General features: G+C 61.8%; 51 protein-coding genes (1 of these 51 only partly in view). 29 read left to right on the forward strand and 22 right to left on the reverse strand.

Annotation, left to right across the window (positions count from 1 at the left end; genetic code table 11):
* Together R3F07_00005 and R3F07_00010 are read left to right on the forward strand one after the other, a co-directional pair.
* Positions 1 to 192 (forward strand): SDR family oxidoreductase (locus R3F07_00005; protein MEZ5274740.1); only part of this gene is annotated, 192 nt, incomplete at its 5' end.
* Positions 193 to 210: 18 nt separating this feature from the next.
* The gene (locus tag R3F07_00010; protein ID MEZ5274741.1) at positions 211 to 822 is read left to right on the forward strand and encodes a GNAT family N-acetyltransferase; all 612 of its coding nucleotides are present in this window, start codon (positions 211 to 213) and stop codon (positions 820 to 822) included.
* A 33-nt stretch (positions 823 to 855) separates the two neighbouring features.
* Here R3F07_00010 and R3F07_00015 read toward each other — a convergent pair whose 3' ends face one another.
* The gene (locus R3F07_00015) at positions 856 to 1,110 is read right to left on the reverse strand and encodes a hypothetical protein (protein MEZ5274742.1); all 255 of its coding nucleotides are present in this window, start codon (positions 1,108 to 1,110) and stop codon (positions 856 to 858) included.
* Positions 1,111 to 1,536, reverse strand: a complete 426-nt coding sequence (locus R3F07_00020) for a hypothetical protein (protein MEZ5274743.1) — start codon at positions 1,534 to 1,536, stop codon at positions 1,111 to 1,113.
* 187 nt (positions 1,537 to 1,723) lie between these two features.
* Here R3F07_00020 and R3F07_00025 point away from each other — a divergent pair, with 187 nt between their 5' ends.
* Both R3F07_00025 and R3F07_00030 read left to right on the forward strand, forming a co-directional pair.
* The gene (locus R3F07_00025) at positions 1,724 to 2,953 is read left to right on the forward strand and encodes a hypothetical protein (protein ID MEZ5274744.1); all 1,230 of its coding nucleotides are present in this window, start codon (positions 1,724 to 1,726) and stop codon (positions 2,951 to 2,953) included.
* 15 nt (positions 2,954 to 2,968) lie between these two features.
* Positions 2,969 to 3,250, forward strand: coding sequence for a Smr/MutS family protein (locus R3F07_00030; protein ID MEZ5274745.1), 282 nt, complete (start codon positions 2,969 to 2,971; stop codon positions 3,248 to 3,250).
* Between the two features lie 13 nt (positions 3,251 to 3,263).
* Here the strand turns inward: R3F07_00030 and R3F07_00035 are convergent, their stop codons facing one another.
* Positions 3,264 to 3,839, reverse strand: coding sequence for a response regulator (locus tag R3F07_00035; protein ID MEZ5274746.1), 576 nt, complete (start codon positions 3,837 to 3,839; stop codon positions 3,264 to 3,266).
* A gap of 138 nt (positions 3,840 to 3,977) precedes the next feature.
* Here R3F07_00035 and R3F07_00040 point away from each other — a divergent pair, with 138 nt between their 5' ends.
* Positions 3,978 to 4,490, forward strand: a complete 513-nt coding sequence (locus R3F07_00040; GenBank protein MEZ5274747.1) for a peroxiredoxin — start codon at positions 3,978 to 3,980, stop codon at positions 4,488 to 4,490.
* 99 nt (positions 4,491 to 4,589) lie between these two features.
* Here the strand turns inward: R3F07_00040 and R3F07_00045 are convergent, their stop codons facing one another.
* On the reverse strand, positions 4,590 to 5,696 hold the full coding sequence (locus R3F07_00045) for a Gfo/Idh/MocA family oxidoreductase (GenBank protein ID MEZ5274748.1): 1,107 nt from the start codon (positions 5,694 to 5,696) through the stop codon (positions 4,590 to 4,592).
* Positions 5,697 to 5,837: 141 nt separating this feature from the next.
* On the opposite strand from R3F07_00045, the gene R3F07_00050 reads away from it, so the two are divergent.
* From R3F07_00050 to R3F07_00070, 5 genes are all read left to right on the forward strand, one after another.
* Entirely contained in the window at positions 5,838 to 7,070 is a 1,233-nt protein-coding gene (locus R3F07_00050) for a glycosyltransferase (GenBank protein ID MEZ5274749.1), read from the forward strand.
* A complete protein-coding gene (locus R3F07_00055; GenBank protein MEZ5274750.1) occupies positions 7,039 to 7,692 on the forward strand; it encodes a GNAT family N-acetyltransferase in 654 nt (217 codons plus the stop codon). Before R3F07_00050 ends, R3F07_00055 begins: the two co-directional genes overlap by 32 nt.
* A complete protein-coding gene (locus R3F07_00060; protein MEZ5274751.1) occupies positions 7,685 to 8,452 on the forward strand; it encodes a polysaccharide deacetylase family protein in 768 nt (255 codons plus the stop codon). The genes R3F07_00055 and R3F07_00060 overlap by 8 nt, the downstream gene beginning before the upstream one ends.
* Positions 8,449 to 9,555: a lysylphosphatidylglycerol synthase transmembrane domain-containing protein gene (locus R3F07_00065; GenBank protein ID MEZ5274752.1), complete on the forward strand. Its 1,107-nt coding sequence runs from the start codon at positions 8,449 to 8,451 to the stop codon at positions 9,553 to 9,555. The genes R3F07_00060 and R3F07_00065 overlap by 4 nt, the downstream gene beginning before the upstream one ends.
* Positions 9,556 to 9,697: 142 nt before the next feature.
* Positions 9,698 to 10,711, forward strand: coding sequence for a M23 family metallopeptidase (locus tag R3F07_00070; GenBank protein ID MEZ5274753.1), 1,014 nt, complete (start codon positions 9,698 to 9,700; stop codon positions 10,709 to 10,711).
* 14 nt (positions 10,712 to 10,725) lie between these two features.
* Here the strand turns inward: R3F07_00070 and R3F07_00075 are convergent, their stop codons facing one another.
* From R3F07_00075 to R3F07_00095, 5 genes are all read right to left on the reverse strand, one after another.
* Positions 10,726 to 11,352 (reverse strand): CIA30 family protein, encoded by a 627-nt coding sequence (locus tag R3F07_00075; GenBank protein MEZ5274754.1) that lies wholly within the window; start codon positions 11,350 to 11,352, stop codon positions 10,726 to 10,728.
* Positions 11,353 to 11,402: 50 nt separating this feature from the next.
* Positions 11,403 to 12,581 (reverse strand): tRNA dihydrouridine synthase DusB, encoded by a 1,179-nt coding sequence (dusB, locus tag R3F07_00080; GenBank protein ID MEZ5274755.1) that lies wholly within the window; start codon positions 12,579 to 12,581, stop codon positions 11,403 to 11,405.
* 569 nt (positions 12,582 to 13,150) lie between these two features.
* Positions 13,151 to 14,290: a PilT/PilU family type 4a pilus ATPase gene (locus R3F07_00085; GenBank protein MEZ5274756.1), complete on the reverse strand. Its 1,140-nt coding sequence runs from the start codon at positions 14,288 to 14,290 to the stop codon at positions 13,151 to 13,153.
* Between the two features lie 89 nt (positions 14,291 to 14,379).
* Complete coding sequence (locus tag R3F07_00090; protein ID MEZ5274757.1) at positions 14,380 to 15,030, reverse strand: hypothetical protein; 651 nt, start codon at positions 15,028 to 15,030, stop codon at positions 14,380 to 14,382.
* 104 nt (positions 15,031 to 15,134) lie between these two features.
* Positions 15,135 to 17,402: a thioredoxin domain-containing protein gene (locus R3F07_00095; protein MEZ5274758.1), complete on the reverse strand. Its 2,268-nt coding sequence runs from the start codon at positions 17,400 to 17,402 to the stop codon at positions 15,135 to 15,137.
* Between the two features lie 195 nt (positions 17,403 to 17,597).
* Between R3F07_00095 and R3F07_00100 the strand changes: the two genes are divergently transcribed.
* A complete protein-coding gene (locus R3F07_00100) occupies positions 17,598 to 18,098 on the forward strand; it encodes a GNAT family N-acetyltransferase (protein ID MEZ5274759.1) in 501 nt (166 codons plus the stop codon).
* A 1-nt stretch (position 18,099) separates the two neighbouring features.
* On the opposite strand, the gene R3F07_00105 is transcribed toward R3F07_00100, so the two are convergent.
* Together R3F07_00105 and R3F07_00110 are read right to left on the reverse strand one after the other, a co-directional pair.
* Positions 18,100 to 19,071 (reverse strand): NAD(P)-dependent oxidoreductase, encoded by a 972-nt coding sequence (locus R3F07_00105; GenBank protein ID MEZ5274760.1) that lies wholly within the window; start codon positions 19,069 to 19,071, stop codon positions 18,100 to 18,102.
* A 21-nt stretch (positions 19,072 to 19,092) separates the two neighbouring features.
* Positions 19,093 to 21,447: an SLC13 family permease gene (locus tag R3F07_00110; protein MEZ5274761.1), complete on the reverse strand. Its 2,355-nt coding sequence runs from the start codon at positions 21,445 to 21,447 to the stop codon at positions 19,093 to 19,095.
* A gap of 372 nt (positions 21,448 to 21,819) precedes the next feature.
* Between R3F07_00110 and R3F07_00115 the strand changes: the two genes are divergently transcribed.
* The 10 genes from R3F07_00115 to R3F07_00160 all read left to right on the forward strand — a co-directional run bounded on the left by R3F07_00115 (position 21,820) and on the right by R3F07_00160 (position 34,081).
* Complete coding sequence (locus tag R3F07_00115; protein MEZ5274762.1) at positions 21,820 to 22,092, forward strand: DUF167 domain-containing protein; 273 nt, start codon at positions 21,820 to 21,822, stop codon at positions 22,090 to 22,092.
* A gap of 104 nt (positions 22,093 to 22,196) precedes the next feature.
* Positions 22,197 to 22,739 carry an SET domain-containing protein-lysine N-methyltransferase gene (locus tag R3F07_00120; protein MEZ5274763.1) on the forward strand — a complete coding sequence of 181 codons (543 nt, stop codon included), beginning with the start codon at positions 22,197 to 22,199 and terminating at the stop codon, positions 22,737 to 22,739.
* Positions 22,739 to 24,391 (forward strand): LysM peptidoglycan-binding domain-containing protein, encoded by a 1,653-nt coding sequence (locus R3F07_00125; protein MEZ5274764.1) that lies wholly within the window; start codon positions 22,739 to 22,741, stop codon positions 24,389 to 24,391. The genes R3F07_00120 and R3F07_00125 overlap by 1 nt, the downstream gene beginning before the upstream one ends.
* Complete coding sequence (locus tag R3F07_00130) at positions 24,391 to 24,897, forward strand: N-acetylmuramoyl-L-alanine amidase (protein ID MEZ5274765.1); 507 nt, start codon at positions 24,391 to 24,393, stop codon at positions 24,895 to 24,897. Before R3F07_00125 ends, R3F07_00130 begins: the two co-directional genes overlap by 1 nt.
* Positions 24,898 to 25,004: 107 nt before the next feature.
* Entirely contained in the window at positions 25,005 to 25,697 is a 693-nt protein-coding gene (locus R3F07_00135; GenBank protein MEZ5274766.1) for a TetR family transcriptional regulator, read from the forward strand.
* Between the two features lie 69 nt (positions 25,698 to 25,766).
* Positions 25,767 to 27,203 carry an efflux transporter outer membrane subunit gene (locus R3F07_00140; GenBank protein ID MEZ5274767.1) on the forward strand — a complete coding sequence of 479 codons (1,437 nt, stop codon included), beginning with the start codon at positions 25,767 to 25,769 and terminating at the stop codon, positions 27,201 to 27,203.
* A gap of 37 nt (positions 27,204 to 27,240) precedes the next feature.
* Positions 27,241 to 28,473 (forward strand): efflux RND transporter periplasmic adaptor subunit, encoded by a 1,233-nt coding sequence (locus R3F07_00145; protein MEZ5274768.1) that lies wholly within the window; start codon positions 27,241 to 27,243, stop codon positions 28,471 to 28,473.
* Positions 28,470 to 31,616 (forward strand): efflux RND transporter permease subunit, encoded by a 3,147-nt coding sequence (locus tag R3F07_00150; protein ID MEZ5274769.1) that lies wholly within the window; start codon positions 28,470 to 28,472, stop codon positions 31,614 to 31,616. The genes R3F07_00145 and R3F07_00150 overlap by 4 nt, the downstream gene beginning before the upstream one ends.
* A gap of 61 nt (positions 31,617 to 31,677) precedes the next feature.
* On the forward strand, positions 31,678 to 33,111 hold the full coding sequence (locus R3F07_00155) for a sulfatase (GenBank protein MEZ5274770.1): 1,434 nt from the start codon (positions 31,678 to 31,680) through the stop codon (positions 33,109 to 33,111).
* Between the two features lie 211 nt (positions 33,112 to 33,322).
* Positions 33,323 to 34,081 (forward strand): phytanoyl-CoA dioxygenase family protein, encoded by a 759-nt coding sequence (locus tag R3F07_00160; protein ID MEZ5274771.1) that lies wholly within the window; start codon positions 33,323 to 33,325, stop codon positions 34,079 to 34,081.
* Between the two features lie 328 nt (positions 34,082 to 34,409).
* Here the strand turns inward: R3F07_00160 and R3F07_00165 are convergent, their stop codons facing one another.
* A complete protein-coding gene (locus tag R3F07_00165) occupies positions 34,410 to 34,913 on the reverse strand; it encodes a thioredoxin family protein (GenBank protein MEZ5274772.1) in 504 nt (167 codons plus the stop codon).
* A 255-nt stretch (positions 34,914 to 35,168) separates the two neighbouring features.
* Here R3F07_00165 and R3F07_00170 point away from each other — a divergent pair, with 255 nt between their 5' ends.
* Entirely contained in the window at positions 35,169 to 35,864 is a 696-nt protein-coding gene (locus tag R3F07_00170) for a creatininase family protein (protein ID MEZ5274773.1), read from the forward strand.
* The gene (locus R3F07_00175; GenBank protein ID MEZ5274774.1) at positions 35,861 to 36,820 is read left to right on the forward strand and encodes an aldo/keto reductase; all 960 of its coding nucleotides are present in this window, start codon (positions 35,861 to 35,863) and stop codon (positions 36,818 to 36,820) included. Before R3F07_00170 ends, R3F07_00175 begins: the two co-directional genes overlap by 4 nt.
* A gap of 598 nt (positions 36,821 to 37,418) precedes the next feature.
* On the opposite strand, the gene R3F07_00180 is transcribed toward R3F07_00175, so the two are convergent.
* The 5 genes from R3F07_00180 to R3F07_00200 all read right to left on the reverse strand — a co-directional run bounded on the left by R3F07_00180 (position 37,419) and on the right by R3F07_00200 (position 45,169).
* Positions 37,419 to 40,124 carry a UxaA family hydrolase gene (locus R3F07_00180; GenBank protein ID MEZ5274775.1) on the reverse strand — a complete coding sequence of 902 codons (2,706 nt, stop codon included), beginning with the start codon at positions 40,122 to 40,124 and terminating at the stop codon, positions 37,419 to 37,421.
* A 189-nt stretch (positions 40,125 to 40,313) separates the two neighbouring features.
* A complete protein-coding gene (locus R3F07_00185; protein MEZ5274776.1) occupies positions 40,314 to 41,450 on the reverse strand; it encodes an ABC transporter permease in 1,137 nt (378 codons plus the stop codon).
* Positions 41,447 to 42,712: an ABC transporter permease gene (locus tag R3F07_00190; protein MEZ5274777.1), complete on the reverse strand. Its 1,266-nt coding sequence runs from the start codon at positions 42,710 to 42,712 to the stop codon at positions 41,447 to 41,449. Before R3F07_00190 ends, R3F07_00185 begins: the two co-directional genes overlap by 4 nt.
* 3 nt (positions 42,713 to 42,715) lie before the next feature.
* A complete protein-coding gene (locus R3F07_00195) occupies positions 42,716 to 43,648 on the reverse strand; it encodes an ABC transporter ATP-binding protein (protein ID MEZ5274778.1) in 933 nt (310 codons plus the stop codon).
* A 258-nt stretch (positions 43,649 to 43,906) separates the two neighbouring features.
* Entirely contained in the window at positions 43,907 to 45,169 is a 1,263-nt protein-coding gene (locus tag R3F07_00200; protein ID MEZ5274779.1) for an ArgE/DapE family deacylase, read from the reverse strand.
* Positions 45,170 to 45,274: 105 nt separating this feature from the next.
* On the opposite strand from R3F07_00200, the gene pdxH reads away from it, so the two are divergent.
* Positions 45,275 to 46,003 carry a pyridoxamine 5'-phosphate oxidase gene (gene pdxH / locus R3F07_00205; GenBank protein ID MEZ5274780.1) on the forward strand — a complete coding sequence of 243 codons (729 nt, stop codon included), beginning with the start codon at positions 45,275 to 45,277 and terminating at the stop codon, positions 46,001 to 46,003.
* Between the two features lie 3 nt (positions 46,004 to 46,006).
* On the opposite strand, the gene R3F07_00210 is transcribed toward pdxH, so the two are convergent.
* The 3 genes from R3F07_00210 to R3F07_00220 form a co-directional block, all read right to left on the reverse strand.
* Positions 46,007 to 46,711, reverse strand: a complete 705-nt coding sequence (locus R3F07_00210) for a hypothetical protein (GenBank protein MEZ5274781.1) — start codon at positions 46,709 to 46,711, stop codon at positions 46,007 to 46,009.
* A gap of 30 nt (positions 46,712 to 46,741) precedes the next feature.
* Complete coding sequence (locus R3F07_00215) at positions 46,742 to 48,979, reverse strand: amino acid permease (protein MEZ5274782.1); 2,238 nt, start codon at positions 48,977 to 48,979, stop codon at positions 46,742 to 46,744.
* 91 nt (positions 48,980 to 49,070) lie between these two features.
* On the reverse strand, positions 49,071 to 49,967 hold the full coding sequence (locus tag R3F07_00220; protein MEZ5274783.1) for a DUF6807 family protein: 897 nt from the start codon (positions 49,965 to 49,967) through the stop codon (positions 49,071 to 49,073).
* Positions 49,968 to 50,168: 201 nt separating this feature from the next.
* Between R3F07_00220 and sixA the strand changes: the two genes are divergently transcribed.
* From sixA to R3F07_00235, 3 genes are read left to right on the forward strand one after another with little or no spacing between them, the layout of a single operon-like run.
* Positions 50,169 to 50,672 carry a phosphohistidine phosphatase SixA gene (gene sixA / locus R3F07_00225; GenBank protein MEZ5274784.1) on the forward strand — a complete coding sequence of 168 codons (504 nt, stop codon included), beginning with the start codon at positions 50,169 to 50,171 and terminating at the stop codon, positions 50,670 to 50,672.
* A 9-nt stretch (positions 50,673 to 50,681) separates the two neighbouring features.
* Positions 50,682 to 51,602, forward strand: coding sequence for an SDR family oxidoreductase (locus R3F07_00230; protein ID MEZ5274785.1), 921 nt, complete (start codon positions 50,682 to 50,684; stop codon positions 51,600 to 51,602).
* Between the two features lie 23 nt (positions 51,603 to 51,625).
* A complete protein-coding gene (locus R3F07_00235) occupies positions 51,626 to 52,318 on the forward strand; it encodes a lipoate--protein ligase family protein (GenBank protein ID MEZ5274786.1) in 693 nt (230 codons plus the stop codon).
* A 15-nt stretch (positions 52,319 to 52,333) separates the two neighbouring features.
* Here the strand turns inward: R3F07_00235 and R3F07_00240 are convergent, their stop codons facing one another.
* Positions 52,334 to 53,653 (reverse strand): enolase C-terminal domain-like protein, encoded by a 1,320-nt coding sequence (locus R3F07_00240; protein ID MEZ5274787.1) that lies wholly within the window; start codon positions 53,651 to 53,653, stop codon positions 52,334 to 52,336.
* Positions 53,654 to 53,892: 239 nt separating this feature from the next.
* On the opposite strand from R3F07_00240, the gene R3F07_00245 reads away from it, so the two are divergent.
* Together R3F07_00245 and R3F07_00250 are read left to right on the forward strand one after the other, a co-directional pair.
* A complete protein-coding gene (locus tag R3F07_00245) occupies positions 53,893 to 55,122 on the forward strand; it encodes a sialidase family protein (GenBank protein MEZ5274788.1) in 1,230 nt (409 codons plus the stop codon).
* Positions 55,123 to 55,133: 11 nt separating this feature from the next.
* Positions 55,134 to 56,531, forward strand: coding sequence for a sulfatase (locus R3F07_00250; GenBank protein MEZ5274789.1), 1,398 nt, complete (start codon positions 55,134 to 55,136; stop codon positions 56,529 to 56,531).
* Here R3F07_00250 and pdxA read toward each other — a convergent pair.
* Positions 56,519 to 57,189 carry the 3' portion of a 4-hydroxythreonine-4-phosphate dehydrogenase PdxA gene (gene pdxA / locus R3F07_00255; GenBank protein MEZ5274790.1) on the reverse strand. The gene runs 355 nt beyond the window's last position, so only the last 671 of its 1,026 coding nucleotides appear in the window; its start codon lies off the right edge, out of view; its stop codon occupies positions 56,519 to 56,521. The genes R3F07_00250 and pdxA overlap by 13 nt on opposite strands.

Raw genomic sequence — 57,189 nt, forward strand, 5'->3', positions numbered from 1 at the left:
ACCGGGCGTCTCTATGAAAAAAGTCCCGGATTGCGGGAGAAGGCCCGTGAATCCGTGCCGAATCGGACCCTGATCACGGCCGCGGAAGTTGGAGAGCAGATTGCCTTTCTCTGCGACCCCGCCAACCGCCACCTGGTCGGCGCCGTTCACGTGATGGACGGCGGTCTGTCCCTCCGTCGTCTCCTGGTGTGATCCGCACCCCGTCCCTCCATGCCACAGAACCCGTCAACAAACCTTCCTCCCGTCCTCGGTCCGGCCGGCTATCCGATCGTGATGGTCCGGAACAACCTCGACAACCTCCCCGATTGGACCTTCCCGGAAGGCTACGGCATGCGCCCGATGGAGCCTGGCGACGAACGCCTCTGGGAGGACATCCAACGCGATGCCGAGCCCTACTTCGAGGTTCAACCCGGTCTTTTCCTGCAGGAATTCGGCCACGACCTGGAGAACGCCTGGCGAAGGGTTTTCCTCATCACCAATCCGAAGGGATGCAGTGTCGGCACGATGGGGGCCTGGTACAACCCGTCCTTTCAGGGAAAGGATTTCGGACGTATCCATTGGGTGGCGACCCGACCTTCCAGCCAGGGACAAGGGCTGGCCAAGGCCTCCCTCGCCGCGGCCCTCAGGGTTTTGGCCGGACATCACCAACGCGCCTACCTCGACACTCAGACCCGGCGTATTCCCGCCATCTCCATTTACCTGGATGCCGGCTTCCGTCCGTTCTTCAAGAATGAGGCCGACCGCGCGCTCTGGTCGGCAATTGCCTACGACATGGGCAAGCCCCAGCACACCGACTGGATCAACGAAGCGGTGCTTGCCTGAAGCCGGGACATCCGCCGCTCTTCGGGTCCGGATTCATCCCATCGATCGGCGGGTCAGACTCTCACACTGCTCAAGAAAGGTCTGGGCGGCCGCGATCAATCGGGAATAGCGATGGTAATCGCCGGTCCACGAGTTTGGCACGCAGACCTTCCGAATAGCGGGTTGGCCTGCGGTGGCCTTGTCCGGAACAACCTCCAGGGAAAAACCCGGCTCGTTCCGGCTGACCACAAACTGACGGGGCCGGCCATTCTCGACCCGCTCGATCCGGATGAAGTGATCGGTCTCCATTCAGGAACCGCCCACCCCCGGGACAGCAAGCGGAGGCAGTTCGACCGGCTTCAGTTCTATCTTCGTCTCCGTCGTTTCCTCTTCAAGGACGGGTTCCGGGGGGACCGCCGGGAGCAGACCCTGCTCGGCCAGGGCCGCTCGTTGCTGTTGCTCAAAAGCCGCCATCGCCTCCTCCGGGGAAGGCGGAGGCACCTGCTCCAGCAAGGGCTTGGGCGCCTTGACCACACCGTCGACGCTCCGGATCGTGATCTCCTTTTCCGCCATCACATTGCGGATAAAATAGCTGATATAGCTGAACCCGACAAAAAGCGCCGCCACCACGGCAATGGTCGGAAGGATGGTCCAGATCAGGTTGGTCGAGCGACCCAGAACGAGAGGATGTCGCCTCGACCCAAGAGAGGTCGGTGGGGGTTTCTTGAAACTCATCACAGAATCAAAGTAAAAGCATAGGGAGACACCCGGCAATCTCAAGGGACATTTCGGCACCGGGTCGAAAGTCTCTGCGTCAGGTTGGGCAAAACGCCCTCGTTCCTCGCCACCCCGTCTCAAAAAGGCGTTTCCTTCTTGAGCCCATGAATTCTCTCAGGAAGATGGGAAAGAGCCTGGATCCGTCATGAACAGCCCGACCGCTTCACCCAAGACCATCGCCAAATGGCCGTTCTTTCTGGGCGACGCGGTTTTCCTTGCCGCCATGATCGCGCTTCTCGCCCTCGCCGATCGCCCGATTTCCGGCAGCGTGGCTGCGGCCGCAGTGGTCTGCCTGATCTGCGGAGTCGCCCTCACCCTGATCCCCTTCCTGATTGAGAATGAAAACCGCGTCCGCCTGGCCGAGACCAGCGGAAGCGCCTCCGATGGTCATCATCTTCGCAAACTCTCCGCCCTGGCCGAGCAGCTCAGCAATTCCGTATCGCGAAGCCAATCCTCCACCGAGCAGGTCGAGCGCGCCCTCACCTCGATTGAAGAGACCAATGACCGACTTGCCGACCTCGTCGAGAATCTCGGCCGGAACACCGAAACGGCGGCACCGTCCGGCCACGACCTGACACCGGTCCTCGAGGTGGTCTCCGGTCTGGCTGCGCGGCTCGAGACCGTCGACGGACGTCTGCAGGAGCTCGACCGGAAAACCGAGCACGCGGCACCGCCCGGGCACGACCCGACGCCGGTCCTCGAGATGGTTTCCGGACTGGCTTCGCAGCTCGACGGCATCGATCGACGGCTGCAGGAACTTGGCCGGACCGGATCCGTGACCCCGGACGACCTCAAGGCCGCCCTCGGCAGTCTGAGCCGGGAGATCGAGGCCAGGTGGCTCGCCTGGAAGGAAACCGTCCCCGTACCCCCGCCTGACCCATCCCCGGCAGACAATCCGATTCCCGGGTCCCCTGAGACCGCAGGCCCGGCTGAACCGGAATCGTCCCCCACGGCCACCGCTGCGGCGAAAACCGAACCCAGAACCAGGGAAGCGAAAACACGGGTTCGCCCCACCCCTCGGATCAAGCCGGAACCCAGGAAACCGGTCGGAGACGACCCGAATCACGATCTCGCGATGGAGATCCCCGAATCGACTTCGGCCCGCTACGTCTTCAACGATCGCTCGACCTCCATCATCGCCACAGCCTATATCGGTATTGGCAATAAACTCACCATCCGGGGAACCGGGCCGGGCCTGAGCTGGGAAAAAGGTGTCCCGATGCAATTCCTCTCGACCGGCAGGTGGGGGTGGTCGGCCCTCGATGTGGACGAGCCGGTCATCTGCCGGATTTACCGCAATGATGAGGAGCCCTCACTCGACGGCGACATCGAGCTGCAGCCGACCGAGCTCAAGGAGGTCAATCCGAGATTCTGATCTCCCGGGAGCCCGATGAGTGACGAGCCGATTGAGCTTCCGATCAATGGGGTTCTCGATCTGCACACCTTTCGACCCTCCGATCTCGCCACTCTCATTCCGGACTATCTGGAGGCCTGCCGGGAACGCGGGATCCTCTCCGTCCGAATCATCCACGGCAAGGGCACCGGAACCCTCCGGGAGACCGTTCATGCCCTGCTTCGTCGCCAGGCCGGGGTGGCCGGATTCCGCCTCGGCGATGAAACATCGGGGAGTTGGGGCGCCACTATTGTGACCCTGAAACCAGGGGCGCGCTGACCCGACGGGCCGCTCAGGGCCGGTCCTGTTTCAGGGCGGCGATCTCCGGAACCACATGCGTCTCGTAGCATTCCGGGCAGATGGAGTGGGAAAAATCCATCCCCTTGTGCTCCGTCATGTAGGTCTCCAGCTGCTCCCAGTAATCACCGTCGTCCCTGATCTTTTTGCAGTAGGCACAAATCGGCAGGATGCTCTCCAATTGCTGGATCTGCCGGGTGTAGGAGAGGATGCGTTCGGCTACGCGGAGGCGCATCCAGATCTCGTCGTGATTGATCGGCTTGGTCAGGAAATCGTCCACCCCGGCGCGGGCGGCCTGCAGGAAATTGTCCTTGTTCCGGCTGACCCCGGACAGGAGGACGAAATAGGTGTAGTCTTCGGAATCGGCCGATCGGATCTTCCGGCAGAGTTCTAGGCCGTCCATGTCAGGCATGCGCCAGTCACTGATCACCACCGGAGGGTTCTTCAGCTGAAAACGCGCCCAGGCTTCGGTCCCATTGGTCACCGACTCGACCTGGTGCCCAATCTCGGTCAGGAATTTCTCAAGGAGTCGGCGCGATACCGTCTCGTCCTCGGCAATCAATATGTTCATGCATGAAGCCCCGGTAGTCTCTTTGGGCACCTCTCCAGATCGGCCAATTCCCTGCCCTCTTGACGCCCCGGCCGCGGAATCAGACGAATTCGATCCCCCACCTTGCGTCAGGGCCGGACACCCTTATGCTCCCAAAAGATGAAAACCATACTTGCCCTGCTTATGATCGGAACCATCACCAACGCAATCTTCGGAAGCGGCGACCCGCTCGAAATCGGGGCAACCGCCCCCGACGTCACCGCTCTCAACCAGGACGGAATTCCAGTCTCACTCGGCGCTCTCTACAGTGAAGGAATGGTTCTGGTTTATTTCTACCCCAAGGCGGACACTCCCGGCTGTACCAAGCAGGCCTGCAGTCTGCGCGATGATTTCGAAGCCCTCAGCGACAAGGGTGTCACCGTGGTCGGAGTAAGCACCGACACACCGGAAGCACAGAAGAAGTTTCAGGAAAAGTACCGTCTTCCGTTCGTCCTGATGGCTGACACCAATCAGAAGATCGTCGGGGCGTTCGGCGTCCCGACCCGGATGGGAACCGCCGCACGGCAGGCCTTCCTTATCCAGAACGGCAAAGTCGTATGGCGCGATCTCAGCGCCTCAACCGCCGAACAGGCGGCCGACGTCCTCGCCGCCCTGAAGACGCTGGGGTCGTAAAGGCGCCCATTCTGCAGGAGATTCCCTCAATCCTCGATTTCATCGAAGAACGGGGTTCTCCTGCAGGCCGATTCCCTCCGCAGATGGCCGGGCTTTCCGTTACCTGATCCGCACCTCGCGCCCGGTGGCGGAGGATTCATAGATGGCATCGAGAATCTTCTGAACAGCCAGCGATTGGGCCGGCTGGACATAGGGTTCCGCCTTCCCGAGGACGACGTCGACAAAATGCCCCATCCGATTGGGGGTCACGAGGCAGGCTGACGTGTTGAGCTGTTCGACGACGTAACCGGTTTTCGTGCTGCGGTAAAACTGTGCCGGATTGGTGGTCGCCCCTCCTTCGGTCCCGAAAAGCTGCCCTCCGTTCTCGTCGCGTGTCGGCTGATGAGCGGCCCAGGTGACCTCGAGCAGCACAGTCCGGCCGCTCTTCATCTTGATCAGCGCATTGCTCATGTCATCGACGTCGAACGGCTTGCTCGGATCGACCTCCGACTTGCCCCAGCCGCCTTCGCCGAGTCCGCGGTTGCCAAACCTGGTGAAGGTCTGCCCGCTGACTGCCGCGGCATCAAAATCGTCCATCAGGTGGAGAATCATATCGAGGGCATGCACGCCGATATCGTAGGTACACCCTCCACCGGCGAGGGCTTTCTGGGTGAACCAAGTGCCCATCTTGGGAATCCCGCTCCGGCGCATCCAGCGAGCCTTCGCATGATAGACGTCACCGAGTTTGCCCCTGGTCACCAATTGCTTGATCGTCTGGACCTCCGGGGTGAACCGAATGTTCTGGCCGATCATGAGGTGGCGTTTCTTGCGCCTGGCCAAGGCAATGACTCTGGCGGCGTCTGCCGCGTTGGTGGCCATCGGCTTGTCGATCATCAGGTGCTTGCCGGCGCTCAGCGCATCCAGGCCCACCGGTGCGTGAAGGAAATTCGGCAGGGCGATGCTCACCACGTCGACGTCCTTGCGGGCGAGAACATCCTTGTAGTCGGTGTAGAGATCGGGAATGCAAAAGCGATCGGCCGCCTCCTTGCCCCGGATCGGGCTGGTCTCGGCCAAGGCCACCACCCGCGCAGCGGGATGGTCCTGGAAGCTTTGAATATGATTGAGGCCGATCGCTCCGGCTCCGATCACGGCGACGTTCACGGTGGTATTGCGTCCCATAAGAAAGTGGACAAGGTATTGTTGGGTGAAGACTTCGGGCGCAAGCACGAAGCAATCCCCGATCCATCCTGAGGTTGGAAACACAGCTGTGGAAAGACACTTGGCAACGACGCTGCAGATGGTAGGGTGGCCCTTCCCTGGCCCCGTGACTCCATCTGGCGGGGCACCCGGTCCCGTCCTACTCAATCCATGAAAATCTGTGATCTGACGCAGTTCTACAGCCCTCTCGGCGGGGGCGTGAAGCGCTATATCAGCGACAAGCAGCGTCATTTTGCCAAGGTGAACGACCTTGAGCATGTTCTGATCATTCCGTCCGCCCGCAACGCCGTGACTTCAGGGGCCATCACCCGGCAGTACGAAATCAATTCGCCCCGGCTGATTGGCTCGCGCAGCTACCGAATTCTCATGAATCGGAAACGGATCCTCGAGATCATCGAACAGGAACGACCGGACCTGATCGAGATCGGCGACCCCTACCGGACAGCCTGGATCGGGCTGGAAGCCGCGAGGAAAATCGGTGTTCCGGTGATCTCTTTCTACCATTCCGACTTCCCACGGGCCTTCGGCCGGACGATCGAGCGGTTTCTCGGCCGCCCGATCGAACGCCTGGTCTCCCACTGGATCGATCGTTACGTCGTCGGTCTCTACAACCGGATGGACGCCACCGTCGTGGCCACACGCCGACTGTGTGACGCCCTGACCTTCTGTGGCATCAAGAAGGTCGTGAACATACCCCTCGGGACTGATGTCGGGGTGTTCAGTCCCAAGCCCTCCCGCGAGAGGATCCGGCAGGAATTGGGTCTTGGGCCCGGGGCGCCTCTCCTGCTCTTTGTCGGACGGATCGCCCGTGAAAAGAACATCCGCCAGCTCGTCGGCATGCTCGACCGTCTGCCGGCACGCCTGCAGTCCGCCCATCTTCTGCTTATCGGCGACGGTGAATTGGGCGATTGGGTCAAGGAACAGGCGGCCAGACGCCCGAACCTGACATGGCTGCCCTACAGTGAATCCTCCATCCACCTGGCCGAGATGTATTCCGCAGCCGACCTCTTCATCCACCCGGGCAAGTGGGAGACCTTCGGAATTGTCTCCCTGGAAGCCCAGGCCTGCGGGTGCCGCGTCATCGGGATCGCCGGAGGCGGCCTGGAAGAATCCCTTTCCGGAGAGTCTCCCCTCATCCTCGCCCGGGACGCAACCGGGGCCGGCATTGCCGAGGCCATCACCCGTGCCCTCGATCTCGGAGAAACCGATGGCGAGCGCAGTGAGCGCAGCCGGCGGATGCAGGAGAATTTCAACATCGAAACCACCTTTGTGCGAATGACCGCGCTTTACCGACACCTGATCGCGGGCGGTTCCGCCGGGACTTTCCAGCTTCCGACCAACAAGACCATCCATGGCGTGCACAATCCGGCCCTACAGACCTGAGGACCGGGCAGCCGTCCGCCACGTATGCTGCGAGACCGGATTCATGGGCAATCCGATCGAGCCGATCTTCAGCGATCGAGAACTCTTTGCGGACTTCTTCACCGGCTATTATACCGACTTTGAACCCGAGAGTTCGCTCGTCGCGATCGATGACGAGACCGGCGAGATCATCGGCTACCTCCTCGGGTGCCTTCGCTACCGCTACAATGCATTCCGGCAGGGACTCCTCATCGCCACCCGGATCGTTCCGCGAGCCGTGTTTCGTTTCCTGACCGGACGTTACGACAAACAGAGCCGGCGCTTCCTTTACTGGGTTGTCTTTCGCTCATCCGGACAGACCCCCAAAGGGATTCCGGCGGCAGCCCATTTTCACTTCAATCTGCTTCCCTCCTACCGGACCGGGAAAGCGGGTCGCCAATTGCTCTTCACCTACGTGGACAAGGTTAAGGCGGAGGGTGCCCGCGCCGTTTTCGGTCAGATCCAGGTCCAGGACGACAAGCGCACGCGATTCTACGAGCGCTACGGTTTCAGGCTGGTGGACAAGAAGGAGATCACCAAGTTCAGAAGACACTACGACCAGCCCGTCTACGTGGCCACTCTCTGCAAGTTTTTCGATGCCTGAAGCACCGCGTGCCCTCATCGTTTCCTTTCACGATCTCCATCCCGGAAGCCGGGCGGCCTGCGAACGCTTCCTCGAGCTCGCCTCCAAAGCCGGCGTCCCCCGCCAGTCCCTCCTCGTGGTGCCCCGGTGGCACGGCAGTCCGCCGTTCCATACGGATGCCGGGTTTGTCCGTTGGCTGCAGGAACTCGCCGCAGCCGGTCACGACCTCTGCCTCCATGGCGACACTCATGCCGCCGAAGTGATTCGGGGAGGTCCGGTGGCCCGCCTGATGGCTCGTTTCTACACCAACCACGAAGGAGAATTCTATCAACTGACCCGGGCGGAAGCGGATGGCAAACTCGCCGATGGCCTCGCCTGTTTCAGACGATCGAATCTCGAGGTCCACGGATTCACCGCTCCGGCCTGGTTGCTCAGCACGGATGGAAGGGAGGCTCTGCGGCAGATGGGATTCCACTACAACACTCTCTTCAGCCAGGTTGAACTCCTCCAAAAACAAAAGACCGTGCCCGCCCCAACCTTGGTCTTCAGCTGCCGGAGCGCGTGGCGCCGGTTCGTCTCCGTCCATTGGACACGGTTCTGGATGCGGTTCCACCGCAGCGCTCCTGTGCTCAGACTGGCCGTCCACCCCTGCGATCTCGACCACCCCCGCATCCTTCAGGCGGTGCTGGACCTGCTCACCCGCGCCATCGGCGATCGGCGGCCGATGACCTATCGCGATCTCGCCCTTTCCACTTCCCCTCCGGTTTCCTTATCCCGATGAAACCGTCGCGGACCCTGAATCGCAGTACGCTTATCCGCTACCTCCTGCAGGCCATGGCCCTCGGCGGTATCGCATCGGTCGCGGTCTTCGTCTTCACCCTGCGGGAGGATACCTGGCAGCAGATGCGGCAGTTTCACTGGCCTCTGCTCCCCGTGCTCTTCGGAACGGCCTTCCTCGCCTGGATCTGCAATGGGGGGCGTGTCCTGGTTCTGTCGCGTGCCCTAGGCTACGAGATGAGCTTCCGCCAGGCGATCGCCGTCTCCCTCTCGGCCGAGTTCGGCATCGCCGCCACCCCGGCCGGGGTCGGCGGGACCGTTCTGCGTCTTGCCCTGCTCCGCCAGGCCAATATCCCGCTGACCCGGGGCGGTTCCATGCTGGCCGCGGATGTGACCGTCGACCTCGCCTTCTTCAGCCTGATCACTCCCGTGGCGATCTTCGTTATTCTCAAGGACCCCGCCTTCGGAGGGCTACTCCAGGAAGCCGACGACCTCCATGTGATCGGCCTGATGTCCGCCCTCGCCCTGCTTGCAGTCGGACTGATTTTCCTGCTGACCCGGTCCAGGGTCCAACGCCACCTGCAGGATTGGTCGGGCCGGTTTGCCCTCGGCCAAAGAAAGCGTTGGCCGACGCGAATTCGCGCGATTCGCTGGGCGATGGCCCGGAGCTACCGACGGATTTTTACCTCCCTCGCCTTCATCTTCAAACGGAGGAAAGGCGCTCTCCTGATCGATTTCGGCCTCGCCTCCGTTCAGTGGTGTTGCCGCTACAGCCTCCTGCCCCTGGTGCTTTTCGCTTTCGGTACCCAGGCCAATCCATTCCCCCTCTTCCTCATTCAGGGCATCCTCTTCAGCCTGTCGCTCATCGTCGTGTTGCCCGGGGGTGGAGGATCGGTGGAGATTTTTGCCGGCATCATACTTCCTCAATTTGCTCCCCTTGCCCTCGTCGGCGTCATCCTTATGACGTGGAGATTCTTTTCCTATCACCTTTACCTGTTGGGCGGGGGGATCGCCTTTTTCTGGACCTGCTCGCGGCTGAACCGGATTTTTCCCCAGCGAAACCGCTCGGAAACCGCCACCAGCCTGGGGGTCGATCTGGCGGGATAATCCCGCTACTCCGTCCGCCTATCCGCCGACGAGATCAGCCGGGAATTCGCCTCGAAAACAGTTTCCGGGTGAAAAAACCCGGATTTCTGCCGTTTACAGGCCCATGGATCCCGCGTTTCCAACGTTTGAACCCATAAAAATCGTGAAACGGATACTCTCTCTCACCACTCTGATCATCTCAGTGACCGCCTCCTTCGGCGAGCCGCTGGAATTCACCTGGCCCACGCCCAACGACGCCTACGCCATGGGCAAGGGCCCTCAAGGCTATATCCTCGCCCGGGAAGCCGGAAATGCGGACTCCGGTCAGTTCGGGTGCACCCTGAACCAGGGTATGCTTTTCCACGACGGCCTCGACCTGAAGCCACTGCAGCGGGACTGGATGGACGAGCCGACCGATCCTGTCCGTGCCATCCTGCCGGGGATCGTGCGTTATATCAACCGGGACCGCTACAAGAGCGAATGGGGCCTTTATGTGGTCGTTGAGCACAACACCCTCGAGCCCAAGCTTCTCAGCGTCTACAGCCACCTCCGCAACATCCCCTACGAATTGGCCGAGGATCAGATGGTCGAGGAAGGACAGGTCATCGGCACTCTCGGACGATCCACCCCCGATGGGTCTCTCTCAAAATCCGAGGCCCACCTGCATTTCGAAGTGGCCCTGCGACTGGCCGACACCTTTCCCGGCTGGCATAGCCGCCACCAGGAGGCCGGACCCAACAGGAACGGCGTCTGGAACCCACGCAACCTCCTTGCCATCGATTTCCTCGACCTCGTCGGCAAGCTCAAGATGGGCGATCAGGACAATATCCGTGATTATCTCCTGATGCAGCCCATCGCGGTCTCGATCAAGGTTCAGTCACTGAAGACCCCGGATTTCATCCGCCGCTATCCGGAACTGATCGGCGAGGAACTCAACCAGGGCGAGAGTCATGGCTGGCAGATCAATTTCAACGGCTACGGTGTTCCCATTGCCTGGCGCACCCTGACCCGCGAGGAAGTCGTTGTGATGGGACCCAATGTGACCGAGGTCGTCTACCATGACCCGTCAGAGTTGATGGACTATCCCTGCTACGAACTGGTCGAGGCCAACTGGCAGGGTCAGGTCGTCCCCGGTCCCCGCCTGCTGGAAATCGTCAGTATTCTCTTCAATCTCTGAGCCGGAGAGCCGCCCTACCCGTCCACTCCGATTTCGGCAGATCCGGTCTTTTCTCTCGACCTGAGCCACTGGATGTCGAGGGTGAACGGCCCGGCCCTTCCATCCGAGATCATCATCCCGATCGACGTGATCCGGCTCGGGTCGAGGTCCTTCTGGGCCACCCAGAATCCCCGGAAATAGGGTTTGAAATCGTTCCAACGCAAAGTGAGGGTCGCCCACTCCCCCGCCGGAGGCGCGAGCGAAGCCGTATAGTAGACCCGGTCCGGCGTGTCATCCGTCCAGAGCATCAGGGAATAAGTCCGGCCGTCTCCCCGGACTCGAAGCTCAAATCCCTCGGTCTCCGCCAGGTCAACGGGCCGTTCCTCTCCCCGGATCGAGGCAAATCCCCCACGGTTTTCCTGCGACAGCGTACCTGAAAATCGCATGGCGCCCTCAATGGGCTCAAAGCGCCCCGTCGATCGCCCCCCCATGATGGTGTCATTGAGCGGAGCCCATGATTTTCCGCCGGCATCACTGGAAAAGTCCAGATTCACCCGGTCCCCGCTCCTGGCGACCGCCTGCCCGTTGACCACCGCCAAAAAGAGGAAGCAACCCCCTGCGAACAAGAGCCGTTGAATCGAACGCGCGACCATGGGGGTCATTGAAACATGCGGCCGGTGGGTGATCAACACCGGGTTTCGGCAAACCGCCCTCACCAGATGGCAGTCGGCCCCCGGGGAACGGCAATTCCCTCCGAGCGGTCCGCGCCCTCGGCATCCATGAAGGACGAATAGGGCGATCGCGGCTGATAAGCCGGCAGAAGAACGCCCGCCTCGTCGACGAACTGCAGCCGCCAGGACCGGTAATCGTCGAGGATTCCTGCAAACTCCTCCCGGGTCTGGAAACCCGCAACCGCCCTCTTGAAAAAGACGGCCGGACCGAACTGCCGCGCATACCAGGGCGCCATTTTCCGAAAGAGCCGGCACCCGAGGGCTTCTCCATGAAACGTGATCATACGATCCAGATGACCGCACATCAGGGCAATTCGTTCCTCAAAATCGGGTTCCGCCGGGATCTCACCTGTTTTCAAGAAGCCGGCGGTCTGGCTGAAGATCCAGGGATTGTAGAAGGCCCCGCGTCCGATGCTGACCCCGGCGCAACCCGTTTCCTCCAGCATCCGGGCCGCTCCTTGCGGGGTGGTGACATCGCCGTTTCCGATGACCGGGATCCGCGTCACCGCCCGGACAACCGCCGCGATTCCCTTCAGGTCCACCCGACCGGAAAACCCCTGAGCCCGCGTCCGCCCATGCACAAAGATGGCCGCGGCGCCGGCATCCTCCAGGGCCCGGGCCAGGTCGGGCGCCGTCAGACTGTTCTGGTCCCACCCCAGACGCATTTTGGCGGTGACCGGAATCCGCAGCCCCCCGACCATAGTCCGCACAAGCTCGGCCGCCGTGTCCGTGCTGGTCATGAGCGTCGCGCCACTGCCGGTCCGGACCACTTTCTTGACCGGGCAACCCATGTTGATGTCCACCGAGGCAATACCCATCGCTTCGATCATCTGGGCGGCATCGCGCATGACGATCGGATCCGCCCCGAAGAGCTGCACGGCCAGCGGGGAATCCTCCGGACAGGTCGCCACCAGCTTGTAGGCCATCGGGTTGTGCCGGAGGAGCGAATGGGCATTGACCAGGTCGGTCGTAGCCAGGTCGAGCCCCCCGAGCGCCCTCACCGCCAGACGAAAAGGCAAGGTCGTGTACCCTGCAAGTGGCGACAGAAAAAGATTGGTTTTCAGCTCAAGCCCGCCGAAACACACCGGCTGCAGACCAACACCGGCAGCGGGCGGAGAAGGATGCCGGGACACCGGCGGGCGGGCGGAGTGGATTTCCATGGGAAGAGGACATCATCCTGAGGTACCCCGGTGGCGGTGCAAGCAAGAGCCACAAGGGTTCCGAGTCGGCAATGCCCGATATCCGGACGAAAGTGCAACCCGACTCCGGCCCCCAACCTCCGGATTACAGAAAACAAAAAATCTGCAACTTCTGAAGATGTACCTGTGTTCTTCGGATACAACCAACCTCAACCCAACACAACAATGACCACTTTATTCATCTACGCCGTCATCAGTTTCGCAGGATGCCTGACCATGGCCGGTCTCGACCTGATCCAGCCGTCCCGCAAGAACTGACAATCTACTTCCCAAAACACACTGAGTCGGGATCGCCGGGAGCCGGGCAAACCTCCATGACAGAGGGAAGTCTGGCTCCCGGTTTTTCTTTGCCTCCAGCAGAAGATACCATGGGGTGGTCAGGTTGGACGTTTTCGTCCGCTCGACCACCTCAGGTTATCCTTCGGTCAGTCATTCGTCGAAGAACAAAGCCACCCATCCTTCGGTTGAGTCGAGTCCGCCCTCACAAGCCCTGAACTGAAATCTCAGCGTTGACCCCTTGATGGGTCTTCTCAACCCAGACGCGACCGGAACGTCGGGTCGTTGACGTGGCGGAGGGCTTCCTCCCGGGTAATCTCTCCGTTCTCGAACAACTGAACGAGGGAACGCTCAAAGGTGATCATCCCCTCCTTGGCCTGGGTCTCAATGCCCGACTGGATCTGCTGCCAGACCCCGTTGCGGATCAGGTTGCCCATCGCCGGGTTGTTCTTCAGTATCTCCATGGCCGGTCGGCGACCACGGCCGTCCGCCCGGACGACGAGGCGCTGTCCGATGACCCAGGACAGACTGAAGGAAAGCTGGCTGCAGAGTTCCTTGAAGCGCTCCGGAGGGAACATGTCGACGATCCGCGAGAGGGCACCCTTGGCATCCTTGGTATGCAGGGTTGAAAAAACCAGGTGACCCGTTTCGGCCGCGGTCAGGGCGAGGGCCGTCGTTTCCCGATCCCGCATCTCGCCGACGAAAATGATATCCGGATCCTCGCGCAGTCCGCTCCGAAGTCCACTGGCGAAGGTGTTGACGTGGACGCCGATCTGCCGCTGGGAAACGAGAGCCTTCTCCGTGGGCAGAATGTACTCGATCGGGTCCTCCAGGGTGATGATCCGGACGGCCCGCTGCCGACTGATGTAGCGCAGAAGACTCGCGATCGTCGTCGATTTTCCACTACCGGTGATGCCGGTCACGAGGACCAGGCCCTGCTGCATGGAAACAATCTCCCGCCAGGCCTGATCCGTTGAAAAACCAAGCTCCTCCGGCGGAGGCACCTCCCGGGGCAGCACCCGGAAGACACAGGCCAGACCCTCCCGTTCGGCAAACGCATTGAGACGGAAACTGGTGGCCCGTTCCTTCCATTCAAACGACGCGTCGACGTCTTCCGGAGGACGCCGCTTCAACTTCTCCACCGCGACGACTCCGAGGACCGGGGTCAGCAGGGTTGTCATGATTTCGTCGGTCAGGGGCGTCGCCCCGGGCACCAGGACCAGTTCCCCATCCAGCCGGATCCGGGCCGGTTGCCCGGATTTGAGATGGAGATCCGAAACACGCGGCACCCCGTCCTGCATGAACTCTTTCCGCAGAAACAGTTCCAGCAGATCAAGCAATCCGCAAAGCCGGTCACCCACCGGGTAGATCCGCTGATTCCGTTCGTCAGGCATCCCAAAACAGAAGCACAATGGCTGCCCAAGTCGAATTTCTATTTCCGCGTCTGTTTCTGACAGTTTTCCAAACGCCGGGAGCCGGACGGCTACCAGAGATCGTCCTGGAACTGGCGGATCAGGATGGTGTAAGCGACGACACTCTTCTGGTCGGATTCAAACATCACGTCCCGAAAGCCGCCCGCCGGCATGGCCAGCCGTTCAAAGTACGGTTTCTCCATCTGCGTCTGGCCGATGAACCGGAAGGTGCAGTCTTTTTGCAGCAAAAGCGGTTGATCGGTCTGATTCTGGATGCGGGCCCAGACACGGATCCGCCCGTCTTCGATCGGGTGAGCCTCGACCCTCGCAAGCGTCACCAGGTCGGTATAGGCCTTAGAGACCACCTTCATGTCAGGAACCAACACTGCGCCAGTCCAATTCCGGAAAACCTCATAGGGTTCCCCGTTGGTCTGGAGCGGGAGGACGGTGATCCGGTCCTCGGGAGTCTGTGACTCAGCGTTGATGACCCGGACAACCTTGGGCTGCGGCGCACCTTCAGAGAGATAGCCCAGCGACTCTTCGAAATAGGTGCGGTCTTCAATACGGTGAGGCAGGACGACCTTGGACTCTTCCTTGTTCGGCGCGATCAGCACCTTTGCTTCCTTTGGGATGCGTGGGCCGAAATTCTGCCAGGCGTCCCATACAAAATAGCCACCGATCCCGATGACAAGGAGGAGAATGGCGAATCCGATTACGCGCATGACAGATAGGTCTGAGAAGGGAATTCAGGCTCGGCGCCGGTTTACCGGACCAACCGTAATATCGGCGTAAAAATGCCGGCATTTAGCCCTCCATCATAGCCCGGTCACTCGACCGGCTTTGCCGGTTCGAGCAACGCGGCGAGTTCCGAAACCTCCGCGACCGGCAGACGGCAGGCGAAATCCTGGCAGACCCGGGCCAGCGGTTCGGCAGACTCGGCAGCCACCACCAGCGACTCGGCCGCGATTCCGGCAAAGAGTCCCTTCGGGATGACCTCGTCGTCCAGGGCATGGACCACAACCGCATCCGGCAGGAACCGGCGGTCGATTTCCGAGCGGAGAGCCTGATACCGGGGATCGGCCCTTGACCCGTTAAGGACGATTTCCCGCGACGGCCTCACCGCCAGATCGAGGGCCATCATCATCTGCGGCATGGCCTGCGGATTGGTCCCCCACTGGGCGGCGAAGGCCTCAATCGTCTTCCGACCCCGATCTTCAAGGTCGTTCCGGCCAAGCATTCGGCTGAGACGGATCAGGTTGCTCGCCGCCACGGAGGAAGGGGCCGGCTCCGCCCCGTCGTAGTCCTCCTTCATCCGTACCAGGACGCCCGGGTCGCCGGCCGCCGAACTGAAATAGCCTCCGCCTTCAGCATCCCAGAAAAGCAAATCCTGAATGCCCTGCAGCTGTCCGGCCCATTCCAGCCAGACCATCGAGCCGTCCGCCTCGTAGAGATCGATCAGACCCTGGATGAGGTAGGCATAGTCCTCGCAGAACCCTTCAACCTCGCCGCGGCTTTCCCGGTAGGTGCGGTAGAGGCGTTCGGTCTTCGGATCCCAGAGATTCTCCCTGAGGAATCCCGCCGCCCGCTGCGCCGCCTGCAGATCCTCCGGCCGGCCGAGTCCACGGGCATTGCGCGCCAACGCGGAAATCATCAATCCGTTCCAGGCCGTGATGATCTTGTCGTCAAGATGAGGGTGCGGGCGCTGGCTCCGACGATCGAGGAGTCTCTGGCGCGACCGCTCGAGCAGGTCGGCGACCTCTTCCTCGGGCCGTCCGGTTTGCGCGGCGGTTTCTGCAATCGTCCGTCGACCGGTCAGGATATTCATCCCGCGGAATTCACCCTGGGGATCCGCCCCGGCCGCCACGTTCCCGTCATCCTGCACACCGTGATGGACCATGAAGACTTCCGCATCCTTGTCGAGGACCTCACGAACCTCATCGGCTGACCAGGTATAGAAACGACCCTCACCATGCTCCCCGGTCGTCGGGTCCAAACTGTCGGCGTCCTCGGCCGAGTAGAACCCGCCACCGGGATGGGTCAGTTCGCGTTCGACGTAATCGAGGACGCCGGCGGCCACCGTCGCCCATGCCTTGTCCCCAGTCAATTGATACAACTCAAGATAAGACCAGGCCAGCTGGGCCTGGTCGTAGAGCATCTTTTCAAAATGCGGCACATGCCAGATCGCATCGACCGAATAGCGGTGAAAGCCGCCGCCGAGTTGATCCATCATTCCTCCTGCCGCCATTGCCCGATGGGTCTCCCGCGACATCCGCAGGCTTTCAGTGCGGACTTTCTCCGGCACCGAGGGAGAGACCGCCATCCGATGCAGAAAGAGCAGGTTGGCGGGACGGGGAAACTTCGGCGCTCCGCCGAACCCACCCCGGGTGTCATCGAAGGACTCCCAGAGATACTCGTAACAGGCCCGGAGTTTGTCCGGGTCAAGTGGCCCGGGAGCGCGGGTCGCGTGGGCGGCATACTGCCGGAGAATGCCCGCGGCATGGTCACCCTGAGCGACAACCCGCTCCCGGTCATCTTCCCAGAGCTCGGCCAGCTTGCGCAGGATACTGAGAAAGCCGGGCCGCCCCCCCTGGTCATCCGTTGGGAAATAGGTACCGCCGTAGATCGGCTGCAGATCCGGGGTCAGCCAGACACTCATCGGCCACCCCCCGCCGCCCGTCGTCGCCTGCACATAGGTCATGTAGACACGATCCACGTCGGGCCGCTCCTCCCGGTCCACCTTGATGCTGATGAAGTGGTCGTTGAGAAAGGCCGCAACCTCCTCGTTTTCGAACGACTCCCTGGCCATGACATGGCACCAGTGGCAGGTTGAATAACCAATGGAGAGAAAGATTGGCTTCTGCTCGGTCCGGGCTCGCGCAAACGCCTCCTGCCCCCACGGGTACCAGTCGACCGGGTTTTCGGCATGCTGGAGCAGATAGGGTGACTGCTCGGCGGCCAGGTGGTTGCGGGCGGTTGATCCGGGATTATTTTCGGCGGTCACGGCAAGGGGGCCCAAGGTAAGGATCGCAGCAATCGACATCAGCGTGCTGCCGATACCCGGGACAAGGGGAGAATTGAGAGATGAACGGTTCACGAGAAACGGTGGATCATGGCCCCGGACCACGGACTCCTCCCGGGGCAATGCAACCGAGGCCGAACCCAAACCGGACGGAAGTCAATTTCGCAGATCCGGCGGAGGGTGGCTCCGGGTCGGCAACCACTCTTGCCATCCGCGGAAATCCTACAACCGTCTCCTCCGCTCATCCACCCATCCGGTCCCCGCTCTTCCATGCCTTCAACCTCTACCATCCGGTCGGCCACCGCCGAAGACACATCCCTCATTCTCGGGTTTATCCGGGATCTGGCCGCCTACGAAAAGCTGTCCCACGAAGTCACTGCCACCGAAGATGACCTGCGGCGGAATCTCTTCGGAGAAAATTCCGTGGCCGAAGCCCTGCTGCTCTTCGAGGGCAAGAACCCGGCGGGATTTGCCGTCTTCTTCCACAACTTCTCGACCTTCCTCGGCAAGCCCGGAATCTACCTGGAGGACCTGTTTGTCCATCCGCTATATCGCAAAAAGGGATATGGCAAGGCTCTCCTGACCCACCTGGCTGCCCTCGCGATCGAGCGGGGATGCGGTCGCTTTGAGTGGTCGGTTCTCGACTGGAATCAACCATCGATCGACTTCTACCGCGGCCTTGGAGCACGACCCATGGAAGACTGGACGGTCTTCCGCCTGGATGGAGATGCGCTGGAGGCGCTCGGTCGGTCCACGAAGGCGATTCACTGATTCATTCGGGGACCGGCCAGAGGAATTGCCCGTGTTCACGCAGGTGGAGCAGTTGTTCGACGCTCTGACTGGATTTCCGCTTAACCGCCTCCACCGTATTGAAGGCATTGTGAGGGGTCAGAATGACATCATCGCGGTCCTTCATATCCATGACGGCGCGGACCTCCTCGCTGATTCCTTCCAGCGAACTCCCCGATCGAAGGGCAACCGCCAGGGTGCTTTCCTGATTGTAAACATCGAGCCCGACCCCGCCCAAGTGGCCCGCCACAAGCGATTCGAGCAGGATTGGCGCCGGTGACAGCTCGCCTCTCGAGATATTGACGAAGACCGCACCCGGCCGGCACAGGCTGAAACGCTGCGCAGTGAAGTAGCCTCGGTTTGCGTCGGTCAGATTCATCGCCGCCACCACCACATCGGCATCTGCCAGCGCCGCATCCGGAGCCGCATATTCCACGTCCGCGAATTTCTCCACCAGGTCGACGCCCACGACCGCCATGCCCAAGGCCCTTCCAAGAAGAACCACCTCGCGACCGATCTGGCCGACCCCGATGACAGCCAGCTTGCGCCCACCGGTTTCCCGACCCGTCAGTCCGTCGCGGTGGAATCGACCGAAGGACCGCTGCTGTTCGGGCAGGCGCCGCAACAGGGCCATCCAAAGCACGACGGCCTGCTCCGCGACGGCCCGGGCGCAATAGGTCGGCAGGTGACCCAGCCTGATGCCGGGATATCCGGATTTTCGGATCCAGAGGAGGTGATCATAGCCTGTGCTGCGCGACAGCACGGCCTTGAGGGAAGGCAGCCAGGACTCCGGAATGAGCGATTGGGTGCGGATACTGATGACCGGGGCGGGGGGCTGGCCCAACCCCTCTTCCTGGATGGTCAACGCGGTGTAGCCGGCGGCGACATCTCCGGGATGGAAGTGCTGCAGCTCGGCCGCCTCCTCTTCAAACGCTTCATAATAGCAGATGTCCATCGTGACGCTGGGGCGGGAAGATCAAGGGTGAAGGGGCCAGAAAATGGGCAGGACGGCGAATACCGCCAGAAAAACAACGAAGGCCAGCGGAATGCCCAGCTTGAGATAATCGACAAATCGATAGCCGCCCGGTCCCATGACAAGGATATTCGCAGGATGGGAAATCGGACTGGTAAAACTGGCCGAGGCGGCCATGGCGATCGCCATCATGCCAGTCAGCGGTGAAACCCCCAATCCCGTACAGGTCTGGATGGAGATCGGAGCCATCAGGAGGACGAGGGCTGCCGTGGGAATGATCGTCGTGGCCACGGCCGTGATCAGATAGAGCCCGACGATCACCGGCCAGGGTCCGAGCGGCCCGAGGAATCCGACGACTCCCTCCGCCAGCCACGCGGCAGCACCGCTGTCCTGCATGGCCGATCCGAAGGGAATCATTCCGGCAATGAGGAAGACGGCCCGCCATTCGATCGCGCGGTAGGCTTCGTCCATTCTCAGGCACCCGCTCAACACCATCAGGACCACCCCGAAAACCGACGCGATCGCAATGGGAAGCCATCCGAAGAGCACCGGCACGAGGACGGCCGCCATGATCAAGGTCGCCGGGATCGCCTTGTTGGTGCGGAAAACGTCCTTGACCGTCGGCGTGAGCACAAGGAAATCACTCTCGCCCTGCAACAGCGCGAGCCGGTCTTTCTCACCCAGGAGCAGGAAAGCGTCTCCGAATTCCAGTTTCATCTCGCGCAGGTTGGAGCGGTAGGCGCGGCCTCCTCTCCAGATGGCCAGCACCTGCAGTCCGAACCGCTCACGGAAACGCAGATGACGCAGGACCACTCCGGCCAGGGTGGAGCGTGGCGCCAGGGTGGCCTCCACCATCCCGATCGACCCGGATTCAAGAACCGACAAGTCCGGCGCAGCATCACTCTCGATCATCAATTCCTGCAATCCACGGAGGATCCGCAGATCCTGCCGGGTTCCGTGGATGATCAACTGATCGCCGGCGGTGATTCGTTCGTCCGGTTCGGGCAGGAGAATCCGGATACCGTCGCGGTCGATCCCGAGAACGCGGAGTCCGAAAGCATCACCCAACCGGCACTCGGCCAGAGTCAGGCCCACCAACCTGGAGTCCGGTTCGACCTTAACCTCGAAGATCTTCTCTTTGAGCTCTTCAATCCGCGCCAGATCTGCCGCGGCCGCGGTCTGGAATTGATCGAAGGCCGGGTCCGTCTCGAGGGCCGCCACCTTTTCGGCCGGACCCTGAACGAGCAATCGGTCTCCCGCCCGGAGCACGGATGCCGGTCCAACCGCCCGAGACCCGGTGTCCGAACGGCGAATGACCAGCACGACCGCCCCGAATCGTTTGCGAAAATCGGTTTCCGGAAGTGCCTTGCCCACCAGCCAGGAAGATTGGGCAATCCGCACCTCGGCAGCCTGAAAACCGGCGCCGGCCAGACCATTGAGATCGCTCTCCCGCGCTTCGATGGCAAAAGCCTGCCAGCCCTGCAATTGCTCCAGTTGATCCATTCTGCCCTGGGCGATCAGGCTGTCTCCCTCCCGCAGGATGAAGTCAGGAGCCGGCGCCGGAAGCGATCGCCCGAGGCGGGTCACGGCAACCACGGTCAGGCCCAGGGCCGAACCGAGGCGACTGTCACCCAGCCGGGTTCCGGCCAGAAGCGACCCGGGCCCCAGCTTCATCACGAATGTGCGGTCCCGGAGGGCATATTCCTCACCGAGGTTGAGACTGCGGGTCGATTCCTTGACCGGATCAGTCCGGGGAAGGAGGAAGCGCCCCAGAAACGCGACGAAAGCGGTCCCGACCAACATCACGGTCAACCCGACCGGAGTGAAGGAAAAGAGTCCGAAGACCGGCAGACCCTGCTCTCGCAGGACATCGCTGATCAGGAGATTGGGCGGCGTTCCGATCAACGTGGTCAACCCCCCGAGAAGCGTCCCAAAGGCCAGCGGCATGAGTAGACGGGAAGGAGGACACCCGGTGCGGCGGGCGATATGGATGACCACCGGCATCATGAACGCCGCCACCCCGATATTGTTCATGAAGGCGGACAATCCCCCCGCCGCCAGCATGACGACAATAATCAGGCGGGCCTCTCCCTCACCCGCCATCTTCATGACCCACTGTCCCATCCGATTGGCAACACCGGTCCGGGTCAGTCCCTCGCTCAGGATGAACATGGCCCAGACCGTGACCACCGCCGGATTCGCAAAACCGGCGAAGGCGTCCCGCCTGTCGACCAGGCCGGTCACCGCCAGCGTCGCCAGGACCAGCAGAGCCGTCACATCCATCGGAATCCATTCCGTGATGAACAGAACAAGAGCGGCCAGGAGGATGAAGAGGACCAGGGCGATCTCCAGTGTCATGGGAACAGCGCGACCGTGAGGCAGCGGTGGCATCCTCAGAATGCCGGACCCGGTGCCTCGCCGACAAGCGTTTACGACCTTTCCGGGCTGTTTGGACCCAAAACGGTCATCCGGCGATCCTCGTTGGGGCCCAAAAAACAGGCGGGCCGCCTACCCCTAAGCGACCCGCCATCATTTTCTGAGTTACCCCAATAAACTCCGCTAAGCGGAGAAAACGTAACATCCACCAAATATCGGCATCCGCAAGTCCGACCCGCGATTTTCCGTGCTCTCATTGAAGACTGGGAGGAGTAGGCGGATCGAATTCGCCGACGAAATCGACCGGATCTTCGATTGCGCCGGGCCGGGGCAAGAGTCAGATTGGGTCGGTCCATGGAAACCTGCCGACTGACCATCCGAGCTGTTCCCGGCGCCCGCCGCAACGCAGTCGATGGTCCCCTCGGTGAAGCGATCAAGATTCGCCTGAAAGCCCCGGCTGTCGACGGAAAAGCCAATCGCGCACTTCTTGCCTTCCTCGCCGAATGTCTTCACCTCCGAAGTCGTGATCTGCGCCTGGTTTCCGGCGAAACCTCCCGCCTCAAGATCATCGAGGTGCGTGGAATCGGAGAAACCGCAGCCAGGAAAAGCCTTCTCGAAGCAACTTGAGCGGCTTCCCCAAACCAGGTTGGCGCCCGGTCCGCCGATCGAGAAAACTGATGAAGAGGCTTGCGATCCCGACCGACCCGACTTGAAACGACTGCTTGGAGGATATGCCCGTAAAAGATCAAACCACGCCACCCGCACGCCCGCGACGTTCCCGCAACCTCTGGGTCAAACGCATCCGGTCCCGGATTCACAACAACGGGCTGATGGCGGCCCGGACCATCCCCGAGGGCACGCGGATCATCGAATATGTCGGCGAACGCCTCACCAAGCGGGAATCGGCGATCCGGGCCTTCCGGCGCATCGATCGGGCTCAGCGGACCGGTGCCGCCGCCGTCTTCATCTTCGAACTGAATGCCCGTTACGATATCGACGGAAGCGTGCGCTGGAATCCGGCCCGCCTGATCAATCACTCCTGCAACCCCAATTGCGAGACCCGGATCATTCGGGGACACATCTGGATCATCGCCCTGCGGGAGATCCAGGCCGGGGAGGAATTGACCTACGATTACGGATACGACCTCGAGCATTGGGAGGAACACCCCTGCCGATGCGGTGAGCCCAACTGCGTCGGTCATATCGTCCGCCGGGACCAGCACAAAAAGCTGAAGAAGATACTCGAGAAACGACGGCGGAAGGATTCGACCTGATGTCACCGGATATTCGACCCCGTTCCGGTTGCCGGTTCATCCGGCTGATTGCCCTGGGATGCGTCGTTCTGAACGGGCTTCCGCTCGCCGCTCTCACCCATTCGGTCCGGAAGGGCGAGACCCTCAGCTCGATCGCCAGTCAATACGGGGTGGATGTCGCCTCCCTGGCCCGCGAGAATCGCCTCGGCGATGCCGATCTGGTCAAGGTGGGACAACGCCTCGAGATCCCCACCGGAGCCACCCCCTTTCAGGAGTACCGGGTCCGGAAGGGCGACAGTCTGGGGTCGATCGCCACCCGTTTCGGGGTCTCGGCCAGGGAGATCTCCAAAGCCAACAATCTCCGGGATGCCGATTTCGTTCAGGCCGGGCAGACCCTGCGCATCCCCAATCCACGCTTTGCCGGCGCCACCTATACCGTGACCAAAGGCGACAGCCTGGCTTCGATCGCGTCCCGTTTCAACATCCCGGTGAATGACCTGGCAACAGCCAACGCCCTGCGCAACGCCGACCTCCTCCAGATCGGCCAAGTTCTGGCCATACCAGGCGGGGGAACCTCCGATCCGGCCAAGAACACCGGGGACGCCGGCTCGGGAGTCGCCACCTCCCCGTCTTCGACTCCCTCCGCCGCCTACACCGTGCAGAAAGGCGACGTCCTGGCCGAAATCGCCGACGAACAGGGAGTCCCGGTATCCGTGATCGTCGAAGCCAACAATCTGGACAACGCCAACCTCCTTCAGGTCGGCCAGACCCTCATCATTCCGGGCGGCGAACCGGAGCCCGCAAGACCGGAATCCACCTCTCCTTCCACCCCGGCCATCCAGGCGTCCACCTATACAGTGAAAAAAGGGGACAACCTTGCCTCCATCGCGGCCCGCCAGGGCGTCTCCGTCGGCGCCATCGCCCGCGCCAACGACCTCAGGGATACCAACCTTCTCGTGGTCGGGCAGGAGCTCACCATTCCGTCCGGCCACGAGCGGACCACCGCCTACACCGTCCGGAAAGGCGACTCCCTCGGCTCAATTGCGGCCCGTCACCGCATCTCGGTATCCGATATCCTCGCTGCCAATCGACTGGCCCGACCCGACCGGATCGTGCCGGGCCAGGTTCTTCTCCTGCCCTCCGACGCGATCGCCCCGCCACCACCTCCCAAGACCGTCTATCCGGTCATTCCATCCTCCGTTCAGCGCAGGATGGATGCGGTCAAGGTCAAACCGGGCCAGTGGCAACACATTGTCATTCATCACAGCGGGACACCCATCGGCAGCGGCAAGAACATCGATCGTTACCATCGGGAGGAACGGCATATGGAGAACGGGCTGGCCTATCACTTTGTCATCGGCAACGGCAACGGCATGCGCGACGGTGAGATCTACATCGGTGGCCGCTGGATCAAGCAGATCGAAGGTGGCCATCTGGCGATCCACGCACTCAACCTGAACAGTATCGGCATCTGCCTGATCGGGAATTTCGAGAAAGACCGGCCGACCACCAAGCAGCTGAACAGCCTTGAAGCCCTCATCCGCACCCTTCTGGCGGAGACCGGACTTCCCCGAAGCGCCGTGACCACCCACAAGGAGATCCACCCGAAGCACACCCTCTGCCCGGGTCGCCAGTTTCCCACCGAGGCCTTCGAAGCGCGACTGAGCAAGTGATGGCAGCCTCCTACATCGAACTCGAAACACTCAGCCCGAATACCACTCCGGGACGCAATGAACGTCTCGGCGTCGTCTTCCACCACACCGTTCTCTCCTTCGCCGAGACGATCGAGTTCATGTCCAAACCTGAAAACGAGGTCAGCTATCACTGTGTGATCGACACCAACGGCACCCGATGCCGGCTGGTCCTGGACGATGCCATCGCCCATCACGCCGGTGTGTCCATCTTCAGGGAACGCAAGGGGTGCAACTGGTTCATGCTCGGCTGCGCCTTTGCCGGCGATACCAACGCCGATCCGTTGACTGACGATCAACTCGCCTCCATGCTCGAGTGGCTGGCCCCAAGATGGACGCGTTACCACTGGTCGATTGGATGGATGACGGACCACCGGCAGGTCGCCCCGGACCGCAAAGATGATCTCAATCCCATCGAATGGGCCCGGGTCGTGGATGCGATCCGGAAGACTTTCCCCGATCCACAAGACACTGTTCCCGTCCCCTGAGGGATCCGCCCATCCTCCCCGGACTGGCGGAAAGGGAAAAAAAACCGGTTTTGGGCTTGCTCGCCTTCAAACGTCTGTATGAAACGTTCGTTTGAAACGCGCGTTTTATGAGCCAAACACCCAAAGCCGACCTCTCCGTCCAGCCGGATACCCGGGACCGTCTGCTCGACGCCGCCGAAGCGATTTATTCCGAAAAAGGCCTCGATGGGACCTCTGTTCGGGCGCTGACCTCGCTGGCCGGGGCCAATCTGGCCGCCGTCGGCTACCATTTCGGTTCAAAGAACGCCCTGATCCAGGAAGCCATCCGGCGCCGCTTTGAGTGGTTGATTTTCCTGCGCAAGGAATGGCTGGACCAACTGGAAGACCGGGCCCGTCCGCAGTTGCCCGATCTGGAGGATGTTGTCGATGTGCTCCTCCGTCCGATCCTCAATCCCTATCCCGACCAACCCGAGCGGTCCGCCGACCTGCGCCGATTCTTTTCGCGCGTTCACTCGGAGCCACCGGACTTTCAGAAGAGTATCCCGGTGAAAGGCTTTCAGGAGACGACCGACCGGTTCGTCAGGCTCTTCCAGAGGCTTCTCCCGGAACTTTCCGCAGAAGACATCTATTGGAGAATGCATTTTTCGATCGGCCCGCTCATCGGCACCCTGACACACGGTCACCGCCTGCGCGAATTTTCACGCGGCCTCTGCAATCCGGATGATATCGAAGATGCAATCACCAGACTCCGCTCCTTCATCTGCGCCGGAATGCGTGCCCCGGCCAAAGAACACCCGATTCCGTCCCGCCGACCCGCCTGAACCTGCCTTAGCGCCATTTCCGCAACTTTATCAAAAGACTTTGTGTTCTTCCACGAGTTGCCCGCCACCATGTTTCGACATCGTCCGACTTACCTGCTGATTACCGCCATCGTCCTGGCCGGTGCCGGCTGCGCGACCAGCCCGGAGCCGACCGAGCGCAAGCCCGCGGTTGAACCGCCCTCCGCCTGGTCCGCGCCCACCGCGGAGGTCACCGAACCAGCCCGGCCGAATACCAAGGCCGCCGGATGGCTCGACCAGTTTCATGATCCGAGGCTCAATGCGCTTGTCGCCGAAGCCCTGGAGCGAAATCTCGATCTCCAGGCCACTGCCGCCCGGCTCGAGGCGGCCCGCGCTTCCGCCAGGATCGCAGGAGCGGACCAATACCCGCAACTGGGGGCGGGTCTGTCCGGCGGCCGTCGCGAGATCATCTTTGACGAAACCGGTGGCGAGCCGACCAAGATCACGTCGGACAGCTACGGGCTCTCGCTCGACCTGTCCTGGGAGATCGACGTCTGGGGTCGCCTCAGGAACCGCGGATCAGCCGCCATCGCCGACTATGAAGCCGCCATGGCGGACCTTGACGGAGCCCGGCTCTCCCTGGTCGGAAACACGGCGAAGTTCTGGTTCCGCACCACCACCGCCCGCCAACTCCTGGATCTGGCCGACGAGACTGTCTCCAGCTTTCAATCCACCGTTGATCTGGTTCGGAGCCGCTTCGAGAGCGGCATCAGCACATCCCTCGAACTCCGGCTTGCTCTTGCCAATGCGGCCGGCGCCCGTGCCCTCAAACAGTTGCGGGCCCAGGAGTATGAGCAGGCCGTCCGGGCCCTCGAGGTGCTCGTCGGGAAGTATCCCGCCAACGAAATCGAGTCGGTCGACGAGCTTCCTGAGCTGGACCGACCGGTGCCCGCCGGTCTGCCTTCGGAACTCCTCAACCGCCGACCCGACATCTTTGCGGCGGAGCGCCGCCTGGCGGCTTCCGACCAGAGGGTGAGCGAGGCCCGCAAGAACCTGTTGCCGAGTCTGCGTCTGACCGCCAGCGGCGGCACCGCCAGCGAAGACCTGACGAATATCGCCGACCTGGACTACTCCGTCTGGAGTGTGATCGGCGGAATAACCCAACCCCTTTTTCAAGGCGGACGTCTTCGGGCCAATCTTGACCGATCCAAGGCCGAAGCCGAGCGTGTCTATCTCGATTATTCCCGCACCGTCCTGACCGCTTTCCAGGAGGTCGAGAACACCCTGTCGGGAGAGCAGTACCTGAGGGCCCGCGAAACGGCCCTGCTCGAAGCCGCCCTCCAATCCATGGGCGCCCAACGCCTGGCCGAGGATGAATATGCGGCCGGCCTGACCGAAATCATCACCGTTCTCGAATCCCAGCGCCGGGCCCTCAGCGCCAAGAACGATTACCTTTCCATCCGCGAACAACGTCTCCGTAACCGCATCGATCTTCACCTCGCCCTCGGCGGCGATTTCGGCCCGCAAACAGCCGTCGCGGCCAACTGAACCCGGAACGACCGACGCCACGAACTTCCCCTTCACCATGAAAAAGCTCTACAAGGTTCTCCTCCCGATCGGCATCGTCTGCGTCGCCGTCGGCATCACCGTTGTCCTCGTCAAATCCAAGAAGAAGCCCGAGACCAAACCGGTCGAGATCAAGCCGACCCTCGTCCAGGTCATTCCGGCCGAGTCGAAGACCGAGACCTTTCGCGTCCGCACCCAGGGCACCGTTATGCCCCGGACCGAATCGACCCTGACCTCCGAAGTCTCCGGCCGCATCCTGAGTGTCTCGCCGGCCTTTTACGCAGGCGGTGTCTTCGAAACGGGCGACGTCCTGTTGGAAATCGATCCCAGCAATTACCAGTCCGCGGTCGCACAGGCGGAGTTCACTCTGGAGCAGGCCCGCCTGCGCTACGCCCAGGAAGAAGCCCGGGCCGAACAGGCCCGCAAGGAATGGGGTTCCCTCTCCACCGGCAAACCCTCTCCGCTCGCCCTGCGTGAGCCGCAACTCCAGGCCGAAGCGGCCAATGTCGAATGGGCGCAGGCCGCACTCGACAAGGCAAGGCAGGACCTGGACCGGACGACCATCCGTGCCCAGTTCACCGGCATGGTTCGCGAGAAGAAAGCGGATATCGGACAGTATGTGACAGTGGGGACTCCGCTCGGGACCGTCTTTGCGATCGACGTGGCGGAAGTCCGACTGCCCATTTCGCTCGATCAACTGGCCTACCTGGATCTTCCCACCTCCTTCCAGGGAAAGATCAAGTCGCAACTGGCCCCACCCGTCACCCTGACCGCCAGCTTCGGCGGGATGGAACACACCTGGAATGGCACCATTGTCCGCACTGAAGGTGCCATCGACCTCGACAGCCGGATGATCACCTGTGTGGCCCAGGTTGATGACCCCTATTCCGTACGCCACGAGTCGACCGGCATGCCTCTGACCATCGGGCTCTTTGTTGAAGCAGTTATCGAAGGTCGAACCGTCGACAATGTCGTCGTCCTTCCCCGTCAGGCCCTCCGGGGATCCGACCGGATTCTCGTTGTCGACGAGAACAACAGCCTGAGCACCCGGAACGTCGAGGTGATCAAGGCCGACGCCGACGAGGTCATCATCACCGAGGGCCTCGAGGTCGGCGAGCTGGTCTGCCTGACCGCCCTTGAGTTTGTCGTGGAAGGCATGGCCGTCGAAGCAGTCTCCCCGGACGGCAGTCCCCTCGCCTCCAACGGCGCCGCCCTGGCCGAAGTCCCCGAATCGAAAGGAGACCGGTCATGAGCCAGATGAACGAAGGCATCATCGCCTGGTTCGCACGGAACCCGGTGGCGGCCAACCTGCTCATGGCCGTGATCATGGCCGCCGGTCTCTTCACCGCCTTCAGTATCAAGAAGGAGGTCTTTCCGGAGTTTTCCATCGAAATGGTCAACATCAACGTGGCCTACCGTGGAGGCTCTCCCCAGGAAGTGGAAGAGGGCGTGCTCGTGCGCATCGAGGAAGCCATCCAGGCGGTTGACGGCATCAAGAAGATCCGCTCCCAGGCCCGCGAGGGTTTCGGCACCGTCACCGTGGAAATGCGCAACGGCTACGACATGCAGAAGCTGGTCAATGACATCAAGGTCCGGGTCGACGGCATCTCGACCTTCCCCGTCGAGACCGAGCGGCCCATCATCGAGGAGCTGACCACCCGCAACGAGGTCCTCTGGATCAACCTCTACGGCGACGTGGACGACATCACCCTCAAACGTCTGGCCGACAGGGTTCGGGACGAACTCACCGCGCTTCCGGAGATCAGCCAGGCGGACGCCTTCTCGCCGAGCTTCGAGATCTCCATCGAGGTCTCCGAGTCCAAGCTGCGTGAATACGGTCTGACCTTTGACGATGTGGCCCGGGCGGTCCGCCGTTCCTCCGTCGATCTGCCGGCCGGGTCGATCCGGACGGCCGGCGGCGAAATCAGCCTCCGGACCAAGGGCCAGGCCTATACCGGAGCGGAATACGAATCGCTCGTCCTGTTGACCCGTCCCGACGGCACCCGCATCGTCCTCGGCGACGTCGCCAGGGTCGTCGACGGGTTTGTCGAATCCAACTTCGAGTCCCGCTTCAATCGCAAGAAGTCGGCCAGCGTCCGCGTCCTCCGGGTCGGCGAACAGAGCGCTCTCGATGTGGCCAAGGCGGCCAAGGCCTACGTGGCGCAAGCCAATGAGCGCCTCCCCGACGGCGTCACCCTGCAGGTCTGGTCCGACGGATCGAAATTCCTCAAGGACCGCCTGAGCATGCTCCTGCGCAATTGCGTCAGCGGGCTCGTCCTCGTCTTCCTTTCCCTCACCCTCTTTCTCCGTCTCAAGCTGGCCATCTGGGTCTGCCTGGGGATTCCCCTCTCCTTCCTCGGTGCCCTCTGGCTCATGCCCATGCCCTTCATGGACATCTCGATCAACATGATCACGCTCTTCGGCTTCCTTGTCGTAATCGGTATCGTGGTCGACGACGCGATTGTGGTGGGAGAAAACGTATACACCGTGTCCCAGAAGGAGGGGTTCGGGGTGGAAAGCGCCATCAAGGGAGCCCAGGAGGTCGCCGTGCCGGTGACCTTCGGCGTGCTCACCACCATCGTCGCCTTCATTCCCATGCTCATGGTCCCCGGGGTCAACGGGAAGATCTGGAGCGGCATTGGGCTCGTCGTCATCGCCACCCTCGTCTTCTCCCTGATCGAGTCCAAGCTCATCCTGCCGGCCCACCTCGCCTCGATGAAGCCGCGCGAGCATGATCGTTCGAAACTCGGCCGCTTTGACCGATTCCAGCGCCTCTTCGGCGACGCCCTCCAATGGTGGATCCGGAAGGTCTACCAACCGTCCCTCGCCTTCGCCCTGCGCAACCGCTACGCCACCCTCGCCGCCTTTGTCGGCGTCCTGATCGTCTCCATCGGCCTGATCGTCAGCGGGATCGTCCGGTTTGTCTTCTTCCCCAACATCGAGTCGGATTACCTCAATGCCAACGTTCAGATGTCCCAAGGCACTCCCGCCTCGTTCACCTTCGAGACCGCTCTGCGGATGCAGGACGCCATCTACGAGGTGAAGGAGGAAGCCGAGGCCGACGGAGAGGACGTCATCGCCAATGTGCTTCTCCTGCAACAAAGCGACACGGAAATCCAGTTCTGGGTTGAGATGTCACCGTCCGAAAAGCGGACGCTCAAGGGATCGGAGATCGCCCGGCGCTGGCGTGAAAAGGTCGGCGCGATACCCGGGGCCAACAGCGTTACCTTTTCCGGCACCATCGCCAACAGCGGCGCACCGATCGACGTGCAGCTGACCAGCCAGAATACCGAGCAACTCCAAGCCGCCGCCAATGATCTGAAGAATGCCCTTCGCCAGTACTCGGGTGTCTTCGACATCCGCGACACGTCCAACCTCGGCAAACAGGAAATCATGCTGGCGATCAAGCCGGAGGCCGAAACCCTCGGCCTGACCCTGTCGGACCTGGGCCGCCAGGTTCGTCAGGGCTTTTACGGAGAAGAGGCCCAGCGAATCCAGCGGGGCCGCGACGATATCCGCGTCATGGTCCGTTATCCGAAGACGGAAAGGGAATCCCTCGGCTACCTTGAAAGCATGCGGATCCGCACTCCCGGCGGCGCCGAAGTGCCGTTCTCCAACGTGGCCGAGGCCTCCATGGGCCGCGGCTACTCGACCATCCAGCGGGTGGACCGCAAACGCATCGTCTCCGTCCAGGCGGACATCGACAAGGAAGCCATCGCTCCGGACACCGTGCGAAACGACATCAGGGACAAGATCATTCCCGAGATCCTCCGCAAGTATCCACAAGTCAACTACAGCCAGGAAGGAGAGGCCCGCGAGCAGGCCGATTCCCTCAACAGTCTCGCCATGGGCGGCCTCCTTTCCGCCTTTCTCATCTTTGCCCTCATGGCCGTCCCGCTGAAATCCTACCTTCAGCCGCTCATCATCATGTCCGTCATTCCCTTCGGCCTGATCGGAGCGGTGCTCGGACATATCCTGATGGGGCATCCGGTCAGCATCCTCTCCATGTGCGGCATGATCGCCCTGGCCGGCGTCGTCGTGAATGACAGCCTGGTCATGGTCGACTACATCAACCGGGCGATCGGCCGCGGCGAGTCGCTGACCGAGGCGGTGAAAGAGGCCGGGGTCGCCCGTTTCCGACCGATTCTTCTGACCTCGCTCACCACCTTCGCCGGCCTTTCGCCGCTCCTCCTGGAAAAGAGCCTGCAGGCCCAGATCCTCATCCCGATGGCCATCTCCCTCGCTTTCGGCGTGGCCTTCGCCACCGTCATCACCCTCATGCTCATCCCCTGCCTCTACCTGGTCCTCTACGACCTGAAGGCTCTGTTCAGCTCAAAGAGCGCTCATGAGATCGTGGTCGAGAACCGTGAGGCGGTTTCCGTAGGGGGACGCTAGGTCCCCATCCGGTCGGCCATGGAAATGAAGCCACTTACCCCGCGCTCCCGCAGAATGGGTCATGCCGATTAACTGCGGCCCCAACATCCTCCTCATCACCTCCGAGGACACCGGCCTCCACTTTGGCTGTTACGGCGATCCGGTCCAGGCAACCCCGAGACTCGACCGGTTGGCCGCCGAGGGCACCCGCTTTGCCAACGCCTACACCACCCAGGCGGTCTGCAGTCCGGGCCGGGCTTCCATCCTGACCGGGCTCTACCCGCACCAGAACGGTCAGTTCGGCCTGGCCACGCATGGGTTCACCATGCATCGGCCGTTTGCCAATCTCTCGACCATTCTCAAGGGAGCCGGGTTCCGGACCGGGCGGATCGGCAAACTGCACGTGCTGCCCGAATCGGCATTTTCATTCGACTTTGTCTGGAACGACCCCGAGCACATCAGCTTCCTCCATCGGGACCAAGTCCGGATCGCGGAGAAAGCCGGCGATTTCATGGAAGAGGACGAGGAACCGTTCTTCCTCATGGTCAACTACCCGGATGCCCACCTGCCCTTCCTGCGCCAGTCGTTTGAACTCCCGGCGAAACCATTCGAGGCCGATGAGGTCGAGGTTCCGGCCGAAGTGGGCCTAACCAGTCCGCGCCTTCGGCGGCACACTGCGGACTACTACAGCTGTATCAGCAGATTGGATTCAGGGATTGGACTCCTGCTGGATCGACTGGAGCAGGCCGGCCGGGCCGGCAACACCCTGGTCTGCTTCATCGCCGACCACGGCGCGCAGTTCTCCCGCGGCAAGGGGACCATCAATGAACTCGGGGTGAAGGTGCCCTGCATCATCCGCTGGCCCGGGGTCGGCCGGACGGGACAGGTCCGCGAAGAGCTGGTCTCCTGCATCGATGTCCTGCCCACCATCCTCGACGCGGTCGGATTACAGCCGCCCGAACCCGTGCCGGGGCGCTCCCTTCGCCCGCTTCTAGCCGGAGAAGAGCCGGATTGGAGAACCCATCTGTTCTGCGAATGGACCTCGAGTCACCCATTCCCCGAACCCTCCTTTCTCTTTCCCCAACGCTCGGTGCGGAACGACCGCTACAAACTCATTTCCAATCTGCTGCCCGACCGCGAGAATCCGGTGGAAGAATACTACACCCGACAGGTTCTGGTCGAAACCGGAGCCAACCAGGAGGAGATTGACGCAGCCCCGGAGAAAACCCGCAAGGCCTACGCCACCTGGCGTCATCCGCCCGCGCTCGAGCTCTATGACCTTCGGGATGATCCCCAAGAGCTCGTGAATCTGGCCGAAGAAAATGCCTTCCGGTCGATCCGGGATGAACTGCTCCGGAAGCTGAAGAACTGGCGGCAAGCCACCGGTGATCCTCTTCTTGATCCCGGCAAGCTGGATCTGCTGATGGCCGAAGACCGCGAAGTCTCCGCCATGCGCGGGTCTCATCGCAATCCCGGCTTTGCCTGGAAATACCCGGACCGGCTGTACCCCTCCTGAAGTCTGTGGAGGCCGGCCAGATTGGTTCACCCGTGCGGAACCCGGCTGCCGAACGGCTTCAGCTTCCCGAATCTTGACCACCCGGCTCCGAAACCATTCGATTGCCGACCGTTTGTCTTCACGCTCCTGCCGCGGATGGTTTAGGGCTGGATGACACGAACGCGCCGTGCCTTAGTGAGCGGTCCCACCTTTGCCTCCAGATTTCGACGCCATGACCACCCCCACCACCCTTCCCGAAACCAAGATCCTGGAATTCCGGACCAACGGATTCGTCCACATCCCCGCGATCATCTCCAAAGAGGAGGCCGCCCGCTTCGCCAGGGCCGCTCTTGATCTGCAGGAAAATCACATCAGAAACCAGACGGCGAACAGCGACCGGCCCGTCTTCACCCAGATGGTCAATGTCTGGCGTGAGAACGAGACGATGAAGGCGCTGACCCTTCATCCCAATGTGGCGGCCGTCGCCACAACGCTGGCCGGCGTTCCCCTTCGCCTCTGGCACGATCAGATCCTGATCAAGAAGCCGCACAACAACGCGCCGACCGAGTTCCACCAGGATCAACCCTACTGGCCGCACGCCAACTCACCCCATCCGATTTCGGCCTGGATCGCCCTGGTCGATGTCCCGGTGGAACGAGGGTGCATGACCTTCATCCCCCGGGCCCAGTCCCGGACCGATCTGCCCGCCCAGAACCTCGGCGACTCGCGCAGCCTCTTCACCATCTGCCCCGACCTCGAATGGGAGCCGCGGGTCATCCTCCCCCTGAAAGCGGGCGATTGCACCTTCCACCACGGCCGCTGCCCCCACATGGCCACCCCGAATTTCACCGACGATCCCCGGGTCGCTCACGTCGTCATCTTCATCGATCGGACCACCACCTACCGCAAGCAGGGGCACGTCGTCACCGATCCGCTCGGACTTGAGGATGGTGCCCTCCTCGAAGGCGATCTTTTCCCGGAGGTGGGTTGACCCGCTGTTGACTCGTCTTTCGGTGCATGCCGAATGGGATTCCCGGCAGAAGAATGCGGTGGCTCGACAATCTGTCGAGTTGAGCGCTGATGCCTTTGAGCCACCCAAAACAGAAGATCACGATGCGGAGCAGTCTGAAGCTGACTTGCGGCGCGATGGGTGTTTAGGATGTTATATCTTATCGCCGGGAAAACTGAACGCTGCCCCTTTGCTTACTCCATCAAGGGTGTCGTTTCATAGTAGAGACCATGCTTTGGTCACGGTTTTGCGGATCGGGATTTGTTCTCAGTGGTGGTGCCGCCGAGACAGGTAGCCTGAAAGAGAGATCTCAGGAATTCGGGATCTTCAGATTCTCGAGCATTTCGAGGAACTCGGCCTTCCCAATCCTGCCAACCGCGTAATCCAGTACCGTTCCCCGGGGATCCGTGAAGATGGTGATCGGTGTGCCTTCGACTTTGTACTGACTGAACGTCTCATCCGCACCGGGTTCACCCGCATAGATCATCACTGGGATCACTCTTTCATTGATTGCAGTCATTACTTTCTCATCGGCAAAGACCTCCCTCTTCATGATCCGGCAGGGCACGCACCATTCGGCCGTAAAAAACAGCAGCATGGGCTTTCCCGATTCGGAGGCCAACTGACGAGCGGAAGCGATGTCGCCCGCCCAGGTCACATCATTCGAAGGGACGTAGTATGAATACCAGGCGTACCCCAGGGAGGCCACGAGGAAGGTCAGCCAAAACCATCGCCAAAAGGGATGGGTTCTCTTTCTTTCGGGTTTGACGGCGGCTCCGGTTGGTTGGGGCGAAGGGACTTCTGGGTTGTTCATGGGATCAGCTTGTCGCGAATCATCGCAAACGCGATTCAATGTTCCTCCAATTTCCAATGGATGGCAAATTGTCGGTCGACGCAGGCTCTCTCCTCCGCAAGCCAGGGCAGCGGAAGCGGAGCACTCAGATTGAAAACACGAAATCCTCCAGCTACCCGCTGACGCGGCCTGAGAGGGAATTGTCGCATCCCGGAAAGCGCACGCCCCCGGGTGTGCAGTTGACCTCCGAATGCATTACGCCTTTTCTCCAACACCATGGAATTGATGTCCTGGGGATATTACGAGCGGCTCCGGCCGGCTCAAATCGACGCCATCCGCAACGAACACCCGATCGCCTACCTCCCATGGGGGGCGCTCGAATGGCACAGCTACCACGACCCGATCGGTCTCGACGGGATGAAGGCCCACGGCCTCTGCACCGCCATGGCCCGGCAGACCGGCGGGGTTGTCCTGCCCCCCCTCTATGTCGCGACCGATACGATCAAACCGCTCAAGGGCTTCAAACACACCCTCGAACACGGCGAGGAAACGATCAAGACCCTCTGCCGCGAGTTCCTCGAGCAACTGGCCGACGAGGGTTTCAAGGTTCTCGTGGTCATGACCGGTCACTACGGCGGGATCCACAAAGACGCCGTGGTCAAGACCGCCGCCACCTTCGCCGCCGCCCATCCCGAAGTGAAGGTCTGGGCCTTTCCCGACAGCGAGCCCATGGAGGGTCACTTCCAGGGTGATCATGCCGCCATCGGTGAGACTTCCTTCCAACTCCTTTTCGACGGAGATCTCGTCGACCTCGGTCTCGTTCCGCAGGATCGCGCCCCCACCCTCGACGACGACGGCGTCTGGGGCGATGACCCGAAAAACGCCACTGCGGAACGCGGACGGCTCCAGTTGAAAGCGTTCCTTGACCACACCGTGGCGAAGATCCAGTCCATGGAGGCCGAGGTTTCATGAAGACCCGCCCCCTCGGACGCACCGGCCTGCAAGTCAGCGAGATCGGCCTCGGGACCTGGGCCTTCAATTCCTGGATCTACGGCCAGGTCGACAACGCCGAGTCCGTCCGGACCATCCGGACCGCGCTCGACCTCGGTATCACCTTCTTCGATACAGCCCCGCTTTACGGGGTCGGCAAGGAGGATGGGGTGGCCGAAAAGGTCCTCGGCCAGGGCCTCGGCGCCGATCGCGATCGCGCCATCATCTCCACCAAGTTCGGACGAAATCCCTCGATGGAAGGGACTCACTTCAACGGCCGCCGGGCCCGTGAGTCGGTCGAGGAAAGCCTCCGGCGTCTCGGGACCGACCGTCTCGATGTCCTCTTCTTTCACTCCCCCTTCGGTCCGCACGAGATCGACGACGATGTCTGGGCCGTCCTGGCCGACCTGAAACAGGCGGGAAAAATCCGGGCCGTCGGCCACTCCATTTCCCTTTTCCAAGACACCCAGGGCATGGCCCGGGAATGGGCGGCGGAGCGGAAGATCGACGTCATCCAGGTCGTGCTCAGCCTGATGAACCGGGAGGCCCTCCCCCTCATTCATGATCTCGGGCAGGACGGCGTCGCCGTGGTGGCCCGGGAATGCCTGGCCAACGGGTTCCTCAGCGGCGCAATTGGACCCGACACGGTCTTCCCCAAGGGATCCCTCAATGCCCGCTACTCCCGCGAGGAGATCACGGAGCGGGCCCGCTATGCAGACGCCCTCAAACAGATCCTCGTCCGCCGGGAGATCACCACCCTGCCCCGGGCCGCCCTCCGCTGGGCCCTGGATCAGGAATTCGTCTCCCTCGCCCTGACCGGCGCCAAGAACGTTGCCGAACTCGAGGATGGCGCCCTCGCCTCCGCGGCCGCCCCCTACACCGCGGCAGAGCTCCAGGCCGCGCAGAACCTGCACCAACGCGACTATTCGGCGGCGTGAAGACGGTCGCCCGACCACCCTGTGGGACCGGGGCAACCGCCTCGCACTGAACAGAACGGGCGCAATCGATGACTGGGCAAACCAACCGTAGCGTGCTAGAATCGCGCATAGTCAGGGGTGCTTGTCGTTGTTTTGTCTCGGACAACCGTTGCGGCTGGCCGGGGACGTCCAGCCCTGCCACGGATGCTCTGATTTCTGTTGGTAGGGCGAGGGCCTCCGGACCCGCTGTCGAAGAGCAGTCAACACCTCGTTGGCTGATCCGATTCTTTCGCTGACTCAGCGCCATTCTAGGGCGAATCGACATAGCATAGACGGGTTTGTTTCGCGTTTGAAAACAAAACGTAGTATACTACGGTTGGTTTTTTGTTCTGAAACCCTACGGTTTATGCTACGTTTGGTTTGAAAGAGATAGATCCAGACCTTCGACGGCGGTTCCGGAGGCCCACGCCCTACCGCGCAAAGAATATCCATGGCAGGGCTGGCCGTCCCCGGCCAGCCGCCATCGCATCAATCAGGGAAGATTCCGTAGAAGAGACCTGCCCGGCCAACACTGTTGCTACGGTTGGTTTTATCCCTCCCAACCGGTCTTCTCCGCATTTCACGAGGTCACCCCGAGCCGGCCGCGGGTGATCTGGAAATCGGTCATTCCGCTCTGCTGACTTCTCGGCTGGAGCGATCCGGACGCCGTCGACCGCAGAAGGTCAATCAGAGCGGTATCCGCCTCCTTTTCTTCCGAGGGAAGAACGAGGTCGACCGACTCGGCAGTCAGTCGCCCGTCCCATGAACCGGCCGCCACCTGGAGAACCGGGAGCAGTGGATGCCCCTCCCGGGGATGAACGGCGACCGCGCCGAGCAGGATCTCGGCCCCACAGGCGCCGAGCCCGGTCAGGTTCTCCACCCAGTGGCGCGTTTCCGTATCCACCAGATGAAGTCCGGGATGCGCCATCGGCTGTCCATAGGCCAGGGTCGGCCGGATCGGTTCGCCCTGGAGAACCTGCGCGCGAAACGAGGGATCCTTCAGGATCGGGTCCGAAACCGGGACAAGGACCGATCCGCCGGAACGAAGCAGCCGATCGGACAATCGTCCGAAGGCTTCGACCAGGCGGGGTGATGGTTCGCCATCCGAAAGAACACCCAAGGCCAGCGCTCCCGGATCGGCCAGTCGCCCTTCGGGCTGCTCCATCGACCGAAGCTTCTGTGAAAACCAGACCTCAATCCGGTCGAGCACCTTGTCCATCCCGCCGTCCAACTGGACGCTGGCCCAGCCAAAACGATTCTCATCAATCCCGGAGTCGCGCAGGCTCTTCCTGAGGACATCGTTGGGGATCTTCTCGCAGCCATGTTCGAGAACCAGCGCCGCCGCCACGTGGGGATGGGTCAGGTAACCCCGGTAAGTCCGCGCCAGCTGACGATAGAGGGCGACCCCGGTCGAGCCACAGCCCTCCGTATGCACCAGCGCCACGAAGCGACTGAGCCCGGCACTGCCGGCGAGGTCGCCCGCATTGAGTCGTTCGGCGGCCAGCCGGGCGATTTCGGCGGAACACATGCTGACCGGCAGGATCAAGCCGATCCGGTCCAATGCCCGGCGATTACCGACCCGCAAGGCGGGGAGGCCGATTCCCTCATCGTTCGAATCCGTTGCCGATCGGGTAATCGGCCTCCCGTCCGGTTCGATCCGTTCGCTCGTATCTGGACCCTGAGCCGGCTTGGTCTGGCGCCAGTTGCGCCAGATCATGACCTGACTGTGACCCGCTCTTTCACCTTTCGTCCGCTCCCCTGAAGCCACCGTCCGGACCAGGTCAAACGCCTCATCGCGCAGCCGGTCCATCGGTTCCCCGTCGAGATACCGGCCCGCATTGACGTCCATTTCCCGCTCGAGCAATTGATGCCGCGCGGTGGTCGTGGTGACCTTGATCGTCGGCACAAAGGGGAAATTGGTGACCGAGCCGTTCCCGGTGACAAAGAGGAGCAGGTTGCACCCGGCCGCGACCTGCCCCGCGATCCCCTCGAGATCACTGCCGGGGCCGTCCATGAAGGTGAAACCCGGTTCGAGAATGCGTTCGGCATAGTCGCCGACCCGGTCAAGTCGCGTCAGCGGCGATTTCTTGGCCGACGCCCCGAGCGATTTGAGCGTGATGTTGTAAAGCCCCCGCAATTGGTTGCCTCCGGACGGATTGCCCTCCGCCGTCGCCCCATGCCAGGACAACCGCTCCTTGAATCTCTCGATGGCCGCAAGAAACCGGCGGGCCGTATCCAAATCCCGGACTCGACCGAGGATGTGATCCTCGGCTCCGATCAATTCATCGGTCTCGGTCAGGCAGACCCGCCCTCCGTGCCGGATGATCTCATGACCCACCGCGCCAACCAGGGGATTTCCGGAAATCCCCGAAAAGGCGTCGGAACCCCCGCATTGCAGGCCGATGCAAAGACCGGAGAGGTCGACCGGTATCCTTGGGGAAGCCGCCACCGCCGGCAGCCAACGCCGGATCTGCGCCTCGGCTTCGGTCTCGGCCGCGGCGTGGGAACCCTCGAGAGACAGAAAACGATGAAGTGTGTGGTCGAGCGGATAATCGTGCCTCTCCATCCAATTCCGCAGCTCACGGTTGTTGATCGGCTCAACCCCGTAATCCACTGCCAGGACCGCCCCGACATTGGGGTGGACCATGAACCCGGCGAGGGTCCGGAGGACTTCCTCCCGGTTGTTCGGCATCTCCGGATCGCCGCCTTCGGTGTGAGCCACCGGAACTATCCCGTCGATCGACGGATGAATCCGCGCCAACCCGGCAACCCGGGCGGCCAACTTCCGGACAAAGCTGCCGGTCCGGGAACTGGTGCCCAGCAAGACGACGAAGTTGCGGGTCCCGGATCCACGACGACCGGTCCGTTGGTGGGCGAGAAAGGCCGCGGGAGAATCCACCTGCTCAACTGGTGGAGCGGGACAAAAGGTCGATTCGTCCAGCCGATAGGCAACGATCCGGCTGACAAAGTTTGGGGTTTCGGGGAAGACACCACCCGCTTTTCGAACCGACAGCGCCCTGAGAATCTCTTCATTGCAGACATACTCACCCGCAACAATCGGCCGGATGGCTTTCCCGAAGGGGCGCCCCCATGAGAGCAAATCCTCACCCGCGCCGACGGACGAGACCGCAAAACGATGTCCGAGCAGCACAGTGAAGGGAACGGTCCGTTCACCATTCGGCATCAAGACCCGGCTGCCGGCATCGATCGTGCACGTCGCGATGGCGACGTTGTCGCGTGGCCCGGCCAAACGAGCACACGCCTGAAATGGAATCGGGCTGCTCATGAAAGTGACGCCAGAGAAAGGCTTACCATCCACGGTGGCGAGGGCAAAGGCGGGAGAAGGCGGCAGGGACCCGGGTCCGGCCCGGCAATGCGGCCCTTCGGGGGTCTTCCACACCGCACCACGAATCTTCGGAGCACCGCGACCCAGCGCAGGGCCACCCTTTTCATCCTCATCGTCAGGACCGATGCCTCAATCGTACTTGAGAAACCGGCCGGCGAGCAGGGTCGCCAGGACCCCGAGCAACGCAAGCAGCCCGAGCTGCCAGTCGATCTGCGCCCACCCGCCGCCAAAACTGATCAACTGGTGCAGGGCGCTCATCGCCCAGCCGGTCGGCAGGCTCATCCCGACCGCCTTCATGGTATCACCCACGATCTCCAGAGGCCACCAGCAGCCGCCCAACGCCGCCATCATCATTCCGATTACGATGGAGAGCCCGAGGACGCGGTCCGGATTCGAGGTCACCGACCCGATGAAGACCCCGCAGGCCGCACAGAGCCAGGCGTAAACACTTAGGGTCAGGACGATCAGCGGCAGGTTGTGGCCGACCTTCACCCCGAAGACCAACTGGCCGAATACGAGCACGACCACGATCTGGAGGCCACCGATCAAAAAGCGTCCGAGGATCTTGCCCACCACGAGCTCCGTCCGACGGACCGGGTAGGCGGAAAGACGTTTGAGAATCCCTTCCTTCCGTTCGACTGACAGACTGATTGCGCCGAAACTCAGAAGATTGATCAGGAGATACATGACGAGGATGCCCGGCAGAGATTGATTGAAGCCGGCCGGAGTCGGATTCTTCCCGGCGAATCGGGCCTCCAGAACAACCGGGTCGGGGCTCTCCAGGATCGCCTTGAGATCACTCTCGACCAGGACGGTTCCCACCGGTCGCTCCCGCGCAAACTCCACGAGGGCGGCATTGACCGCGACGAGCGCACGGACCAACCGGAGCTCAATCATGATGGCGGCGGCATCTTCACTGCCTTCAACCTTGAAGAAGTCGACCTTGACCTGTTCTCCCGCCAGGACCCGCTCGGTGAAGCCCGCCGGGATGGTGATGCCCCGCTTGGCCTGGTCACGCTCCTCCTCCCCGACCAGCCACATGCCCTGGGCATTCAGCTCATCCATCAGGAGATTGGCAAGAAACCCCGTATCCAGATTTTCGATCAGCACCTGCGGGTTGGGATTGACCGGCCCTCCCCCGCCCCGATTGGCCATCCCGATAAAGACAATGAAAGCGAGTGGCATGACGAGGAGCCAGATGAAGGCGACCCGCTGTCGCAGCAGAAGACGGAAATCGGAAACGGCGATCAGCAGAACGTTTCTCATGCCCGACCTCCCTTCTGGAGCAGGCGGTCCAGCAACCATACCGCGAGCAGGACCATGGCGATACCCGTCAACCCGAGAAGCAGACTGGAAGACAACCAGGCCTGTTCTCCCACTCCGTTTTCCAGAGTCCGGATACTGCCGCTGAACCAGTAAAGGGGGGTGAACGGGGTAAGGTGATCGCGGAGAAAGGCGGGCAGGGATTCGACCGGAGCCATGGAACCGCCAACGAAGGCCTGCCCGAAGATGACGATATTGCTGACGACATTGATGCGGGTCTCGCTGCCCGCCAAGGCCGCCACACAGGCCATCAATCCCGCGCAGAAGAATCCATAGGACAGGCAGAGAATCGTCACCGGGAAGGGGTTGCCCCAGGAGACCCCGAAAAGCAGGCCTCCGCCTCCAAAAAGAATGACCGCGCACCCCATTACCATGATCAGGGTGAAGATGACCTTTGCGAATACGATGGGGAACACTCCCGGCATCATGGTGCGCATCCGGGCCATGGTCTGACCCTTGATTTCCTTGTAGATGTCGGTGATGCTCAGGCTGGCGATGAACATCATGAACATGGCGGTCATCCCGGAAAGAACGAAGCCGAAGATATTGAAGCCGGGGCCATTCTCCGATCCCGCCTCCGCGCGCTCCCCGCTCGAATAGCTGATCCGCGGGGGAAAGAGGTAATCCTCCACCCGCTGGACGACGACTTCCAGGCGGATGAGCAGCGCCGCAACGGTCAACAGGCTCGTCCGTTTCTCATCCCCAGGAGTGATGATATCCTTGATGTCCTTCAGCTCCGGCCCAAAGGTCCGACTGAGCGCGTTGAGCGCCTCGACCCCCGCGTCCGTCAGTTCCTCGACGATCGCGGGATAATAGGACTGAGCGGGATTCTTGATCAGCACCAGCGGGGGCGGCCTACCCGCATCCAGATAGGCATCCGTGAAGCCTTCGGGAATGATGATGACCGCGCTGATCTGGTCCTTTTCAATCAGCCGCATCGCCTCCGTCCGGTCTACAATCTGTGGTTCGATGAACTGTCTGTTCTCGCCCTGGTTGAAGGACCCTTTCAGGAAATCGCTGAGCGGGGTATCATCTTCATCGACGACCGCAATCTTGATCGCGGCGACCGGCTGACCGCCCTCCTTCGGACCAAAGGCCAGCCCGATCACCCCGGTGATACAGAGAGGTATGGCCAGCTGAATAAGGAAGGGCAGCGGATTGCGCCAGGCCCGACGGAGATCCTTGCGGAGCAGTTGACCGATCATGGATCACTCGCGAAGTTCGCGCCCCGTCAGCTGGAGGAAGAGGTCGTTCAGGGTCGGTTTCTTCACGGTGGCGTTTTCCACCGTGACCGGCAGCTCGAGCAACTCACGCAGGCAATCCGAGGGATGGCGTTGCTGCAGGGGAGTGAGCATGAATTGCTGGGGCTTGCGCTGTATCACCCGGAAATGGTCCCGAAACCCGGGCCAGGTGGCCGGATCCAAATCATCAAAGGCGCCCTCGAGCACAAAGATCTGGTCGCCGCCGACCCGTTTCCGCAATTCCTCCAGAGTGCCCTCCACGAGCACACGGCCATGGTCGATGATCCCGATGCGGTTGCAGAGTTCCTCGGCCTCCTCCAGATAATGGGTCGTGTAAAGAACGGCCGTTCCGTCGGCGACCAGACCCTTGATGAAGGAAAGGATATTGGCACGGGCCTGCGGATCGATGCCGACCGTCGGTTCATCGAGAAGCAACAGCTTGGGGCGATGCATGAGGGCGCAGCCCAGATTGATCCGCCGCTTCATCCCTCCGGAATACTTTTTGATCGGATCACGCGCCCGCTCGGTCAGGTTGAGCGATTCGAGAAGCACGACCGCCCGTGCGCGCACCTCGCGCTTCGAAAGACCGGCCAACTGACCCCAGAATTCCAGGTTCTCCCGACCGGAAAGCTCCTCGTAAAGCGCGATCTCCTGGGGCACGACCCCGATCTTGCGCTGGGCCGCGATCGGGTCCGACCAGAAATCCTTTCCGTCCACTCGGACTCCGCCCGCGTCGGGTTTGAGAAGCCCGGATACCATGGAGATGGTTGTCGTCTTGCCGGCTCCGTTGGGACCGAGCAGGCCGTAGATTTCACCGGCTTCGACCCGGAAATTGACACCGTCCACCGCCTTCAGATCCCCGAAGGCCTTGGATAGATCGTTCACTTCAAGATAACTCATGGGTTATGTTCCCGATTCCGAATGGCGCTGAACCGATACCGCGCCCCATCTGTATACCCCGGGTGACCATGGATGGATACACTTCTTTTTTGGATTTCGACGGATTCCCCGCGGAGGCCCGGCCGTGATTCCGGTTTCATCACCCGCCTGCGATGAGCCTGTCGAACCCGGTTTCCTGCGGCGGGTCGGAGTCGCGCCGCGGCAAGGAACTGCAGTTTGCGATAAGGGTGTTCGATCCCGCTGTGTCCCCCCATTCGGTCAGCCCTCCAGGAAATGTGCATAAACGCGGGCCGTCATAAGCAGTTCGTGGATACTGATTCGCTCGTCGACCGCGTGGTAATTGAAGCCGCCCGGCCCATAGCCGATTGTCGGCAATCCGGCCCCCTGGGCAAAGAAGTGGGAATCATTGAATCCCGAAGAGATCGAAAACGCAGGTCGCCGACGCCGGATCGCGGTGACCGACCGGGCGAACTGCGCCGGCAACGGATCACTCGGCTCAACAAAACTCGAGGGATGCCTGCAGATCGACTTCACCTCCGTTTTCAGGTCGGGAATGTCCTTTGAGGCCGCTCCGATGAAGGTGCGCAGATCCCGCTCCGCGGCGGCCAGTTCCTCGTTGGGGAGCACCCGGCGATCGATGGTGAAGGTCACGCTGCCCGGTACGGTGTTGATCTTTCCGCCGGCGGCGGTCGCGGTGACCCCGCCCACATTGATGGTCGCGCTGCGAGGCCGGCCGTCCGGCGCCATGAAGACGATCTTTTCCAATCGCTTCTTGTAGCTTTCGAGAGCGGTCACCAGGCGACTCATCTTTTCGACTGCGTTGACCCCCCGATCCGGATGGGCACCGTGGGCCGCCTTCCCGACAACGGTGACCTCGAGCCAGACAACCCCGTTGTGACCACAGCCGATGCTCAACCCGCTGCCCCCTTCGCAGACGACCGCCCAATCCGCCCTGACCAATCCCTGTTCAACGATCCAGGAAGCGCCAAGGATACTGTCGGTCTCCTCATCGGCCGTCAGGGAAACCTCCACGTTGAAGGCGGGCTTGCGCTTCAAACCATGAAAGGCACCCAGGGCCTGGAAGAGGCTCCCGATCGCACCCTTCATGTCGGCCGATCCCCTGCCATAAAGCCAGTCACCCTCGACCACCGGCTCGAAAGGTCCGTGGGTCCAGCCGGCCGAGGCCGGGACCACATCGTAATGGGCATTGAAATGGACCGTCTTCTCCGCCCCGACATCCCAACGTCCGACGACATTGGCCCGGGGAAATCCCACCAGGTCCGGCTGCCGATCGACCGCCTCTTTCTCCGGGACACGATGGACCGTGGCGCGAAACCCGATTCCGCGGAGACGACGGGCAAGAAAGTCACAGATTTCCGGATAAGCGTTCCCGGGAGGATTGACGGTTTGAAAACGGATCAGTGACTGGATCAACTCAATCATCTGATCGCGGTCCTCAGTGATCCGGGCGTGCAGCGCATCGGGCATGGTGTAAAAAGGGATTCCGGCGACGAGAATCACAATAGACCTCGACGCACCGCCACTACAAGATCAGGTATCGCCGTGATACAATCAGGCGGCTTGATTGACCAGGATTCTCATGGTTGAGTCGGACCCGCCGTCGCGATGAAACCACAAACCCGCAGCAAGGCTGCCAGCTTCCTCTTCTACATTCCCTTCGCCCTGCCCATCTGGAAGGCACTCAAGGGAACCGGCGTGCGGGTGGCCGATATGCGCCGGGATTACAAACTGGCCGGCCTGGAACGCGGCGATCTCGCAGTCGATCCCATCAGCCAGTTCGAGACGTGGTTCTCCAACGCCGTCTCGTCGGGACTCACCGAGCCCAACGCGATGATCCTGGCCACCGCAGGCTCGGACGGGCGGCCGGCCGCGCGAACCGTCCTGCTCAAGGGATTCGATTCCCGTGGTTTCGTCTTCTTCACCAACTATCAGAGTCGCAAGGGACATCACCTCGAGGAGAATCCCTGCGCCTCGCTCCTCTTTTCCTGGACCTTCCTCGAACGCCAGGTTGAGATCCGCGGACCGGTCACCCGGGTCTCTCCCGAGGAGACCGCAGACTATTTCTACACCCGGCCGATCGGCAGCCAGATCGGCGCCTGGGCCTCCGCCCAGAGCACGGTCATCGAGTCACGGAAAGCGCTGGAAGAGAAAGTGACCGCTCTGATGGAAAAGTATCGGGGGCAGTCGGTGCCGGTGCCCCCATTCTGGGGCGGGTTTCGGGTTGAGCCCGAATCGATCGAGTTCTGGCAGGGCCGCCCGAGCCGCCTCCACGACCGCTTCCGCTATTCCCGCCAGTCCGACAAGAGCTGGAAGGTCGAACGGCTCTCGCCCTGAGTCCTACTTCTCCGGTTCTTCGTCAGTGGGTTCCTCTTCGTGCTCCGCGTCCAGCTCACGAAGCCTCCTCTTCCACATGACCTCCACGGCAGACTTGCTTCCAAGTCCGAAAGCCAGCACGACGGTCAGCGCGATCGTGCCGAAAGCGATGAAGAAGGCTCCGGTCACAATACCCACTGCGATATCCAACTGGACGAGTGCGATGGCGGAGGTGACCACGATGATCGACGAAAAGACGATGCGGCCAACCAGGCGCGCCCGCTCGAATTCCTCCTGATAAAGCGATCGACGAACCGATTTGGACGCGGCCGCCGCGATGCCCCAACCGACCAGCATGATGATGGACGAGGCGACCAGACGCGGAATGAGCACGACAAAGCGTTCGAGCATCTCCGAGAGAACGGTCAGCCGCCAGATGACGGTCGCGTTGTCGAGGAAGATGAGGAAGATGACCCCCCCGGTCAGCGTTCCCAGGAAGGCGAACAGAGAGTGACGCACATCCCCCTTGTCGACCGCCTGCCCCCATCCGAGGCGCACCATGACCCGGTCGATTCTTGACAGAATCAAAAGGCGGACGACGAGTTTGGCGCCCAACCAGGCCACAACCAGACCGAGCACGAAAACGATGAGGCCCGCCAGCAGGTTCGGCATGTAGTCGCCGATCTGGTCGACGACGTCATTGACGGAGGGGATGTCTTTCTCGCTCATGATGTGCGCAGGTAATTCCTGGAGGGGTTCTCAGTTCTTCAGCCAACGCTTGGGATCCGCCGACATTTCGTAAACAGTGATGACGGGTTTGGAGGTACGATCAGCCAGTTCCAGCGGCAAGGCGTAACCAAGCAGCTGCTCCAGCAGTCCGGCCTCCGTCCCTCCAATCACCACCAGATCCGCCTCCCTGGCCTCGTGAATCAGGCCGTTGATGATGTCAGTATGGGGAACGACGATCCGCTCCGCATCCGGATGGCGTTCACCGAGGGCATGGGCCATCCGCTTCTCCGCCGCAAGGTGGTCGCGGGATGACGCATTCGGCGACACGATGTGAACCGCACGCACTCGTCCCTGGTAGACACCGGCCAGCGCGTCGGCAAAATCGGCGGTCAACTGCGAATTGGGGCCCGTCGCGAAGGGAAAGAGCACTCGGTCAATCTTCTTCGGCCAGCGGTCGGCACTGACCACCATGACCTGCGCCGGTGCCGAGCGGACAACCCGGTCCACCGCCGTCGCGGCGAAGCGCTCGAGAAAACCGGCTTTCCGCGGGCGGCCGGTGACGATCAGGTTGCACTTCTCCTCCAGTGCGGTCTCGATGATCCCGTAGGAGATCCGGTGGGATATCTTCACCACCGTCTTGATGGGAAGTCCGTCCGCCTTGAAGTCGACGAGGATCGCGGCGAGTTGTTCCTGGGCTTCGGCGACCGAATTGAGGCCTTGGGCCAATCCTTCATGCTCGTCGACCTCGACCACGGTCAACGCGATCAATTCCCCATCATAATGCCGGGCCACCGAAGCGGCGGCCCCCAGAACAGTCGGGGCCGTCCGCGGATTGCCGATGGCGACGAGAATCCGGTAATCGCGGCGCTCCGCCGCTTGCCGCACCTCAACCATCTGGGCGTAGGATCGATCGCGCCGCCGGGAATACCCGTAAAAGACACCCAGGCCGAGGCCGATCCAGATCCCGGCGCTCAACCAGCCCATCGGGCTGTAGACAAAGAGATAAACCGCCAGGGCCAACTGGGCGATGATGCCCAAGATCGGGATAACCGGGACCCAGGGGACTTTGAATCCGCGATGCAGGTCGGGACGCTTTTTCCGCAGGGTGATGACAGCAGCGAGGACTTGAATGAACAGGAGCAGGAAGAGGATGTTGGCCGCGCTGGCCACCGTCTCGATCGGCAGGGCCACCGCCATGAAGATGGTCAGCAGTCCGGAAACCAGAATGGCCCAATGAGGAGTCTTGCAGCGTTCGTGGATGCCGGCGAAGAACGCCGGCAGATTCCGGTCGCGCCCCATCGCCAATGAGACCCTTGACGAGGAATAGATGGTGGCGTTGAGCGCGCTCATGGTCGACAGCAGGCCCCCGATCAGGATCATGATCCCGCCTCCCTTGAAGAAGCTCCGGGCGACATCGACCAGCGCCGTTTCCTTCTGGAGCCCGAGGAATTCCCAGGTGGGCATCCCTTCCGGGGTCTGCACTGCGCCGATCGCCACGAAAGCCACCAGCAGGTAAATCGGGACCACAATGAGAAGCGACAGGAAGATGGCCTTCGGAATGTTCCGCGCCGGGTTCTGCACCTCCTCGCTGCACTGCGCGATGATTTCATACCCTTCAAACGCGATGAAGGTCAGCCCCATCGCCACGAAGATGCTGCCGAAACCATTCGGCAGGGGATCATCCAGGAACCGCGCCTGCCAGTCGGGCTGCCTCAGGGTCGCCCAGATCCCGAATCCAATGAAAACGATCAGAACAAGGATCTTCCCGGCGGTCACGATATTCCCGGCACCACCCGCTTCGGAGGCGCCCCGGTAATTGATGTAGCAGAAAGCCACGACCACCAGCACAGCCATCCATTTCTCCATCGGAAGGAAGGGGGTCTGAAAGTGCTGCAGGCCAACCACCGGCAGGACCTCCTTGAGGTAGGCGCCGAATCCAAGCGCATAGAGAGCGCAGGCCACCACGTAGGCGAACCAGGCCATCCATCCACTCATGAATCCCTGAGGGTCCTTCAGGCCCTGCTTCACGTAGAGATAGCCGCCCCCTGCCTCGTGGAAACAACTGCCCAGCTCCGCGTAAGCCGCTGCCGCAAAAAGTGTGACCAGCCCATTGAGCAGGAAGACCACGATCAACCCCGGACCCGACACACCCGCCGCGATGCCCGTGAGCACAAAGATGCCGGCTCCGATCATCGCGCCGACACCGATCATGGTGACATCCACCAATCGCATTTCGCGACTCAGGCGGACTTCTGAGGACGACGGCATGAGGTGGGGAAGTGAAGGCCGGAAGATGCTATACCCGCAGACCTGGGGGACGGAAGCGAAATCGATGCCCGTCCATTGCGGAATCCTTCCGTCAAGCAGAGTCCGGCCCGAATGGCACCCAATCGGCGAATCGCCGGTACTCCGCAGCGATCTGTTCAGGATCGCCCTTCCCCGGATGGACGAAGTGACGGTAGGCGAGCCGGAGGATCTCCCCTTTCTTGAGGTCGAGGGGCTCATCCCGGATGATCGCAGCATTCATTCCCTGGATGTACTTCTCCGTCCAGGTCAGCCAGGGCGTGGGATGGCGCCGGTTGGTCGGGTGGTCCATCAAGGTCAGCCCGCCCCAATGCTGGAAGTTGTGCGGGTCCGGAATACCATCCAGCCACCAGGTGTAGTCGGTCCAGGGAGCCCGGTAGCGGTGGGCTTCCGGCCAGGTGGTCTCCCCCTGGGTGTTGCGCAGTTCCGGCTCCACCGTCCGCACGAAACGAACGGTCATCCCGGCATAGCCGCCCCATTCGATGTGCCGGTCGAGGTGGACGTCAACCAGCGGTGTGAAGGTCAGCTCCCAATCGATGAAACGCAACCGCCCCGCGTCCTTCTGTGTGTAGGTGATCCGGCGCTCGTCGCGGATGAGCGGATCCCCTTCCGGCTTGATCCACTCGATCACATTGGTGAGGCGGACCCGATCCACCCCGGGCTCCTCCACCGCAATCGATACATTCCGGGTCGTCGCCCAGGGGTGACCGGATCCTTCCTGATCCCAGGCGTTGAGCCCGTTGATATATTTCCAGGAAAAGTACATCCCGCAATGCCAGGGGTGGTCGCCGGGACGGATCATGGTAACGGGATGGGCACCCGGCAGATAGACCGGATGGCAATAGGGATAGAGATCCACCTCGCCATAGCGGTAGGTAAAGAGCGGTTCCGTGCCATCATGCACCGTGACCGCGCGATTGAAATCGTGAGTGATCCTCAACTGAGGTGACATGAGGGGAAGTTGAAGCGAAACGCCCCCCGAAAGCAAAGCTTCCAGGAATTTCCTCACCTCTCAGGCCAGCCTCCGAGGATTGACGGCAGAACCCATTCTCACGAAAATACCGGGAATGAATGACGGCGCGGCACCACTGAACCGGACTGCATCGCGGCCGGGCCGGGCCGCCCCTCACTTTCCCTGTTACCATTTCCTCCGATGAACCTCTTCCTGATGCGACATGCCCACGCCGTGAGCGAATACGAGGACGTCAGCCGCCCTCTGAGCCCGCGCGGGCAGGCCCAGGTCAGGATCGTCGGCGAGCATTTTGACAACCGGGGCCTGATCGACGCCACCAAGATCTGGCACAGTCCGCTCCAACGTGCCCGCGAAACGGCGGAGTTGTTCGTCCGCTACGCCAACCTCGCGGGGTTCTGCCGGGAGGTCGAAGGACTCGAACCCTTCGATGATGTCCGGGGGGTGGCCCGCCGCCTCTCCGGTTTCAACTACCCTTTGATGATCGTCGGTCACGAACCGCATCTCGGGCGCCTCGTCTCTCTTCTGGTCAGTGGAACGGTCGACCACGAGATCATCCACTTCCATAAGGGCGGCATCTGCTGCCTCAAGCGAGTCGAGACCAGATCCCAGGCCCGACTCTGGAGCCTGCATTGGTACCTGACCCCCGGTCTGCTTCTGCGCGAGGATCCCTACCAGGAATCCTGATTGCATCCCATGCGCATCCTGCTTCTCGGCGGATCCGGGCTGGTCGGCTCCAATCTTGCTCCCCTCGCCCATAAACGCGGACATCAAACCATTGCCTGGTCCGGCTCCTGGCCGGGAGAAATTCCCGGGGCAGAGCGGACCGTTCGGATCGACCTGACCGATCTCGACGCGGTGCAATCGGCCATTCTCGACCTTTTCCCGGACGCCATCATCAACGCGGCCGGGGTGACCGAACCCGCGCACTGCCAACAGGACCCCCGGGGATCCGCCCTCCTCAACGTGGAGCTTCCGGAGCGGCTGGCCCGGCTCGCCCATCACCTGAGCGCCCGCTTCATCCATTTCTCCAGCGAACAGGTCTTCGATGGCTCCCGACCTCCCTACCGGGCCGCCGACAAGCCGGACCCGACAAACCTCTATGGGCGACAGAAGGCCGAATCCGAGAAGCGGGTCCTCGACGCCGCCCCCGAGACCGCCATCGTCCTGCGCGTCCCCCTCCTGACCGGCAACAGCCTGAGGGGAACCCGCAGCCTTCATGAACGCCTCTTCGGCCTCTGGTCCCGGAATCAGGCCGCACGGCTTTACCACGATGAAATCCGGCAACCCTGCAGCGCGGACAACCTTGCCGCCCTCGCGGTCGAACTCTGCGAACGCAACGATCTCCAGGGAATTCAGCACTGGGCCGGGGCCGAACCCCTCTCCCGATTCGAAATGGGCCGACGCATCCTGCAACGATTCGGCCTGCCGGAGGACCTCGTCATCCGGTCCTCCCGGCTCGACGACCCCGAAAGCACGCATCGTCCGGCCGACCTTTCAATGGATCTCACCGGTCTCGCCGGGATCGTGAAAACCCCGCGGCAAGACTTTGCCGATCAACTCGATCGCATGATCGTGCCCATTCCCTTCCGCGAATGGTTCAACACCCTCGGGTGAACGACCGCAAACCCACGGACCCGATGCTGCTTCATCTCCTTCCCGACCGGACCGCCGACGCGGCCGAGAACATGGCGCTCGATTTCCTCATGCTGCAACGGTATCCGGACGCCGACCACCTCCGGCTCCGGCATTACGACTGGCGACGCCCGGCCTGCACCTTCGGCTACAGCCAGAAAATCGCCTTTGTCCGGGCGCAACTCCCGCAGCCCGGCCTCGACCTGACCCGGCGGGCGACCGGCGGCGGCATCGTCGATCACACCGAAGACTGGACCTTCTGCCTCGTCATCCCGAGAGCCCACCCTCTCTGGGCCGATCCCGGCCCGAGCGTCTACCGAAGTATTCATGAATCCATGACACATGCCCTGCGAGGGCTCGGTGGGCGGGTCCGGCTCGAATCGCGGACCCCGGAGGCCCCGGCCGGCGTCTGCTTCAACCGGGCCGAGATCAATGACGTGGTTCTGGAGTCGACCGGAGCCAAGGTGGCGGGAGCGGCCATGAAGCGCAACAAACGCGGCCTGCTCTTTCAGGGTTCGATCTGGAAACCCCTTCTGCCCGATCTCGACTGGGAGGCATTCGGAGAGGCATACGCCCACCGCCTGGCGGCCGATGCCGGGGTCCGGGTGGAAGAACCCGGATGGCCGGACTTCGACCCCGATGAGGAGTCCGGCCTGATCGACCAGTATGCGTCCAGCGAGTGGATCGAAGCGCGGTGAGGATCGGATGCGGTCTCACCGATCGGTGACCGACCCATCCGGGAAGTGAAGGATCCCGAAATCCTTCTCGTCATAAGGAAACCTTGCGGCGACGGACTCGTCGAGATCGATCCCCAGGCCCGGTCGCTCCGGCGGCGGTGCGTAGCCCCGCTCGTAACTGAAATATCCCCCGTAAAAGAGATCCTGCCAGAAGGGATCCTGACCGCTTCCGATTTCCAGAAGGGTCGCGTTCGGCGTAGACATGCAGACATGCATCGACGCGAGCGTGCTGACCTCGCTCTGGGGGTTGTGCGGAGAAACATCGACGCGGAAGACTTCGGCCAGGGCCGCGATTTTCTTCATCTCGAGAATACCGCCGACATGAACCACATCCGGCATGATCACATCGACCAGACGTTCACTGCAGAGCGGCCCGAAATCGTAGCGACTGCACAGCCGTTCACCGGTGGCCAGGGGAACCCGGGTCTGCTGCCGGACCTGACGGACCTCCGCGATCACTTCGTTCTCAAGCTGGGTCACTTCCTCAACCCAGAGCGGACGATAGGGCTCCGCCCGGTTGCAGAATTCGATCGCGGCCAGCGGGTTGGCCTTCCCGTGAACCTCCACGATGATATCGAAATCCGGACCCACGACCTCCCGGACCTCGGCCAGATGCTCGATGCCTTCCCGGATCGCCTTGCGGAAGTCGACCGCCTGGGAATCCACCGGAAAGAATCCACCTTTGACGCAGGTCCAGCCGTCCTCCTTCTTCTGGGCCCAGAGTTGAAGGGCTTCGTCCTTGCCCTGGGGCCGCCGTTTCTTCCGGTGGCTGATCCGCTCCAGGTAGCCTTCATGGCAATACAGGCGCACCCGGTCCCGGGCCTTTCCGCCCAGCATCCGCCAGATGGGCAGACCGACCGCCTGGCCGAGTATGTCCCAAAGGGCGATTTCCACCGCGCTCAGAGCCGACATCAGGACCGGGCCACCCCGGTAGCGGGGCCCCCGGAACATCGACTGCCAGAGTCGCTCAATCTCGCCCGGATCCTTGCCGACCAGGTAGCGCTTGTGCTCCTGGATGGCCGAGGCGACCGTGGCGCACTTGCCCGACAAGGTGCCCTCACCCAGACCGGTGATGCCCTGATTGGTGAAGATCTTGACGTAGACGTAATTCTCATCGTTGCCCGCATCGACGAGAAACGTCTTCAAGTCGGTGATCCGCAGATTGCGGACATCCCCTTTCTCCTGGCTGGTTTGAAGTGACGGACCATCGTCCGGGGAAGCCCGCAGAAGGGGACCGGAGGCCGCGGCCCCGATTGCGCCCAGACCGGCGGTAAGGAATCGACGTCGATTGATCATGATGGGGAAAGAGGGATGAGGATGGATACGGTGATGAATATGGGCTTCGAGGGTTCCGGCCGAGCCGAGAGATTCGATCTCCACCTGCCCCAAAAACTCTTATTTCATGAATTACAACAAGTGGGAATCGTAACGATCTGAGCTCTGAGATCTCTTGCCCTGATGACGAATGAGCGTCAAACAGAATTGGTTGCCCGTGTTCCGGCAACCGCAGATGTCTATTTCAAATTCTTATCCCAATGAAAATATCCCCGTTCACGATAATCACTCTGCTCATGGCGCTCAACCTTTCGGCCACCTCGAGTCTCCAACATGTCGTAGTCTATCAGCAGGAGGGACGCTTCGCCGGCTGGCCTGCCAACAACGGCGCCTGGATGTTCGAAGGCGACGAGTTGCTCGTCGGCTTCACCGAGGCGCCCTACCGGCTCAATCCCGGCGGGCACAATATCGGGGACGAGGCCGATCAGCGCAGCTGGCTGGCCCGCAGCACCGACGGCGGCAACACCTGGAGAGCGTATGACCCGGAACACTACGTGGGCGACTTCGGCGACGAACCGGAACTCCAGCCGGTGCTTGAGCCGATCGACTTCTCGGCCCCGCAGTTTGCGATGCGCGTCGTGGGCATCGGATACCATGGATCGAAGGATCCGCGCGGCCACTTCTTCATCAGCAGCGACGGGGGCCAGGACTGGAAAGGCCCCTACGGATTCGGAGATCTGGTCCATCATCCGGAGCTTGAGAAATACGGCATGACCGAACTGACCCCGAGAACCGACTACCTGGTCCTCGATCGGGATTCCGCCCTGATCATGGTGTCGGCCCGGATCCCGGGCGAGTTCGGAACCGACCGGCTTTTCTGCCTGCGAACGTCCGATGGCGGCCGCAGCTTCGCCTTCTCGGGCTGGGTCGTGCCGCCTTATGATCCGGTCCTGAGTGACCCGGATGCCCGCGTCCCCCTGACCGACGATCCGGCCCTCAACCCCCACCCGTCCAAGGCCCGCGCGGTCATGTCCCAATCCTTCCTGCTGGCGGACGGATCGATGGTGACCGCGATGCGCCGGCGCTATCGAGACGACGAACGCGGGATCAACCAGAACTGGGTCGACGCCTACCGGTCGACCGACGGGGGCCACAGCTGGAAGTTCATGGCGGTGGTCGGCGATGCCGGCAGCGGCAACGGAAATCCACCCGCCCTCAACGCGACGGCCGATGGCCGGCTCTGCGCGGTCTTTGGTGAGCGCGAAAACGGCCGAATCCTCGTCACCTACAGCTCCGATGAGGGCAGAACCTGGACCGCGCCCTTTGTTCTCCGGGATGATTTCTGGTCGGAAGACATGGAAACAAACGACCTGGGATACCCCCGCCTCTTTCGGCGGTCCGATGGCAAGATGGTCGCTCTCTATTACTTTTCGACCCGGAAAAATCCCCACGGTATCTTCGCTACCATCTGGGACCCGACCGAGCACTGAGAAAGGACTCCATGAGACAGGCGCTCAAGATCCCTTTCTTCCTGCTCGCCCTTCTGGCCGGACTGACCGCTCTGACTCGGGCGCAGGACAAGCCCAATCTGATCCTCATCCTGGCTGATGATCTGGGTTGGCACCAGCTCGGCTGCTACGGGAGCGACTTCTATGAGACACCCGTCCTCGACCGGATGGCGGCCGAGGGGATGCGCTTCACCAACGCCTATGCGGCCGCCCCGGTCTGTTCCCCCACCCGGGGCTCGATCATGACCGGGAAATACCCGGCCCGGACCCATCTGACGGTGAATATACCGACCGGCCGCAACCTGGACCGCCCCACGGTTACTCCGGAATTCGCCGAGTCGCTTCCGCTCGATGAAGTGACCGTTGCCGAAGCCTTGAAGACCGCCGGATACACCACCGGTCACTTCGGCAAATGGCACCTCAACCGCGACAAGGACTACGCACCCGATCGCCCGGGAGACCCGGCCTCCCAGGGTTTTGACGTTGTCCTGACCACTCACAAACTCGACGAAGGCCCCCCCAGCCCCTATGAAAACGACTGGCAACACGTCCACCAGATCACCGAAGCCGCCATCGCCTTCATCGAGGAGAATCAGGATCGGCCGTTCTTTGCCTACGTTTCCCACAACAGCATCCACCGTCCTGAAAAGGAAAAGGATACCCTGATCGCCAAATACCGGGCCAAACCGGGTGCTGACAATGACGTCGAGTACGGCCACAACAATCCCGTTCAAGCCGCCATGCTGGAGGTCCTCGACGCCAGTGTCGGACGAATCCTCGACCGACTGGGGGAGTTGGGTCTGGCGAAGAACACCCTGGTTGTCTTCTTCTCCGACAACGGGCATCTCGGGCCCAAGGACGGCTTTCCCTTGAAGGGAAGCAAGGCGGACCTCTACGAGGGGGGCATCCGTCTGCCCCTCATCGTCCGCCAGCCCGGAACGGTTCCTGCAGGCACAACCCGGGACACTCTGGTCATCAGCAATGATTTCTTTCCGACCTTCTGTCGGCTGGCGGGAGTGAACACGTTGCCGTCCGGGATCGACGGTATGGATATTTCCGACCTTCTCCGAGGTTCGGAAACCGGGCCGGCTCGAGACACCCTGTTTTTTCACTTTCCCCATTACCATGCCCTCGGAGTCGGCCCCCAGAGCGCCCTGCGCGAAGAAAACCTCAAATTGATCGAGAACACCGAGGCCCGGCTCCTCGGACTGCCGGATGCATTCGAGCTTTACGATCTCGCTGCCGATCCCGCCGAGCGCCACAACCTTGCCGGCGAACAGCCGGGAACAGTCGGCCGCCTGCGGGACAAGCTCGAACTCTGGAAAAAAGCCGTCGGCGCCCAGGAGATGACGCGCCCCGAACAGCCGGGATCCGGCGGTCAGACCCGCTGACCCGCCAGCCTGGCGGCGATCCGGATGGCCTCGACCATGCTCTCGGCGTTGGCCCGCCCTTCACCGGCCTTGCCAAAGGCCGTTCCATGATCCACCGAAACCCGTATGATCGGCAGGCCTGTCGTGATGTTGACCCCGGTGATCGACCCCCACTGGCCCGTTTTGTGGTCGTACTGAAACCCCTGGAGCTTGGTCGGGATATGGCCCTGGTCGTGGTACATGACGACCACGATGTCGTACTGACCGCCCTTCATCTTCGAGAAGACCGTGTCGCCCGGAATCGGGCCATCCACCGACATTCCCTCCTCACGGGCCTGGGCGATGGCCGGTATGATTTCGTCAATCTCCTCGCGTCCAAAGAGACCATTCTCACCGGCATGCGGATTGAGGCCGCAGACCCCGATACGCGGTTTCTCAAAGCCCAGCTTGAGCAAGGTCTCGTGAGCCAGCCGGATGACGGCATGGACCCGCTTCTTCTTCACCCGATCGCAGGCCTCCCGCAGGGAAACATGGGTTGAGACATGGATGACCCTGAAATCCTCGTGAGCCAGCATCATGGCATAATCCTTCGTGCCCGTCAGCTCACCGTAAATCTCCGTGTGCCCCGCGTGTTTGATGCCCGCGGCAAAAATCGCTTCCTTGTTGATCGGTCCCGTCA

It is taken from the genome of Opitutaceae bacterium (genome assembly GCA_041395105.1).
In the GTDB taxonomy this organism is placed as follows: domain Bacteria; phylum Verrucomicrobiota; class Verrucomicrobiia; order Opitutales; family Opitutaceae; genus B12-G4.

What these genes read in the sequence shown, in the direction of transcription:
- R3F07_00140 (MEZ5274767.1), top strand. Translation starts at nt 25,767, where the DNA reads ATGTTTCGACATCGTCCGACTTACCTGCTGATTACCGCCATCGTCCTG.
- R3F07_00190 (MEZ5274777.1), bottom strand. Translation starts at nt 42,712, where the DNA reads ATGATCGGTCAACTGCTCCGCAAGGATCTCCGTCGGGCCTGGCGCAAT.
- sixA (MEZ5274784.1), top strand. Translation starts at nt 50,169, where the DNA reads ATGAACCTCTTCCTGATGCGACATGCCCACGCCGTGAGCGAATACGAG.
- R3F07_00210 (MEZ5274781.1), bottom strand. Translation starts at nt 46,711, where the DNA reads ATGAGCGAGAAAGACATCCCCTCCGTCAATGACGTCGTCGACCAGATC.
- R3F07_00115 (MEZ5274762.1), top strand. Translation starts at nt 21,820, where the DNA reads ATGGAAACCTGCCGACTGACCATCCGAGCTGTTCCCGGCGCCCGCCGC.
- R3F07_00010 (MEZ5274741.1), top strand. Translation starts at nt 211, where the DNA reads ATGCCACAGAACCCGTCAACAAACCTTCCTCCCGTCCTCGGTCCGGCC.
- R3F07_00110 (MEZ5274761.1), bottom strand. Translation starts at nt 21,447, where the DNA reads ATGACACTGGAGATCGCCCTGGTCCTCTTCATCCTCCTGGCCGCTCTT.
- R3F07_00245 (MEZ5274788.1), top strand. Translation starts at nt 53,893, where the DNA reads ATGAAAATATCCCCGTTCACGATAATCACTCTGCTCATGGCGCTCAAC.
- R3F07_00050 (MEZ5274749.1), top strand. Translation starts at nt 5,838, where the DNA reads ATGAAAATCTGTGATCTGACGCAGTTCTACAGCCCTCTCGGCGGGGGC.
- R3F07_00065 (MEZ5274752.1), top strand. Translation starts at nt 8,449, where the DNA reads ATGAAACCGTCGCGGACCCTGAATCGCAGTACGCTTATCCGCTACCTC.
- R3F07_00130 (MEZ5274765.1), top strand. Translation starts at nt 24,391, where the DNA reads ATGGCAGCCTCCTACATCGAACTCGAAACACTCAGCCCGAATACCACT.
- R3F07_00015 (MEZ5274742.1), bottom strand. Translation starts at nt 1,110, where the DNA reads ATGGAGACCGATCACTTCATCCGGATCGAGCGGGTCGAGAATGGCCGG.
- R3F07_00220 (MEZ5274783.1), bottom strand. Translation starts at nt 49,967, where the DNA reads ATGTCACCTCAGTTGAGGATCACTCACGATTTCAATCGCGCGGTCACG.
- R3F07_00085 (MEZ5274756.1), bottom strand. Translation starts at nt 14,290, where the DNA reads ATGCCTGACGAACGGAATCAGCGGATCTACCCGGTGGGTGACCGGCTT.
- R3F07_00240 (MEZ5274787.1), bottom strand. Translation starts at nt 53,653, where the DNA reads ATGATCAATCGACGTCGATTCCTTACCGCCGGTCTGGGCGCAATCGGG.
- R3F07_00160 (MEZ5274771.1), top strand. Translation starts at nt 33,323, where the DNA reads ATGACCACCCCCACCACCCTTCCCGAAACCAAGATCCTGGAATTCCGG.
- R3F07_00100 (MEZ5274759.1), top strand. Translation starts at nt 17,598, where the DNA reads ATGCCTTCAACCTCTACCATCCGGTCGGCCACCGCCGAAGACACATCC.
- R3F07_00145 (MEZ5274768.1), top strand. Translation starts at nt 27,241, where the DNA reads ATGAAAAAGCTCTACAAGGTTCTCCTCCCGATCGGCATCGTCTGCGTC.
- R3F07_00180 (MEZ5274775.1), bottom strand. Translation starts at nt 40,124, where the DNA reads ATGAGCAGCCCGATTCCATTTCAGGCGTGTGCTCGTTTGGCCGGGCCA.
- R3F07_00155 (MEZ5274770.1), top strand. Translation starts at nt 31,678, where the DNA reads ATGCCGATTAACTGCGGCCCCAACATCCTCCTCATCACCTCCGAGGAC.
- R3F07_00170 (MEZ5274773.1), top strand. Translation starts at nt 35,169, where the DNA reads ATGGAATTGATGTCCTGGGGATATTACGAGCGGCTCCGGCCGGCTCAA.
- R3F07_00135 (MEZ5274766.1), top strand. Translation starts at nt 25,005, where the DNA reads ATGAGCCAAACACCCAAAGCCGACCTCTCCGTCCAGCCGGATACCCGG.
- R3F07_00120 (MEZ5274763.1), top strand. Translation starts at nt 22,197, where the DNA reads ATGCCCGTAAAAGATCAAACCACGCCACCCGCACGCCCGCGACGTTCC.
- R3F07_00165 (MEZ5274772.1), bottom strand. Translation starts at nt 34,913, where the DNA reads ATGAACAACCCAGAAGTCCCTTCGCCCCAACCAACCGGAGCCGCCGTC.
- R3F07_00020 (MEZ5274743.1), bottom strand. Translation starts at nt 1,536, where the DNA reads ATGAGTTTCAAGAAACCCCCACCGACCTCTCTTGGGTCGAGGCGACAT.
- R3F07_00090 (MEZ5274757.1), bottom strand. Translation starts at nt 15,030, where the DNA reads ATGCGCGTAATCGGATTCGCCATTCTCCTCCTTGTCATCGGGATCGGT.
- R3F07_00235 (MEZ5274786.1), top strand. Translation starts at nt 51,626, where the DNA reads ATGCTGCTTCATCTCCTTCCCGACCGGACCGCCGACGCGGCCGAGAAC.
- R3F07_00230 (MEZ5274785.1), top strand. Translation starts at nt 50,682, where the DNA reads ATGCGCATCCTGCTTCTCGGCGGATCCGGGCTGGTCGGCTCCAATCTT.
- R3F07_00040 (MEZ5274747.1), top strand. Translation starts at nt 3,978, where the DNA reads ATGAAAACCATACTTGCCCTGCTTATGATCGGAACCATCACCAACGCA.
- R3F07_00125 (MEZ5274764.1), top strand. Translation starts at nt 22,739, where the DNA reads ATGTCACCGGATATTCGACCCCGTTCCGGTTGCCGGTTCATCCGGCTG.
- R3F07_00060 (MEZ5274751.1), top strand. Translation starts at nt 7,685, where the DNA reads ATGCCTGAAGCACCGCGTGCCCTCATCGTTTCCTTTCACGATCTCCAT.
- R3F07_00105 (MEZ5274760.1), bottom strand. Translation starts at nt 19,071, where the DNA reads ATGGACATCTGCTATTATGAAGCGTTTGAAGAGGAGGCGGCCGAGCTG.
- R3F07_00075 (MEZ5274754.1), bottom strand. Translation starts at nt 11,352, where the DNA reads ATGACCCCCATGGTCGCGCGTTCGATTCAACGGCTCTTGTTCGCAGGG.
- R3F07_00195 (MEZ5274778.1), bottom strand. Translation starts at nt 43,648, where the DNA reads ATGAGTTATCTTGAAGTGAACGATCTATCCAAGGCCTTCGGGGATCTG.
- R3F07_00185 (MEZ5274776.1), bottom strand. Translation starts at nt 41,450, where the DNA reads ATGAGAAACGTTCTGCTGATCGCCGTTTCCGATTTCCGTCTTCTGCTG.
- R3F07_00055 (MEZ5274750.1), top strand. Translation starts at nt 7,039, where the DNA reads ATGGCGTGCACAATCCGGCCCTACAGACCTGAGGACCGGGCAGCCGTC.
- pdxH (MEZ5274780.1), top strand. Translation starts at nt 45,275, where the DNA reads ATGAAACCACAAACCCGCAGCAAGGCTGCCAGCTTCCTCTTCTACATT.
- R3F07_00025 (MEZ5274744.1), top strand. Translation starts at nt 1,724, where the DNA reads ATGAACAGCCCGACCGCTTCACCCAAGACCATCGCCAAATGGCCGTTC.
- R3F07_00150 (MEZ5274769.1), top strand. Translation starts at nt 28,470, where the DNA reads ATGAGCCAGATGAACGAAGGCATCATCGCCTGGTTCGCACGGAACCCG.
- R3F07_00175 (MEZ5274774.1), top strand. Translation starts at nt 35,861, where the DNA reads ATGAAGACCCGCCCCCTCGGACGCACCGGCCTGCAAGTCAGCGAGATC.
- R3F07_00030 (MEZ5274745.1), top strand. Translation starts at nt 2,969, where the DNA reads ATGAGTGACGAGCCGATTGAGCTTCCGATCAATGGGGTTCTCGATCTG.
- dusB (MEZ5274755.1), bottom strand. Translation starts at nt 12,581, where the DNA reads ATGGAAATCCACTCCGCCCGCCCGCCGGTGTCCCGGCATCCTTCTCCG.
- R3F07_00215 (MEZ5274782.1), bottom strand. Translation starts at nt 48,979, where the DNA reads ATGCCGTCGTCCTCAGAAGTCCGCCTGAGTCGCGAAATGCGATTGGTG.
- R3F07_00035 (MEZ5274746.1), bottom strand. Translation starts at nt 3,839, where the DNA reads ATGAACATATTGATTGCCGAGGACGAGACGGTATCGCGCCGACTCCTT.
- R3F07_00250 (MEZ5274789.1), top strand. Translation starts at nt 55,134, where the DNA reads ATGAGACAGGCGCTCAAGATCCCTTTCTTCCTGCTCGCCCTTCTGGCC.